At 65.8% G+C, this 55,590-nt stretch carries 50 protein-coding genes, 1 tRNA gene and 2 pseudogenes (2 of these 53 only partly in view); 29 read left to right on the plus strand and 24 right to left on the minus strand.

What is annotated here, in order from left to right; genetic code table 11:
* From ilvC to cimA, 3 genes are all read left to right on the plus strand, one after another.
* Nucleotides 1–797 carry the 3' portion of a ketol-acid reductoisomerase gene (ilvC, locus tag EBI04_RS00820; protein ID WP_135255638.1) on the plus strand. Its footprint begins 217 nt before the window's first position, so only the last 797 of its 1,014 coding nucleotides appear in the window; the start codon falls outside the window, past its left edge; it ends in the stop codon at nt 795–797.
* A gap of 57 nt (nt 798–854) precedes the next feature.
* Entirely contained in the window at nt 855–2,411 is a 1,557-nt protein-coding gene (locus EBI04_RS00825) for a 2-isopropylmalate synthase (RefSeq protein WP_126203761.1), read from the plus strand.
* Nucleotides 2,412–2,506: 95 nt separating this feature from the next.
* Nucleotides 2,507–4,090, plus strand: coding sequence for a citramalate synthase (gene cimA / locus EBI04_RS00830; protein ID WP_135255639.1), 1,584 nt, complete (start codon nt 2,507–2,509; stop codon nt 4,088–4,090).
* On the opposite strand, the gene EBI04_RS00835 is transcribed toward cimA, so the two are convergent.
* Genes EBI04_RS00835 through EBI04_RS00845 form a run of 3 tightly spaced genes read right to left on the minus strand, consistent with a single transcriptional unit; the run spans nt 4,062 to nt 6,398 of the window.
* Nucleotides 4,062–4,595, minus strand: a complete 534-nt coding sequence (locus EBI04_RS00835; RefSeq protein ID WP_126217177.1) for a Uma2 family endonuclease — start codon at nt 4,593–4,595, stop codon at nt 4,062–4,064. The two genes, cimA and EBI04_RS00835, sit on opposite strands and share 29 nt — an antisense overlap.
* Nucleotides 4,596–4,602: 7 nt before the next feature.
* Nucleotides 4,603–5,379: an ABC transporter permease gene (locus EBI04_RS00840; RefSeq protein WP_038028995.1), complete on the minus strand. Its 777-nt coding sequence runs from the start codon at nt 5,377–5,379 to the stop codon at nt 4,603–4,605.
* Nucleotides 5,376–6,398 carry an ABC transporter ATP-binding protein gene (locus EBI04_RS00845; protein WP_008631290.1) on the minus strand — a complete coding sequence of 341 codons (1,023 nt, stop codon included), beginning with the start codon at nt 6,396–6,398 and terminating at the stop codon, nt 5,376–5,378. Before EBI04_RS00845 ends, EBI04_RS00840 begins: the two co-directional genes overlap by 4 nt.
* A 24-nt stretch (nt 6,399–6,422) precedes the next feature.
* Between EBI04_RS00845 and EBI04_RS00850 the strand changes: the two genes are divergently transcribed.
* The 3 genes and pseudogenes from EBI04_RS00850 (at nt 6,423) to bshB1 (ending at nt 8,493) form a co-directional block, all read left to right on the plus strand.
* Nucleotides 6,423–7,205 (plus strand): ABC transporter permease, encoded by a 783-nt coding sequence (locus EBI04_RS00850; protein ID WP_206202048.1) that lies wholly within the window; start codon nt 6,423–6,425, stop codon nt 7,203–7,205.
* 10 nt (nt 7,206–7,215) lie between these two features.
* A pseudogene (plsY, locus tag EBI04_RS00855) lies at nt 7,216–7,817 on the plus strand (glycerol-3-phosphate 1-O-acyltransferase PlsY).
* Nucleotides 7,810–8,493: a bacillithiol biosynthesis deacetylase BshB1 gene (gene bshB1 / locus EBI04_RS00860; RefSeq protein ID WP_126164616.1), complete on the plus strand. Its 684-nt coding sequence runs from the start codon at nt 7,810–7,812 to the stop codon at nt 8,491–8,493. The pseudogene plsY and the gene bshB1 overlap by 8 nt, the downstream one beginning before the upstream one ends.
* Here bshB1 and EBI04_RS00865 read toward each other — a convergent pair.
* Nucleotides 8,490–8,998, minus strand: a pseudogene (locus tag EBI04_RS00865) (uracil-DNA glycosylase). The gene bshB1 and the pseudogene EBI04_RS00865 sit on opposite strands and share 4 nt — an antisense overlap.
* A gap of 104 nt (nt 8,999–9,102) precedes the next feature.
* Nucleotides 9,103–9,471 (minus strand): hypothetical protein, encoded by a 369-nt coding sequence (locus tag EBI04_RS00870; protein WP_003044617.1) that lies wholly within the window; start codon nt 9,469–9,471, stop codon nt 9,103–9,105.
* A 182-nt stretch (nt 9,472–9,653) separates the two neighbouring features.
* Here EBI04_RS00870 and EBI04_RS00875 point away from each other — a divergent pair, with 182 nt between their 5' ends.
* From EBI04_RS00875 to murJ, 9 genes are all read left to right on the plus strand, one after another.
* Nucleotides 9,654–10,784 carry a hypothetical protein gene (locus tag EBI04_RS00875; protein WP_135255641.1) on the plus strand — a complete coding sequence of 377 codons (1,131 nt, stop codon included), beginning with the start codon at nt 9,654–9,656 and terminating at the stop codon, nt 10,782–10,784.
* Between the two features lie 4 nt (nt 10,785–10,788).
* Nucleotides 10,789–11,388: a hypothetical protein gene (locus EBI04_RS00880; protein WP_135255642.1), complete on the plus strand. Its 600-nt coding sequence runs from the start codon at nt 10,789–10,791 to the stop codon at nt 11,386–11,388.
* 7 nt (nt 11,389–11,395) lie between these two features.
* On the plus strand, nt 11,396–12,634 hold the full coding sequence (gene hisD, locus EBI04_RS00885; protein ID WP_135255643.1) for a histidinol dehydrogenase: 1,239 nt from the start codon (nt 11,396–11,398) through the stop codon (nt 12,632–12,634).
* Nucleotides 12,631–13,428 carry an ABC transporter substrate-binding protein gene (locus EBI04_RS00890; RefSeq protein WP_135255644.1) on the plus strand — a complete coding sequence of 266 codons (798 nt, stop codon included), beginning with the start codon at nt 12,631–12,633 and terminating at the stop codon, nt 13,426–13,428. The genes hisD and EBI04_RS00890 overlap by 4 nt, the downstream gene beginning before the upstream one ends.
* A gap of 356 nt (nt 13,429–13,784) precedes the next feature.
* Nucleotides 13,785–14,897 carry a S8 family peptidase gene (locus EBI04_RS00895; protein ID WP_240695334.1) on the plus strand — a complete coding sequence of 371 codons (1,113 nt, stop codon included), beginning with the start codon at nt 13,785–13,787 and terminating at the stop codon, nt 14,895–14,897.
* Nucleotides 14,898–14,932: 35 nt separating this feature from the next.
* On the plus strand, nt 14,933–16,087 hold the full coding sequence (locus EBI04_RS00900; RefSeq protein WP_135255646.1) for an LCP family protein: 1,155 nt from the start codon (nt 14,933–14,935) through the stop codon (nt 16,085–16,087).
* A gap of 14 nt (nt 16,088–16,101) precedes the next feature.
* Nucleotides 16,102–16,189 (plus strand) — tRNA-Leu (locus EBI04_RS00905).
* Nucleotides 16,190–16,230: 41 nt separating this feature from the next.
* Nucleotides 16,231–17,358, plus strand: a complete 1,128-nt coding sequence (locus tag EBI04_RS00910) for a PDDEXK family nuclease (RefSeq protein ID WP_167481848.1) — start codon at nt 16,231–16,233, stop codon at nt 17,356–17,358.
* Nucleotides 17,348–18,835 (plus strand): murein biosynthesis integral membrane protein MurJ, encoded by a 1,488-nt coding sequence (murJ, locus tag EBI04_RS00915; RefSeq protein WP_135255648.1) that lies wholly within the window; start codon nt 17,348–17,350, stop codon nt 18,833–18,835. The genes EBI04_RS00910 and murJ overlap by 11 nt, the downstream gene beginning before the upstream one ends.
* On the opposite strand, the gene EBI04_RS00920 is transcribed toward murJ, so the two are convergent.
* The 6 genes from EBI04_RS00920 to EBI04_RS00945 form a co-directional block, all read right to left on the minus strand.
* Nucleotides 18,786–20,708, minus strand: a complete 1,923-nt coding sequence (locus EBI04_RS00920; protein ID WP_240695335.1) for a hypothetical protein — start codon at nt 20,706–20,708, stop codon at nt 18,786–18,788. The genes murJ and EBI04_RS00920 overlap by 50 nt on opposite strands.
* 446 nt (nt 20,709–21,154) lie before the next feature.
* The gene (locus tag EBI04_RS00925) at nt 21,155–23,050 is read right to left on the minus strand and encodes an AMP-binding protein (protein WP_135255649.1); all 1,896 of its coding nucleotides are present in this window, start codon (nt 23,048–23,050) and stop codon (nt 21,155–21,157) included.
* Entirely contained in the window at nt 23,051–23,878 is an 828-nt protein-coding gene (locus EBI04_RS00930; protein ID WP_135255650.1) for a serine/threonine-protein kinase, read from the minus strand. It lies immediately after the preceding gene.
* Nucleotides 23,871–24,545 (minus strand): metal-dependent hydrolase, encoded by a 675-nt coding sequence (locus EBI04_RS00935; protein ID WP_135255651.1) that lies wholly within the window; start codon nt 24,543–24,545, stop codon nt 23,871–23,873. The genes EBI04_RS00930 and EBI04_RS00935 overlap by 8 nt, the downstream gene beginning before the upstream one ends.
* 21 nt (nt 24,546–24,566) lie before the next feature.
* A complete protein-coding gene (locus EBI04_RS00940; protein ID WP_135255652.1) occupies nt 24,567–24,938 on the minus strand; it encodes a DUF3809 family protein in 372 nt (123 codons plus the stop codon).
* On the minus strand, nt 24,935–25,144 hold the full coding sequence (locus EBI04_RS00945) for a DUF3248 domain-containing protein (protein ID WP_135255653.1): 210 nt from the start codon (nt 25,142–25,144) through the stop codon (nt 24,935–24,937). Before EBI04_RS00945 ends, EBI04_RS00940 begins: the two co-directional genes overlap by 4 nt.
* Nucleotides 25,145–25,183: 39 nt before the next feature.
* Here EBI04_RS00945 and EBI04_RS00950 point away from each other — a divergent pair, with 39 nt between their 5' ends.
* The gene (locus EBI04_RS00950; RefSeq protein WP_240695336.1) at nt 25,184–25,597 is read left to right on the plus strand and encodes a hypothetical protein; all 414 of its coding nucleotides are present in this window, start codon (nt 25,184–25,186) and stop codon (nt 25,595–25,597) included.
* On the opposite strand, the gene EBI04_RS00955 is transcribed toward EBI04_RS00950, so the two are convergent.
* Nucleotides 25,545–26,690, minus strand: a complete 1,146-nt coding sequence (locus EBI04_RS00955; RefSeq protein WP_135255654.1) for a 23S rRNA (cytosine(1962)-C(5))-methyltransferase — start codon at nt 26,688–26,690, stop codon at nt 25,545–25,547. The two genes, EBI04_RS00950 and EBI04_RS00955, sit on opposite strands and share 53 nt — an antisense overlap.
* Nucleotides 26,691–26,791: 101 nt before the next feature.
* Here EBI04_RS00955 and EBI04_RS00960 point away from each other — a divergent pair, with 101 nt between their 5' ends.
* Genes EBI04_RS00960 through atpD form a run of 9 tightly spaced genes read left to right on the plus strand, consistent with a single transcriptional unit; the run spans nt 26,792 to nt 35,187 of the window.
* On the plus strand, nt 26,792–27,106 hold the full coding sequence (locus EBI04_RS00960; RefSeq protein WP_135255655.1) for a V-type ATPase subunit subunit G family protein: 315 nt from the start codon (nt 26,792–26,794) through the stop codon (nt 27,104–27,106).
* Nucleotides 27,103–29,061 (plus strand): V-type ATP synthase subunit I, encoded by a 1,959-nt coding sequence (locus EBI04_RS00965; RefSeq protein ID WP_135255656.1) that lies wholly within the window; start codon nt 27,103–27,105, stop codon nt 29,059–29,061. Before EBI04_RS00960 ends, EBI04_RS00965 begins: the two co-directional genes overlap by 4 nt.
* A gap of 12 nt (nt 29,062–29,073) precedes the next feature.
* Nucleotides 29,074–29,373, plus strand: a complete 300-nt coding sequence (locus EBI04_RS00970) for an ATP synthase subunit C-like protein (protein WP_038029369.1) — start codon at nt 29,074–29,076, stop codon at nt 29,371–29,373.
* A 55-nt stretch (nt 29,374–29,428) separates the two neighbouring features.
* A complete protein-coding gene (locus tag EBI04_RS00975; RefSeq protein WP_167481849.1) occupies nt 29,429–29,995 on the plus strand; it encodes a V-type ATP synthase subunit E in 567 nt (188 codons plus the stop codon).
* A 3-nt stretch (nt 29,996–29,998) separates the two neighbouring features.
* Nucleotides 29,999–30,970 (plus strand): V-type ATPase subunit, encoded by a 972-nt coding sequence (locus tag EBI04_RS00980; RefSeq protein ID WP_135255658.1) that lies wholly within the window; start codon nt 29,999–30,001, stop codon nt 30,968–30,970.
* Between the two features lie 2 nt (nt 30,971–30,972).
* Nucleotides 30,973–31,287 carry a V-type ATP synthase subunit F gene (gene atpF / locus EBI04_RS00985; protein WP_206202082.1) on the plus strand — a complete coding sequence of 105 codons (315 nt, stop codon included), beginning with the start codon at nt 30,973–30,975 and terminating at the stop codon, nt 31,285–31,287.
* Between the two features lie 12 nt (nt 31,288–31,299).
* The gene (locus EBI04_RS00990) at nt 31,300–33,036 is read left to right on the plus strand and encodes a V-type ATP synthase subunit A (protein WP_135255660.1); all 1,737 of its coding nucleotides are present in this window, start codon (nt 31,300–31,302) and stop codon (nt 33,034–33,036) included.
* Nucleotides 33,037–33,045: 9 nt separating this feature from the next.
* Complete coding sequence (locus EBI04_RS00995; RefSeq protein WP_038046061.1) at nt 33,046–34,479, plus strand: V-type ATP synthase subunit B; 1,434 nt, start codon at nt 33,046–33,048, stop codon at nt 34,477–34,479.
* 36 nt (nt 34,480–34,515) lie between these two features.
* Complete coding sequence (gene atpD, locus EBI04_RS01000; RefSeq protein ID WP_135255661.1) at nt 34,516–35,187, plus strand: V-type ATP synthase subunit D; 672 nt, start codon at nt 34,516–34,518, stop codon at nt 35,185–35,187.
* Nucleotides 35,188–35,246: 59 nt separating this feature from the next.
* Here atpD and acnA read toward each other — a convergent pair whose 3' ends face one another.
* From acnA to EBI04_RS01035, 7 genes are all read right to left on the minus strand, one after another.
* Nucleotides 35,247–37,952 (minus strand): aconitate hydratase AcnA, encoded by a 2,706-nt coding sequence (gene acnA / locus EBI04_RS01005; RefSeq protein ID WP_135255662.1) that lies wholly within the window; start codon nt 37,950–37,952, stop codon nt 35,247–35,249.
* A 162-nt stretch (nt 37,953–38,114) separates the two neighbouring features.
* The gene (locus EBI04_RS01010; RefSeq protein WP_135255663.1) at nt 38,115–38,867 is read right to left on the minus strand and encodes an alpha/beta hydrolase; all 753 of its coding nucleotides are present in this window, start codon (nt 38,865–38,867) and stop codon (nt 38,115–38,117) included.
* A gap of 3 nt (nt 38,868–38,870) precedes the next feature.
* Entirely contained in the window at nt 38,871–42,170 is a 3,300-nt protein-coding gene (locus tag EBI04_RS01015; RefSeq protein WP_135255664.1) for an efflux RND transporter permease subunit, read from the minus strand.
* On the minus strand, nt 42,167–43,348 hold the full coding sequence (locus EBI04_RS01020; RefSeq protein ID WP_135255665.1) for an efflux RND transporter periplasmic adaptor subunit: 1,182 nt from the start codon (nt 43,346–43,348) through the stop codon (nt 42,167–42,169). The genes EBI04_RS01015 and EBI04_RS01020 overlap by 4 nt, the downstream gene beginning before the upstream one ends.
* Before the next feature lie 2 nt (nt 43,349–43,350).
* Complete coding sequence (locus tag EBI04_RS01025) at nt 43,351–44,319, minus strand: TolC family protein (protein WP_135255666.1); 969 nt, start codon at nt 44,317–44,319, stop codon at nt 43,351–43,353.
* A complete protein-coding gene (locus tag EBI04_RS01030; protein WP_135255667.1) occupies nt 44,316–45,584 on the minus strand; it encodes a TolC family protein in 1,269 nt (422 codons plus the stop codon). Before EBI04_RS01030 ends, EBI04_RS01025 begins: the two co-directional genes overlap by 4 nt.
* Nucleotides 45,577–46,011, minus strand: coding sequence for a MarR family winged helix-turn-helix transcriptional regulator (locus EBI04_RS01035; RefSeq protein WP_135255668.1), 435 nt, complete (start codon nt 46,009–46,011; stop codon nt 45,577–45,579). Before EBI04_RS01035 ends, EBI04_RS01030 begins: the two co-directional genes overlap by 8 nt.
* 83 nt (nt 46,012–46,094) lie before the next feature.
* Here EBI04_RS01035 and EBI04_RS01040 point away from each other — a divergent pair, with 83 nt between their 5' ends.
* Both EBI04_RS01040 and cdd read left to right on the plus strand, forming a co-directional pair.
* Nucleotides 46,095–47,420, plus strand: a complete 1,326-nt coding sequence (locus EBI04_RS01040) for a hemolysin family protein (RefSeq protein WP_135255669.1) — start codon at nt 46,095–46,097, stop codon at nt 47,418–47,420.
* A complete protein-coding gene (gene cdd, locus EBI04_RS01045) occupies nt 47,407–47,775 on the plus strand; it encodes a cytidine deaminase (protein WP_135255670.1) in 369 nt (122 codons plus the stop codon). Before EBI04_RS01040 ends, cdd begins: the two co-directional genes overlap by 14 nt.
* On the opposite strand, the gene EBI04_RS01050 is transcribed toward cdd, so the two are convergent.
* Genes EBI04_RS01050 through EBI04_RS01060 form a run of 3 tightly spaced genes read right to left on the minus strand, consistent with a single transcriptional unit; the run spans nt 47,772 to nt 51,219 of the window.
* Nucleotides 47,772–48,440 (minus strand): LEA/WHy family protein, encoded by a 669-nt coding sequence (locus tag EBI04_RS01050; protein ID WP_135255671.1) that lies wholly within the window; start codon nt 48,438–48,440, stop codon nt 47,772–47,774. The genes cdd and EBI04_RS01050 overlap by 4 nt on opposite strands.
* A complete protein-coding gene (locus EBI04_RS01055) occupies nt 48,437–49,291 on the minus strand; it encodes a dihydrodipicolinate synthase family protein (protein ID WP_135255672.1) in 855 nt (284 codons plus the stop codon). Before EBI04_RS01055 ends, EBI04_RS01050 begins: the two co-directional genes overlap by 4 nt.
* Entirely contained in the window at nt 49,288–51,219 is a 1,932-nt protein-coding gene (locus EBI04_RS01060) for a hypothetical protein (protein ID WP_135255673.1), read from the minus strand. The genes EBI04_RS01055 and EBI04_RS01060 overlap by 4 nt, the downstream gene beginning before the upstream one ends.
* 17 nt (nt 51,220–51,236) lie before the next feature.
* Here EBI04_RS01060 and sdaAB point away from each other — a divergent pair, with 17 nt between their 5' ends.
* Nucleotides 51,237–51,899, plus strand: a complete 663-nt coding sequence (gene sdaAB, locus EBI04_RS01065) for an L-serine ammonia-lyase, iron-sulfur-dependent subunit beta (RefSeq protein WP_135255674.1) — start codon at nt 51,237–51,239, stop codon at nt 51,897–51,899.
* Nucleotides 51,900–51,941: 42 nt separating this feature from the next.
* On the opposite strand, the gene EBI04_RS01070 is transcribed toward sdaAB, so the two are convergent.
* Both EBI04_RS01070 and lepA read right to left on the minus strand, forming a co-directional pair.
* Nucleotides 51,942–52,925: a sensor histidine kinase gene (locus EBI04_RS01070; protein ID WP_135255675.1), complete on the minus strand. Its 984-nt coding sequence runs from the start codon at nt 52,923–52,925 to the stop codon at nt 51,942–51,944.
* Nucleotides 52,915–54,741: a translation elongation factor 4 gene (lepA, locus tag EBI04_RS01075; RefSeq protein WP_135255676.1), complete on the minus strand. Its 1,827-nt coding sequence runs from the start codon at nt 54,739–54,741 to the stop codon at nt 52,915–52,917. The genes EBI04_RS01070 and lepA overlap by 11 nt, the downstream gene beginning before the upstream one ends.
* Before the next feature lie 69 nt (nt 54,742–54,810).
* On the opposite strand from lepA, the gene EBI04_RS01080 reads away from it, so the two are divergent.
* A protein-coding gene (locus EBI04_RS01080; protein ID WP_167481851.1) for a GGDEF domain-containing protein crosses the window boundary here: on the plus strand, nt 54,811–55,590 show its 5' portion. Its footprint extends 144 nt past the window's final position; the window shows 780 of its 924 coding nt (coding positions 1–780); the start codon lies at nt 54,811–54,813; its stop codon lies off the right edge, out of view.

Below are 55,590 nucleotides of genomic sequence, written 5' to 3' on the forward strand. Positions count from 1 at the left end.
CGGACATCGTGATGGTCCTCCTTCCCGACGAGACCCAGGGCCGGGTTTACCGGGAGGAGATCGAGCCCAACCTTAAGGAGGGGGCAGCTTTGGCCTTCGCCCACGGCTTCAACATCCACTTCGGCCAGATCAAGCCCAGGCGGGACCTGGACGTCTGGATGGTGGCCCCTAAGGGGCCTGGCCACCTGGTGCGGAGCGAGTACGTGAAGGGAAGTGGGGTGCCGGCTCTGGTGGCCGTGCACCAGGATGCTTCGGGTTCGGCCTTCCCCACCGCCTTGGCCTACGCCAAGGCCATAGGGGCGGCCCGGGCTGGGGTCATCCCCACCACCTTCAAGGACGAAACGGAAACCGACCTCTTCGGGGAGCAGGCGGTGCTTTGCGGGGGGCTTACCCGGCTCATCCAGGCGGGGTTTGAAACCCTGGTGGAGGCGGGCTACCCTCCGGAGATGGCCTACTTTGAAACGGTGCACGAGGTGAAGCTCATTGTGGACCTCATCTACGAGGCGGGCTTCGCCGGGATGCGCTACTCCATCTCCAATACCGCCGAGTACGGGGATTACACCCGGGGCGAGGTTTCGGTGCCGGTGGAGGAAACCAAGAAGCGCATGCGGGAGATCCTCCGGCAGATCCAGTCCGGGGAGTTCGCCCGGGAGTGGATGCTGGAAAACCAGGTGGGCCAGCCGGTCTTAGAGGCGAACCGCAAGCGCTGGAAGGAGCACCCCATCGAGGAGGTGGGGGCGAGGCTTCGGGCCATGATGCCCTTCCTGCGGGCAAGGGTATTGGAGGAGGTAGGCTAGGTGGGTACCAAGGGCCCCCCAATCTGGGGGGCCTAGTGCGTTTTAGGGAGGGAGAAGATGGAAAGGCACATCCGCATCTTTGACACCACGCTTAGGGATGGGGAGCAGAGCCCAGGGGTGGCCCTTTCCCTGGACCAGAAGCTGGAGATCGCCCACGCCTTGGCCCGACTCAACGTGGACATCATCGAGGCGGGCTTCCCCGTATCCGGGCCCTTGGAGTTTGAGGCGGTAAGGCGGATCGCTGAGGAGGTAAGGGGCCCCATCATCGCCGCCTTGGCCCGCACCCACACCCTGGACATCGACCAGGCGGCCAAGGCCCTGGAGAAGGCGGAAAAACCCCGCATCCACGTCTTCACCTCGGCTTCCAAGATCCACCTCGAGTACATGCTGAAGAAAACCGAGGAGGAGGTCTTGGAGATGGCGGACAAGATGGTCCGCTACGCCAGGAGGTACGTGGACGACGTGGAGTTTTCCGCCCAGGACGTGATGCGGGCGGACTGGGACTTCGTGAAGCGCCTCTACGAGGTGGCCATCGAGGCCGGGGCCACCACCATCAACATCCCCGATACCACGGGCTACGGCACCCCCGGGGAGTATGGGGCCTTGATCCGGCGCATCCGGGATGAGGTGGTGCGGGGTAGGGATGTGATCATCTCCACCCACACCCACGACGACCTGGGCCTGGCCACCGCCAACGCCCTGGCGGGCATCGAGAACGGGGCGGGGCAGGTGGAGTGCACCATCAATGGCATCGGGGAGCGGGCGGGCAACACCTCCTTGGAGGAAGTGGTCATGGCCCTTTACGTGCGCCGGGACTGGTACAAGGCCAAAACCCAGATCAACACCCGGGAGATCTACCGGGTTTCCCGCCTGGTGGAGCGCTACACCGGGATGCCCGTGCCCCCCAACAAGGCCATCGTGGGGGATAACGCCTTTGCCCACGAGTCGGGGATCCACCAGGATGGCGTCCTGAAGCACCGCTCCACCTACGAGATCATGGACGCCGAGCTCATCGGCAGGCGCCCTGCCGTGATCGTGCTGGGCAAGCACTCCGGGCGGGCGGCCTTCAAGAAGGCCCTCGAGGACCTGGGCTATAAGGACCTCACGGAAGAGCAGCTTAAGGTGCTCTTCTCCCGCTTCAAGGAGATCGCCGAGAAGAAGGGACCTTTGTCCGCCGAGGAGCTTCAGGCCCTGGTGGAAAGCGAACGGGAGCCCGCTTCCCAGTTCTTCGCCCTGGAGCACGTGCAGTTCTTCTCGGGCTCGGGACTTCTGCCCACGGCCACGGTGAAGGTGAGGACCCCGGATGGGGAAAGGGTGGCCACGCACACCGGGGATGGGCCGGTGGATGCCGTGTACAAGGCCATTCAGGACGCCATTGGCCTCAGGCCCGAGCTGGAGCTCTACCGGGTGGAGGCCATCACGGGTTCCACCGAGGCCCTGGGCCAGGTGACGGTGAGGCTCCGCCTGGGGGAGCTCCAGGCGGTGGGGGTGGGGGTATCCCCCGACATCATTGAGGCCTCGGCCCTGGCCTTCCTGGACGCCGCCGGCAAGCTGGCGAGCGGCCGTGCCACCCGCCATCCACCCTCCATCGAGGAGGTCCAGCGGGGAGTCTAGTCCCACCCCACCCTGGTCACCCCAGGGTGGGGGTTCCAGGAAGGGGAGTTTGGCTTAGCGAGGAAGGGCATAAGGCTGCCCAAGGGGATGAAGAGATGGTGGAGATCCTAGACACCACCCTCAGGGACGGGACACAGGGGGAAGGCATCAGCCTTTCCGTGGACGATAAGGTGGCCATCGCCAAACGCCTGGCGGCCTTCGGCGTACACCTCATCGAGGGAGGTTGGCCGGGGTCCAATCCCAAGGACGCCGAGTTTTTCCAGCGCATGAAGGGGGTGGACCTGGGGGAGGCCAAGCTTTCCGCCTTCGGGGCCACCCGTAGGAAGGGGCTTTTGCCGGAGGAGGACCCTTCGGTTCTGGCCCTGTTGGAGGCGGAAACCCCGGTGGTGGTCCTCTTCGGCAAGAGCTGGACCCTGCATGTCCTCGAGGCTCTGGAAACCACTTTGGAGGAAAACCTCCGCATGATCCAGGACACCGTGGCCTTCTTCGTCCGGCGGGGGAAGCGGGTGGTCTACGACGCCGAGCACTTCTTTGACGGGTACAAGGAGGACCCCGGCTACGCCCTGGCCACCCTGGAGGCGGCGGCCGAAGGGGGAGCGGACACCCTGGTCCTTTGCGACACCAACGGGGGCACCCTGCCCGAGGAGGTCTACGCCATCACCAAGGCGGTGGTGGAGCGCTTTCCCCACCTGCGGATCGGCATCCACCCCCACAACGACGCCGAGCTGGCGGTGGCCAACGCCCTGGCGGCGGTGCGGGCCGGGGCCACCCACGCCCAAGGCACCATCAACGGCTACGGGGAGCGCTGCGGCAACCTGAACCTGACCAGCTTCCTCCCCACCCTGGTCTTCAAGTACGGCATTCCCGCCATTCCCCAGGAGAGGCTTAAAGGGTTAAAGGAGCTTTCCCACTTCGTGGACGAGAGGGCCAACCAGACCCCCAACCGCCGGGCTCCCTACGTGGGGGAGTCAGCCTTCGCGCACAAGGCGGGGGTGCACGTCTCCGCCGTCTTGAAGAACCCCCGCACCTACGAGCACATTCCTCCGGAGTGGGTGGGGAATAGCCGCCGCTTCCTGGTGTCCGATGTGGCGGGCCGTTCCAACCTCCTGGCCAAGCTGCAGGAGCTGGGGGTGGATCTTTCCAAGGAGGAGGCCAAGCGCTTGTTGGACGAGGTCAAGGCCCTGGAGTACGAGGGCTACGCCTTCGAGGGGGCGGAGGCCAGCTTCTACCTCCTGGCCCACCGCCTGAAGGGGGGGAGCCTGCCCTTCAGCGTGGAGGGGTTTTCCGTCTTCGTCCACGGAAGCGGCCTGGACACCGCCTGGGCCGAGGCCACGGTGCGGGTTCGGGTGGGGGAGAGCCTGCAGCACACCGCAGCGGAAAGCCCCTCGGGGCCGGTTTCCGCCCTGGACAGGGCCTTCCGCAAGGCGGTGTTGCAGTTTTACCCGGAGCTTTCCGATGTGGAGCTCACCGATTACAAGGTGCGCATCCTCTCCGGCCAGGAGTCGGGGACCAACTCCGGGGTGCGGGTGATGATCGAGATGAAGCGGGGGGAGGAGCGCTTCGCCACCGTGGGGGCCAGTGAGAACATCCTCGAGGCCTCCTTGAAGGCCCTCACCGACGGCTACGCCTACGCCCTCCTCCACCCGAGCCTCAAGGAGATGGTGCCCAGGGCAGGCTGATCTCGGGGAAGGCCAAGGGGCTTACGGGCTCGGAGGGGGAGAGGAGGCGGATGGACCGGTAGCGTCCCTCACGGGGCTCCCGGTAGACCTCGAGGAGGTCCTCCTTGAGGTTCACCAGCCAGACCTCGGGGATCCCGGCCTCGGCATAAAGGGGAAGCTTTACCTCCCGGTCAAACTCCAAGGAGGTGTCGGCTACCTCCACGAGCAGAAGAACATCCTCAGGGCGGGGGAGCCGGCCCTCGTAGCGTTCCAAGGGGGGTTGAAGCACCAGGAGATCGGGTTCTGGCTCGGAATCCTCTGAAAGATGAAGGGGGGACTGCACCGCCACCAAGGCCTTGCCTTGGAGGGCCTCCTTCAACATGTGATCAAGGCGCATCGCCGCAAGAAAGTGCTTGGGTCCAATCGGGCTCATCTGGTAGACCTCTCCCCTTAGGAGCTCCACCCGGGGCACATCCCGGAAGGCCCGCTCAAACTCCTCCACGCGGAAGCGGTAGCGGGTGGCCATACCCTCATTATGCTCCTTGGCTCGAGTAGTGCCTTAGCCCCATGCGCCACAAGAGCCGCCAGAGGAGAAGAAAGGCTACGCCCCAGAAGAGCATCACCCAAACCCCCGGGAACAGATCCACCTTTTGCCCGGCCAGGAGGGCTGCGGGCAGGTAGACCAGGTAGGGGAAGGGGGTGAGGAGGGCTAGGGTCCTTAGGGGCTCGGGGAAGACCTCGAGGGGGGCGATGGTGCCGGAGAGGAAGAGGTAGAGGAGGAAGAAGACCTCTTCCACCGAAACCGCCCGCTCCGTGAAGAAGGTGAGCATGGCGGTGGTGTACTGCATCAGGTAGCGGAGCAAAAAGGCCAAAAGGGTGAAAAGGAACCCCAGGAGGAAGGGGCCAGGTTCAGGCACAAAGCGGGCCTCGGGGAAGAGCCAGAAGAAGAGGAGGGTGAGGAGCACCACGAAGGGCAACCGGGCCAGGCGCTCGGCCACGTGGGCCGCCAGGTGGTCAAAAAAGGGGTCCAGGGGCCTTAAGAGCCGGAAGGAAAGCCGCCCTTCCACCACATCCCGCTCAAACTCCCACACCACCCAGACCACCGTGGCCTGGCGCACCAGGAAGACCATGAGGAAGTAACGGGCAAACTCCCCCGGGGACAGGGCAAACTCCCCGCCCCTGGCTGCCTCGGTCCAGACCCCGAGGAGGATCAGGGGCAAGGCCCCGGCCAGGGCCCAGAGGAAGAGCTCCGCCCGGTACTCCAGCATGTAGGCCAGGTAGACGGCGAGGAGGGTTTTGGCTTTCCTCATGCCTCCTCCAGGGCGGGGGTTTCGCTCAGCCCCGAAGGGGCGATCTTGTACACCCGGGCGATGACCTCTTCCAAAGGGGGCTCCCGCACCTCTAGGTCCTCCACGGGAAGGCTTTTAAGGATCTCCGCCACCCTTTCCGTAAGCCTCTCCCGGGGCACCAGAAGCCGGGCCTTTAGGCCCTCGAGGTCCCTGACCTCCCCGAAGGCCAGGAAGGCTTCCCTGGGCAGGGGGTAGGCCAGGGTGAGCCCCACCTCCCGGTAGGGGGCGAAGCGTTCCAGAAGCCCTGCCAGGGGTCCATCGTAGAGGAGCCTTCCCTGGTGGATCACCAAGACCCGTTCCGCCAGGGCGGCGATGTCCGCCATGTAATGGCTGGTGAGGAGAACCGTGGCCCCGTAGCGCCGGTTGTACTCCCGGATGAACTCCCGCACCGCCACCTGGGCGTTCACGTCCAGGCCCAGGGTGGGCTCGTCCAGAAAGAGCACCTCCGGGCGGTGGAGAAGGGCCGCCAGAAGCTCGGCCTTCATCCTTTCCCCCAGGGAGAGCTTGCGCACGGGCTGGTGGAGCTTATTCGTTAGGGAAAGCATTTCCGAAAGCTCCGAAACCCGCTTCCGGAACTCCCCTTCGGGGATATCGTAGATGGCGGCGTTGAGGCGGAAGGTGTCCAGGGCGGGCAGGTCCCAGATGAGCTGCTGCTTGTTGCCCATCACCAGGGTGATCTTTTTCAAGAAGGCCTTTTCCCGCCGCCAGGGAATGTGTCCCGCCACCACCGCCTTACCCCGGGTGGGGTGGATCAGGCCGGTGAGCATCTTCAAGGTGGTGGTCTTACCCGCCCCGTTGGGGCCCAGAAAGCCTACCACCTCGCCCCTTGCGATTTGAAAGCTCACCCCTTCCACCGCCTTCACCGTGCGGTACTGGCGCAGGAGAAAGTGGCGCAGGGTGGCGAGGAGGCTTTCCTCCTTCAGGGCCACCCGGTAGTGCTTGGTGAGGTCCTGGGCAAGGATGATGGGTTCCGCCGACACCCCTATAGTCTACCCTGTGGTCTAATGTTCCCTGTGCGGTACCTGAGGGTTTTCCTGCTTTTCCTTCGCCTCAGCCTGGCGGCGGAGATGGAGTACCGGCTCAACTTCCTCCTGGGCCTTCTCTCCTCGGCCCTGACCCTTCTTGGGGCCCTGTTCGGTCTGGTGCTCCTCTACCAAGGAGGGTACCGGCCCGGAGGGTGGGCCTGGGAGGAGGCGCTTTTGGTCCTGGCGGCTTTCACCCTTCTGCAGGGCCTGGGGAGCACCCTTCTGGCCCCAAATCTCAACAAGATCGTGGAACACGTGCAGCAGGGCACCCTGGACTTCGTCCTTCTGAAGCCCTTGGATTCCCAGTTCTGGCTTTCCTTGAGGGTCTTTTCCCCTTGGGGCCTGGGGGATTTTCTCCTGGGGCTCGGCCTTCTTTTCTATGCAGGGATGCGCCTGGGGCTTGGACCCTGGGACTATCTGGCCTTCGCCGGGTACTGGGTGCTGGGGGCCTTGATGCTCTATAGCCTCTGGTTCCTCCTGGCCACCACCAGTATCTGGTTCGTGAAGATCTACAACGCCACCGAGGTCCTTAGGGGGCTACTGGAGGCGGGCCGGTTTCCCGTGGGGGCCTATCCGGCCTTGTACCGGGTCTTCTTCACCTTCGTGGTTCCCGTGGCCTTTCTCACCACCGTGCCCGCCCAGGCCGCCCTAAAAAGGGGGGAGGTTCCCCTTCTCGCCTCGGCCCTCGCCCTTTCCCTCTTCCTCCTTTGCCGGGGGTTTTTCCGCTTCGCCTTAAGGGGTTATACCTCGGCGAGCAGTTAAAATCCCCCCTATGGGGTCGGTGCTTTTGGCTTTGCTGGTGGCCTACCTCTTCGGCTCCATACCCGCCGGGGTTCTGGTGGCCAGAACCTACGGGGTGGACATCCGCAAGGTGGGTTCGGGCAACATCGGGGCCACCAATGTCCTCAGGGCCCTGGGGCCTGGGCCCGCCTTGGTGGTGGCCTTCTTTGACGTCTTTAAGGGTGGGATTGCCGTCTTGATCGCGCGGGCGGTGGGAATAGAGGGGCCCCTGCTGGGCGGGGTGGCGTTGGCGGCGGTGCTGGGCCACAACTACTCCCTGTTTTTGGGGTTCAAGGGAGGGAAGGGGGTGGCCACCAGCTTCGGCACCCTCCTCTTTCTGGACCCCATCCTGGCCCTGTGGACCTTTCCCATAGGGGTATCCGTGATGCTCCTCACCCGGTACGTGTCTGCGGGGAGCCTGACCGGGGGGTGGCGGCCACGGTTTTGGCCCTGGCCCTTTCCCGTCCCCTTTGGGAGGTGGTCACCGTGGGCCTCATGGCCCTTCTCATCTTCTGGACCCACCGGGAAAACTTAAAGCTCCTCCAGGCGGGGACGGAAAGGCGCCTGGGGGAAAAGGAGGGAGGCCGTGCTTGACCTCCTGGTCCTTGCCCCTCATCCCGATGACGGGGAGCTGGGATGCGGGGGAACCCTGGCCCGGGCCAAGGCCGAGGGGCTCAGCACGGGGATTTTGGACCTCACCCGGGGCGAGATGGGCTCCAAGGGTACGCCGGAGGAGAGGGCCAAGGAGGTGGAGGAGGCAAGCCGTATCCTGGGTCTGGACTATAGGGGCAACCTGGGCCTGCCGGATGGGGGCCTTGGGGATGTCCTGGAGCAACGCCTTAAGCTTGCCCAGGCCTTGAGGCAGCTTAGGCCCCGCATCGTCCTCGCTCCCCTCGAGGCCGACCGCCACCCCGACCACACCGCAGCAAGCCGCCTGGCGGTGGCGGCGGTGCATCTGGCAGGCCTCAGGAAAGCCCCCCTCGAGGGGGAGCCCCACCGGGTGGAGCGGCTTTTCTTCTACCCTGGAAACCATCCCTTTACCCCGAGCTTCCTGGTGAAGATCTCCGCCTTCATAGACCAGTGGGAGCAGGCAGTGCTGGCCTACAGGAGCCAGTTTTCCGGGGAGGGGGTGAGCGAGACCGTAGGGCCCAAGGGGGTGGAGGCCAGGAAGGCCATGCGCCGCCACTTCGGCAACTACCTGGGGGTGGACTACGCCGAGCCCTTCGTGAGCCCCTTGCCCGTCCTCTACACCCCCTGGAGCCGGGCTTAAAAGAGGGGCTCCTGGCTCACCGCCTTCACCTGGCGGCGTTCCTTGGGGGGAAGGGCGTCCAGGGCCCGCTTCACCTCCTGGATGTCCAGCCAGGTGAGGTGTTTGGGGCTTCCCGGGGTACGGCTGGGATTTCGCAGGAGGTAGGCGGGGTGGAACATGGGGAAGACCCGGATCCCGTGCCACTCAAACCACTGCCCCCGCACCTTGGTGATGGAAACCTTCTCCCCCAGGAAGAACTCCGCCGCCACCGCCCCTAAGGGGACGATGATCTGGGGGGCGATGAGCTCGATCTGCTTGAGGAGCCACTTGTCCGTGCAGACCTTGGCCTCGTCGGGCAGGGGGGCGCGGTTTCCCGGGGGCGGCATTTGACGATGTTGGTGATGTACACGGATTCCCGGGGGATGCCGGCGGCCTCGAGGATCCGGTTGAGAAGCTGCCCCGCTTTCCCTACGAAAGGGCGCCCCGTCCGGTCCTCTTCCTCGCCCGGCCCTTCCCCCACGATCATCAGCTGGGCGTCGGGGTTCCCTTCCCCGAAGACCACCTGGGTGCGGCCTTCCGCCAGGCGGCAGGCGGTGCAGGCCTTGGCCTGGGCTTGTAGCAGTTCCAGGGTCATTGCAAGGGTTTCCGGGCCTTCCGGGCTTCCCGCCTTGTCTTGGGGTCCAGGCCGATCATGAGGAAGAAGTTCTCCAGGGCGTTTTCCTGACCCTTGATCTCAGGGTACTGGTCCTCCGGGGTGCCGGTGACAAAGGGCAGGGATTTGTAGAGCTCCAGGGCGTACTGCACCACGGCCTCCGGCCCCTCGGCCTCCGCCACCTCGGCCAGCTTGGCGTAGACCTCGCGCCGGGCTTCCGCATGGCGGCGGAAGACCTCCGGATTCGGCGTCTCCGGCGCCCGGAGAACGTCCTGCTTGGCGATGCGGCGGTAATGCTTCAAGCCCCGAACGATCTCCTCCGTGGTCAGCGTGATCTTGAACTCCATCCCCGCTCCTTTCCGGCCTAAGGGCCCTACCTTTGGGAGATTATATAGCCGGAAGGAAGGGCAAAGCCAGGTAAAGGGGGACCCTTGTCAGGGCCCAGGGCCGGGCGGGTTATCGGGGGATTCTGGTGCCTCCTTGGGGACCTCGAGGGCCAGCGTAGGTTAAAGTGGCTATACTTGGGGGGATGGAGGTTTTGGGGAACTATTGGCTGCGGCGCATTCTTGCCCGTATTGCTTCCGTGGTTGTTTACGAAGGCCAGGATACCCACACCGGGATGCCGGTGATGGTGCTCAAGGGGGCTCAGGGGGTACCGGTTTTGGAGGAGGGGGTACTTCCCCTTTTGGAGGAGACCCCGGAAGTCTGGGTGCTGGAGTGGCCCATCGGGGCGGTTCCCTTAAGCCAGTACCTGGGGGTGGCGGATCTGGAGCGCCTGGAGCATTGGGTAAGGGAGATGGCCCGTATTCTGGCCTCCTTGAAGGCCCGGGGGGTGTCCCATGCCCCCATTCCCGAGCTTTGCCTGGTGAAGGGCAAGCGGGTTTGGCTGGCCGGGGCAGGGCTTAAGGAGCTTTCCGGGGAGCCGGAGAAGGCTCTTGCCGCTTTGGCTCGAGCCTTGGCCGGGGAGCGCTATCCCGAGTTTCCCTTAAGAGAAACCTTGGAAAGGATTGAGGCCAGGGAGGAATCCCTGGAGGTTCTTTTCTCCGAGCCCGCCCATGGTGCACAGGAGGCCAAGGCCCTGACCCCGGAGACCCCTGGCCAGGAGGCTGGGCCCCTCCAGGATGCCTCCTCCAAGCCCGAGGAGTCCAGGCTCCCTTCCGCCTCGCGGAAGGTGCTGAGCGTGGACCCTGTTTCCGAACCCCCGGAGGACCAGGAGGGTTCTCCGACCAAGGAAACCATGCCCCTCGAGGGCAAAACCCCAAGCCGGCCCCGGGTCGTCCGCATCGAGGAGCCCGAGGAGCCTTCTTTTGCCGTGGTGGAACCTCCGCGGCCCAGAAGGCGGACCGTGCTTTTGGGGCTTCTGGTCGCCGTGGTGCTTTTGGGTCTGGCCCTTTTGTTCCTTCGCCCTTCCCCCCCTTCCCGAGGGGGCTACGTGATGGAGTTCCGCACCGATCCTCCCACGGAGCGGGCGGAGGTGTTTCTCCTCGAGGCGCCGGAAGGTTCCAGGATGGCGCCCGGCCAGCTGCTCCTCACCGCTCCAGGCCGGGCGGAGTTCGACCAGAAGGGGGTATACCGCCTGCGCATCAGAGTGGCAGGCCGCGATCCCGTGGACTACCTCCTGGAGGTACCGGGTCCGCCCCTGGTCATCAGGGTACGCTAAGGCCATGACCGAGCACCCCGCCGTTTACCTGTACCGTTACTTCTTCGCCGGGGAGGAAGCCGGGGAGGGGAGGTTGGAGGTGCGCCCCCAGCCGGGAGAGGGGGTAAAGGCCACCCTCACCGCCGAGGTGAACCTGCCCCTGCCCAAGACCCGCCAGCGCTGGCAGACGGAAACGGACGCTGAGGGCTTCTCCCTATACTTCGCCGAGCGGGTGGAGGGGCGGGAGAGCCGGGTGTTCACCGTGGAGCGGCTGGAGGAGGAAGGGCTAGTGTTGGTGACCCAGGGCAAGGAAAGCCTGGCCCTGCCCTTCTTGGTGCCCTACCACGATCCTCTTTCCCTCCTCCTGGCCCTGCCCCGCCTAGCACTGGAGCCGGGGGGGGTGGCCCGCTTCCCCATGCCCGGGGGGCGGGTGTATGTGGAAAGGCTTGCAGACCTCGAGGTGAATGGGCGCAGGCGCTGGCATTACCGCTTGCGCCCGGGGCTTACCCTGGTGGAGCTGGAGGAAGGCCTTCCCGCAAGGATGGCCCAGCAGGTGCAGGACCATGTGTTTGAGGCGGTGCTCGAGGGGGTGGAGGAAGTGAAAAGGCGCCGCCGCTGGGTATAGTGGAGGCATGATCTACCGCGCGGAGGAGGTGAGGGAGCGCTTCGCCCGCCGGGGCCTTTCCTTTGACCCCACGGTGGAGGAGATCGTGCGGGGTATCCTGGCCGCGGTGCGGGAGGAAGGGGATGCGGCCCTAGACCGCTTCAGCCTGGACCTGGACGGCCACCCCGTGGAGGAGATTCCCAAGAAGGCCTGGCGCCAGGCCTACGAGGACCTGGACGAGGAGCTGAGGGACGCCCTGGAAACGGCCAAGGAGCGCATAGAGGCTTTCTATCGGGAAGAGGCCAAGGGGGGATTTTTGAGGGCGGACGAAAGCGGCCTCTTGGGCCAGCTGGTCCGCCCCCTTTCCCGGGTGGGGGTGTACGTCCCCGGGGGCAGCGCCCCCCTTCTTTCCAGCCTCCTCATGAGCGTGGTGCCCGCCAAGGTGGCCGGGGTGGCGGAGGTGATCGTGGCCAGTCCCCCAAGGGTCCACCCCGGGGTGCTGGCCGCCGCCTGGGTGGCGGGGGCGGACCGGCTTTTCGCCATGGGCGGGGCCCAGGCCATCGCCGCCATGGCCTACGGGACGGAGCGGGTTCCCCGGGTGGACAAGATCGTGGGGCCGGGCAACGCCTACGTGGTGGCGGCCAAGCGCCAGGTGTATGGTGCCGTGGGCATCGACGGCCTGGCGGGGCCCACGGAAACCCTTATCATCGCCGACGGTTCCGCCTCGCCCAGGCTCCTCGCTGCCGACCTCCTGGCCCAGGCAGAGCACGGCCCCGACTCTGAGCCCTGGCTCCTTTCTCCGGAGCGGGCCCTTTTGGAGCGGGTGGAGGCGGAGCTTTCCAAGCAGCTTTCCCAGCTTCCCCGGGCGGAGATCGCCCACCGTGCCCTAGAGAAGGGAGGGTTGGTGCTGACCAAAGACCTCGAGGAGGCCCTGGAACTGGCCAACCTCTACGCTCCCGAGCACCTCTGCCTGGCCCTGGCCGACCCCTTGCCCTGGTTGGGGAAGGTGCAGAACGCCGGAGGGGTCTTCCTGGGGGAGGGGAGCCCTGAGGCCCTGGGGGACTACATCGCCGGGCCCAGCCACGTGATGCCCACCTCGGGCACCGCCCGCTTCCAGGGGGGGCTTTCGGTGCGGGATTTCTTGAAGGTGATCCCCGTGATGGGCCTGGCGGAGGAGGCGGTAAAGGGGCTGGCCCAGAAGGGGGCGCTTCTTGCCCGGGCGGAGGGCCTCGAGGCCCACGCCCGTTCCCTGGACCTTAGGCGATGAAGCTCTTTCACGAGCTCCTGGGCCCCGTGGAGCTTCCCGACCGGTTGGAGCGCATCGTCAGCCTGGCTCCCAACGTGACCGATGCCCTTTTCGCCCTGGGGGTGGGGGAGAGGATTTTGGGCCGAAGTGCCTTCTGCCACCGCCCAGCGGAGGTCCTCTCCTTGCCGGTCCTGGCTTCCTACACCAAGACCCGCACCGAGCTTCTTCGGAGCCTGAAACCCGATGTGGTCCTCCTTTCCACCGGGGTGCAGCGGGATCAGGCCCTGCGGCTTAAGGAGGAGGGCTTTCCCGTCTACGCCCTTCCCCTGCCCTTGAGCCCCTACGGCATCCTGGAAAACCTCTCCACCTTGGGGCATCTTCTGGACCTGGAGGAGAGGGCTTCGGAGCTCGCCCACCAGCTTGCCGAGCGGTATGGCCGCCTCAAGGGGCGGTTTGACGTGAAGGTCTACTTTGAGATGGACCTGGGCGGGCCCATCACCGTGGGCCGGGGGAGCTATATCGCCCAGGCGCTTTTGCACCTGGGGCTTAGGCCCATCTTCCTGGATGTGCCCCAGGCGTATTTCCCACCGGACCTCGAGGAGGTAAAGCGCCGCAAGCCTGACCTCTTCCTATACGAGCCCAAGCCCTGGGGCCGGAATCCCCTGGAGAAGGCCCGAGCCCTGGCCAGGGAAAGGGGCTGGGATCTCCCCGTGGTGGCCACGGATGGGGACGAGCTCGCCCACTACGGGCCCATGTTCTTCGCCTTCCTGGAGAAGCTGGCGGACCGGGTGGCGGAAACCTTAGGCCAAGGTTAAGAAGACCCGGCTTCGGAGCGTGTAGAGTAGGGGCCATGAAGCGAGTTCTTTTCCCAGCGCTCCTTGCGGCCACGGCGCTTCTCCTCACGGCGTGCCCTCAAACGCCTCCTCCGCTCCCGCCCTCAGCTTGTTCGGCTGTCCCCACGAGTCTTTCGGTTCAGGGGGGCCAGGCGCAGTCCGCCAACCAGCCCTTTGGGGTAGGTGACTTCACAGCCCCGCATGTGCCGGGTGAACTCCTCGTCATTTCTGGAGGTTTGTCACCCCAGGCCCTCACCTCCCGTGTGGCAGAAATCCAGGTTCAGGCTTCCTTGCCTGGTGGGGTTTTGCATGTTAAGGTGCCAGTGGGTCAAGAAAGGGTGAAAGCCAGAGAGCTCGTCCAGGCAGGCGCGCGGTATGTGCAGCCGAACTACCTTTACTTCTCGCTTTATGCACCCAACGATCCCCTTTACCTGCCTAGTTTGCAGGATGGTTCAAGGGTCCACCCCTTCTACCAAAAGATGAACCTCGAGGGGGCTTGGGATGTTGTAAGGGCCAGCTCATGGGATTTTACCCCGGTGGTGGCCGTGTTGGATACGGCCTTCAATCCCAATCATCCGGACCTTAGGGACAACTTGCTTCCCGGTAGAAACCTGACTCCTGACGGCCTTCCTCAAGATGACCTGCGCCCTAGCCCTCCGCCAAACGGGGTTATGTACAACAGAAACGAGCCTGACCACGGCCAGGCGGTGGCCGGATTGGTAGCGGCCATCGCTGATAACGAAGAGGGTATCCCGGGAGTTGGGCTTAACCGGGTGAAGGTGCTCCCAGTGAAGGTCTTTTTCTGGGTTTGGAATACCAAAGATCAGTGTTATGCGTATAGCTCAACCAGTGCGGTGCTAAGTTCTGCCATCCGGTATGCTGCGGATCAGGGGGCCAGTGTTATCAACATGAGTTTAGGTAGTCCCACGCCCCTTGATGCGGTGGTCGAGAATGCGCTGAGCTATGCCCTTTCCAAGGGCAGTCTGCCGGTGGCTGCGGCGGGAAACAATGGAACTGATGGGCTTATGTACCCAGCGCGTTATCCCGGGGTCCTGGCAGTGGGTTCGGTCCGATTAAATGGGACGCGTTCAGACTTCTCCAACTATTCCACTACCCAGACGGATCTGGTCATGGCCGCAGCTGGCAATATAACTCCCGGCGAGAGCCTTTGGTCATTGGCGTTGGGAGCCTCGTACCCTTACTACACCAGCCAGGATCAGTACTTGACCTGGGCTGGGACTTCCTTTGCGGCTCCTCAAGTAAGTGGGGTAGCGGCCCTTTATGTGGCCAAATATGCAACGCTTTACGGAAAGGCGCCTAGCCCAGACCAAATCAGGCTCTGCTTGGAGCAAACGGCTAGCAATGATGGCACCTATGATTCTCAGACGGGTTATGGCATCGTCCAGGCCGACCGGGTGATGACGGACACCACCTACTGCTTCCCTCCTTAATCCGCCTCACCTCAGGGGTTGTATGCTAAACCCCCGTGCGGCGGTTACTTCTCCTCCTGTTTTTGGCCTTGTTGGTGGCGGTGGGGCTATGGGTCTACCCCTTGTTGGGCCCCGTGGTGCGGCACGGGGCCCTGCCAGCCCCCGAAGGGTTGAAGGCCCCCCTCACGGTGCTGGTCTACGGCTCCAGCCCCGAGTACTCCGGCTACCACCGAAGGGCCCCGGAGCGGTTTCGGGGCCTGGCGGACACCATCCTCCTGGTGCGCCTGGACCCGGGGGCGGGCCGGGTGGTGGTCCTCTCCATTCCCCGGGACGTCTGGGTGAACCTCCCTGGCTACGGCTGGCACAAGGTGAACGCGGCCAGCCCCTTGGGCGGCCCGGACCTCATGAAGGAGGCGGTGGCCCAGATCACCGGGGTGCAGGCGGAGCGCTACGTGGTGGTGAGCACCGAGGCCCTCCGCCGGGGGGTGGACGCTTTGGGGGGGGTTAGGGTCTGTGTGGAGAAGCCCATGCGCTACCGGGACACCGCTGCTGGGCTTTCCATCAACCTGGAGCCGGGATGCCAGGTGCTGGATGGGGAAAAGGCGGAGGAGTACCTCCGCTTCCGCAAGGACGCTTTGGGGGATATCGGGCGCATCCAGCGTCAGCAGGCCTTCCTCTATGCCCTCAAGGAACAGGTGCTTTCTCCTTCCGGCCTACTTCGCCTACCTAGGGCGGTGGCGGCGGTGGAGCCCTACGTGCAGACCGACCTCACCCGCCAGGAAACGGGGGCCATCCTGGGTTTCGCCATGAAGCGGCCCGCCCTAGTGAGCCTCCTTCTGCCAGGACGCTTTGGCGGCGGGGGTTGGAGCGTGGACGAGGGGGCTCTGCGGGAACTGGTGGGCCTCTACTTCAACGGGGAGGGCACCGCGGAGGAAGTGTCGCTTTCTGGGAAACGGGTAGCCCTGGTCTTCGGCCCCGGGCAGGAGGGCCAGGCTGAGCGGGTCAGGGAGAAGCTTCAGGCGCTGGGCCTGCGGGTGGTCCTGCACCCGGTGGAACTTTCCCCCACCCGCACCGAAGTGCTGGAGAACGGGCCGGGGGTACTGGCCCGAACGTTGGGGGAGAAGCTGGGGGTGCCCTACCGCATCTCTGGGGAGGCGGTTTTGGGGGCTGACCTCACCCTGCGCCTTGGCGCCGAGGCTCCCTTTTTGTAGTATGGAAGGCGCCCGCCGGGGTGGCGGAACGGTAGACGCTGCGGACTTAAAATCCGCTGGGGGGTTACCCCCGTACGGGTTCGAGTCCCGTCCCCGGCACCAGGTGGCTCCGGGACAACCGGGGCCTTTTTCTTGATCTTGGTATGCTAGGCCCCGTGGGCGTTCTCACCCGGTATTTGGAAAGCATTATGGCTCAGGCCCGTTACGACCTGCTGGGTCCGGGGCGGTTTGTGGCGGAGCTTCCCCAACAGGGTCTAAGGGTGGAAGCGGAACACCTGGAAGCCGCCCGTAAAGCCCTGAGGGAGGCCCTCGAGGCCTGGCTCCTGGACGCCCTGCGCTCGGGCCTCACCCCCCCGGGCCTGGAGGGGGAAGAGGACCCGGTGCGGGCCCGCTTTTTTGCCCTGGCCGGGGAGATGTGGCGGCTGGTGAAGGAGAAGCCTGCGGAGGCGCCCAAAGCTCCCCCGCCCCCGCCTGAGCCCGCCAGGATCCAGGAAGCCTCGAGGTCCAGGCGGGTTTCCTCCATAGAGGACTGGCTTAAGAGTCTGGGCATCCAGGTGGTGAAGAAGCCTCGGGAAGATGCTTTGCCCGAAGGACAAACCGATTTGCGTAAGCAAGAGGAGGAGAAGGAGAAGGTGCTCACCCGCCTGGCCCTGTTCCTGGGGGACCGCTACCCCAGCCTGGAAAAGCTCTACGAGCGCCTGAAGCAGAGCCTCTCCACCAAGCGCCAGTTTGAACTCTCCCTCTCGGAAGCCTCCCAGGAGGAGATCGCCAACTCCACCCAGTTTTGCACCCTGCTCAAGCAGTACGCCCTCCTCACCTCCTACCACTACAAGAGCGAGGAGCGTCGCATCCGCGCCAAGGCCAGCACCGAGGGCTGGGTGCAGAACTTCCTCACCGGAGGCTGGTTGGAGCGGTACGTGGCCGAGAGGGTGCGGAAGTTCCTGCGCTCCAAGAACCTGCCCCACGAGGTGGCGGTGGGCTACCAGGTAGCGCTCCCCAATGGGGACGCTATGGAGCTGGACGTGCTGGTGCGGGTGGGGGAGCGGGTCTACTGGTTTGAGGCCAAGACGGGGGACTTCCAGGCCCACATCGCCAAGTACGCGGGGCTCAAGAAGGTGCTGGGGCTTTCCGCTCGGGAAAGCTTCCTGGTCCTTCTGGGCATGGACAAGGCCCGGGCCAAGGAGCTCTCCGCCCTCCACGGGCTCACGGTGGTAAACCAGGCCAACTTCCTCGAGGTCTTCCAGGAGGTTCTGGAGGGGAATGCTCCGTAAGGTTCTCCTGGTCATGGGGGGTACCCTGGCCTCGAGGGTCCTGGGCCTGGTGCGCCAGGCGGTCTTCAATGCCCTTTATCCCGATACCCTCAAGGACGCCTTCAACGTGGCCTACCGGGTGCCGAACCTCCTCCGGGAGCTTTTGGCCGAGGGAGCGGTGCAAAACGCCCTCATCCCCCTCCTGAAGAACCTGCCCGAGGAGGAGGCCCGGTCCTTTGCCCGGCGCTTTGGGGCGTTCCTCTTGGGGGTGAACTTTTTGGTCCTGGGCCTGGGGTACCTCTTGGCCCCCTGGGTGGTGAACCTGTTGGTGGCCCAGGAAAGCCACCTCCGGCAGGGGGAGGCCTTGGGGCAGGTGGTCTACCTCACCCGGCTTCTCTTGCCCTTTCTCCTGGGCATCTCCATGGCTGCCCTCTTCTCCGCTCTGCTGCAGGCAGAGGAGCGCTTTTTGCCCTACGCCCTGGGGCCCATCGCCTTCAACCTGGTGGCCATCGGCCTCATGGCCCTCTTCCCTGGAGACCCCACCTTCTTGGGGCTTTCCGTGGCCCTGGGGGGGCTGGTCCAGGCCTTGGTGCAGCTTCCCTTTCTCAGGAACTACGCCCTGGAGTGGCGCTGGCACCAGGCCATTGCCCCGGCCCTCCTGCGCATGGGGCCCTTTGCCTTCACCACCTCCCTGCGGCAGTTTCTCAACCTGGTGCTCACCCACATCCTGACCCGTTACCCCCCGGCGGCGGTCACGGGGTTCTACAACGCCGAGGTGATCTTCCAGATGGTCCTGGGGCTTTTCGCCACCTCTCCCGCCATCGCCCTTTTTCCCCGGATGAGCGCTCTGAAGGGCGAGGAGTTGGCCCGCTTCCTTGTGGGCCCCCTGAAGCGGCTTATCCTTCTTCTTTCCCTTCTCGGGGGGATGCTGGTGGCCCTGGCTCCCTTTGTGGTGATCTTGCTCTTCGGCCTCTTTGGCCCCCTTACCCCGGAGAACCGGGCGTACAGTACCCAGGTCCTCGCCGCCTTGGGGTTTGCCGTCCTGCCCTGGGGGGTGAACACCCTGCTTCTCAGGGGGCTCTATGCCCTGGGGCGGATACGAGAGGCGGTTTTCGCCAGCGCCTTGGTCTTCCTCACCAACACCCTGGGGTACTGGCTTCTCAGGGATGCCGGGCTTTTCGCCTTGAACCTGGCCACCGCTTTGGCGGGGTACCTGGGGCTTTTCCTTTACCTTCATCTCCTGAAGCGGGAGGGGGTGGGGATTCCGGAGCTACCCGGCTTCCTTCTCAAAGCCTTACTGGCAGGGCTTCCTGTGGCCTCGCTCGGGTGGGTCCTGGGGTGGGTCTTCCCCGTGGCCCAGGCGGGGGAAGCCCTCCTGCCCCTCCTTCTTGGAGGGGGGTTGGGGCTTGGGGTTTTCCTGCTTGCCGCTTGGCTTCTCGGCCTGCCCCTTAAAGCCCTCCTTGCCAGGACTCCCGCAGGCGGAAATAAAGGGGTTTAAGCCTGAGGGCGAAGGCCGGTTCCTCCCAGGTGGACCAGGAGAAGCGGAGAGGTGGGGCCCCTGGGAGGAGGAGGCGGATGCCCTCTATAGGGAGGGGCTCGGGGGCGTACCAGGCCAGGCGCCGGCTGGGGTCGGTCACGAGGAGCATGCCCCAGGGGATCCGGAGCTCCAAAAGCCCGCTTTCCCCCAGGGCGTAGTCCGCGGTGGGGTCCCGGGCTCCTTCCGGATCCAGGCCCCGCCTAAGCTGGCCCAGCTCGTAAACGATGCGGGGGTAGTCGGTCCCGTCCCTTCCCGTGCGGCGGCGGTTGGGCTCGAGGAGGAAGGGCACGAAGGGGCCTTCCCCCGGCTTGGTGGGCCCGCGGAAGGAAAGGTATACCGTGCCCGGCAGGCCATGGTCCAGCTCCTGGAAGGGGTAGTAGCCCGCCTCGAGGAGGAGCCTTCCCCTTTCCGGGCCGATCTCCAGGTAGAACTCCGCCCCAAAGCCCTCGGCCACCGGCACCCCCCCGGGGACGGTGTCCAGGTAGAGCCTTAAGGGCAGGGGCCCCCGGTAGAGGAGCCAGAGGTACTCGGGGTCGGCGTGGGCCTTGAGGAAGCGGTCCTCCTCCCGCAGGAGGAAGGGCACCCCTTCCCACGCCTCGGCCTTCCCGTCCAGGCGGAAGCCCCCTTGGGCGGTGGCCGCCAGGAGGCCGTAGTTCTCCTCGGGGTCCAGGGGGTTGTGCCACAGGGGGTCGCGCTCCGCGGGCACTTCAAAGGGGGCGAAAAGCCAGTTTTTCTTGAACCACTCGTCCAGAAGGGCGAAGACGAGGCCTCCTGCCAGCTCCAGCCCGGCGATGTCCTGCCAGAGGGCGATGACCCCTTCCGCCTGCGCCGCCTCGGAGTGCCCCCCGTGGTGGAGGCCCTCGGGGTGGAAGTGGGCGATGCCCCGGCTGGTGGGTAGGCCGAACTCGGCGATGAGGAGGGGCATCTCCCCGTGGTGGGCCTTGAGCCGGGCCAGATAGTTGCGGTAGCGGCGGGGAGCCAGGTCCGGCTCATGGACCAGGAAGTCGGGGTAGTAGGGGTAGACGTGGTAGGCGGCGAAAAGGCCTAGAGGACTACCCGGCACGGGTCTTAGATGGCTGGGGTCTAGGGTAACGGTGTCCTCCTCGTGGAGGGGCCCAGTCCGAGGTGGCTCCACCCTCTCCCCGCGGGCGCGGCGCAGGAGATACTCCTCCTTAAAACTGGCCTCGCTGTTCCAGAAGAGGGGGTCCAGGGTGGGCCAGTTGACGAAGCTCATGGGCCTCAAGGTGCCGTAGGCTTCCCATTCGTAGGTGGCCAGGCGGTCCAGGACCTCGGCCAGGTAGGCGGCGAAGGGGCTGGCCTCCGGGGCGGCCTCGAGGAACCTCCCCCGGTAGGTGCGCCCGGGATGGCGCTCATCGTAGGCCTCCACCGAGTAGGGCTCAAACTCCCGCCCCACCAGGAGGCCCAGGGTCCAGGGAGAGACATCCGCGGTGTAGTCCCCGTGGGCGTGCCCCGGGCGGGGAGGGCGGCGGAGATTGCCGTGGAGGGCGTCCAGGACCTCCCGCCCCTCCAGGAGGAACTTCTCCAGGAAGGGGCCTTCCCAATCGGGGTACCCCTCGTCCTCAGGAAGCTCCGTCCAGACCCCCTGGAAGAGGTAAAGGGGCCGGTCTTTGTGCAAAAGGTTGTGGTGGAGGAGGGCCCGGTAGAAGGCGGGGGGCAAAAGGGTGTAGGTGCGCACGCTGTTGGCCCCCATGGCCCTTACGAGTTCCAGCCAGGCCCGGTAGAGGGCCTCCTCCTCGGGGAACTCCGCGGGGAAGCGGCCCGGGAGGGCCACCCCCAGGTTCACCCCCCGCACCGGAAAGGGCTTTCCCTCCACCCAGAAGCGCCCCTCCCGGGCGGCGAAGGGGGGCGGGCTTTTCCGGACCTTGGGGGCGGGGGTGGGGAAGGGGGAGGGACTGGAGGATGGCCTTTGCGTCCTGGTACCCTTGCCGCCAGGCCCAGTCCAGGGCGCTCCGGGCCCCTTCCAGGTCCCCCAGGGCCCTGAGGGTGAGGCCGAAGCCGTAAAGGGCCTCTGAACCCCCCTTCAGGGTGCCCACCAGGCGGCTGAAGGTGAAGAGGGCTTCCTCCAGGCGCCCTAAGCGGTACTGGGCAAAGCCCGCAAGGAGAAGAGCCCCCTCGGGAGGGTCGTAGCCCTGGAGGAGGGGGTTAAGCGTACTCAGGACAGCCTCCATCCGCCCCCCCTGGTAATGGACGCAGGCTTCCTCCAGGGGGGCGGCCAAGGCCAGCCCCAGGGCCAGGAGCATCCCGAGAAGGCGCACGGCTTCAGCTTCCCGCCGCCTGGCGGATGGCCTCCACCGCCTCGGGGTTTTCCAGGGCGGAGAGGTCCCCGGGGTCCTGGCCCAGGTAGACCGCCCGCACCACCCGGCGCATCACCTTGGCGTTTCGGGTTTTGGGGAGGTCTTGGACGAAGAGGACCTTTTCCGGCCTTAAGGGTTTGCCCAGGGCTTCCGCCACCCGGTCGGCCACCGCCTGGGCCAGCTCGGGGCTTGGGGAGAAGCCCGGCTTCAGCACGGCGAAGAGCACGATGGCCTCTCCCTTTACCGGATGGGGTACCCCGATGGCGGCGCACTCCTTGAGGGCGGGGTGGGCGATGGCGGCGGTTTCCACCTCGGCGGGCCCCACCCGCTTGCCCGCCACCTTCAGGGTGTCGTCCGAGCGGCCCAGGATGAAGAAGTGGCCCTCCTCGTCCAAAAGGGCCAGGTCCCCATGGACCCAGACCCCGGGGAAGCGGGCGAAGTAGGTGTCCAGGTAGCGGGCCTCGTCCTGCCAGAAACCCTTGGTCATGCCGGGCCAGGGGTTGAGCACGGCCAGCTCCCCCACCTTGCCCACCACAGGCCTTCCCTCCTCGTCCAGCACCGCAGCCTTGATCCCGGGCACGGCGGTGTTGAAGCCCATGGGCTTGATGGGTTTGACCAGAACATTGCCCAGGATGCCCCCGGAGATCTCCGTTCCCCCGGAGTAGTTCACGATGGGCCGCTTTTCCTCCCCCACCGCCCGGAAGAACCAGAGGTAGGGCTCGAGGTTCCAAGGCTCCCCGGTGGAGCCGAGGACCCGGAGGGAGCTGAGGTCGTGGGCCCGGATGGGCTCCTCCCCCAAGGGGATCAAGGCCCGCACTAAGGTGGGGGAGAGGCCCAGGTGGGTGAGGCGGTGGGCCTCCACCATTCGCCAAAGCCTTTCCGGCCCCGGGTGGTCGGGGGCCCCGTCGTAGAGGAAGACCGTGGCCCCTAGGATGAGCCCTCCCAGGATGGCCCAGGGGCCCATCATCCAGCCCAGGTCGGTGAACCAGAAAAGCCGGTCCCCCTCCCTCAGGTCAAAGAGAAGGGCCAGATCAAGGGCAGCCTTCAGGGGGAAGCCCGCGTGGTAGTGGACGGTTCCCTTGGGCCGGCCCGTGGTGCCGGAGGTGTAGATGAGCATGAAGGGGTCCATGCTCTCCATCTCCTCCGGGGGGAAGGGCTCATCCCTTAAGGACGCGTAGTCCACCTCCCCGGTTTCCAGGGGTAGGCCCAGCCGGCGCACCACCAAAAGATGAGGGGTTTCCGCCAGGGCCTGGGCCTTGCGGGCCTCGAGGAGGAGCTCCACCCTTCTTCCCCGGCGGTGGAAGCCGTCCTGCACCGCCAGGAGCTTGGCCTTGGCGTCCTTAAGCCGCACCGCCGCCGCCTCGGCGGCGTAGCCGGAGAAGATGGGGATGGCGATGGCCCCAAGCCAGGCGGTGGCCAGGAGGAGGATGGCCGCCTCGAGGCCCATGGGGAACCACAGGCCCACCCGGTCCCCCCGCTCCACGCCCAGGGCCCGAAGCCCTGCCGCTACCCTTTCCACTTCCTGAAAAAGCTCCCCATAGGTGAGGGTGCGCACCCCACCCTCCTCGGTTTCGTGGATGAGGGCTAAGGTGGTGGGCTCGTGGCTGAGGGCGGCCTCCACCAGGTTGAGCCGCCCCCCCACGAAGAAGCGGGGAAGGGGAAATCCCCCCTCCATCACCCTTTCGTACGGTTTGCGCCACGGTAGGCCCAGGTGGGAGAGGAAGGCGTGGTAAAAATCCTCGGGTTCCTCCACGCTATAGCGGTAAAAGGCCTCGTAATCCTCAAAGCCCAGGGCTTCCATGAACTGGGAAAGCCTCGTGGCCCGGGCCTCCTCGGGCTTGGGGTACCAGATGGGTTCCATCTACCTCCTCCAGAAGGGAAAACCCTTGCGCTTGGGCAGGGTTTCCTCGGTCTTGGGGCCTTCGGAGTCCTTTAGTACCTCTAAAAAAACCTTGAGGTCGAGCCGCTCCTCGGGTTTTTTGGCCATAAGCCGTCTTAGGGCCCGGTCCAACCTGGGAGGGAGGGAGGTGGGGGGAGGCGGGAGGAGGAGATGGGCGTTTCTGAGCTCCTCCAGGGTTTCCCCCCGGAAAGGGCGCCTTCCCACAAGGAGCTCGTAGGCCATCACCCCAAAGCTGTAGGCGTCGCTTTTGGGGCTGGGTCTAGCCCCCAAGAAAAGCTCGGGGGCCAGGTAATAGGGGCTTCCCGCATACTCCGGGCTGGTCTCCGCCAAGGGGCGCACGGTCCCCAGGTCCCCAAGCTTATATATCCCTTCCCCCACAAACACGTTGGAAGGTTTCACATCCTGGTGGACCAGGCCCTTTCGGTGTAGGAAGAGGAGGCCCTCCCCCACCTGGAGGAGGGCCTTGGTGGCCTCTTCCCAGGGAAGGGGTTTCTGAAGGAGGAGGTCCTCGAGGGTCCCCTTCTCCAGGTACTCCAGGGCCAGGAAGGCCTCCTCGCCAAAGGGCACCCCGTGGAGCCCCTGGACCAGATGGGGGTGCCTCAGGGAGAGGCTAAGGGAAACCTCCCGGGCGAAGCGTTCCGCCAGCTTGGGGTCTTGGCGCACTTCCTTTCGGGGAAGCTTCAGGGCCACCTTCTGCCCGCCGGGGGCTTCCGCCAGGTAGACCTGGGCGGTCTGCCCTAGGCCCAAAAGCATCCGTAGGCGGAAGTCCTTGCGCGTCAGGCTACTCAAGGAACAACACCCCTCCCGGTTTCAAGGCATGCCCCTCCACGCCCTTTTCCTTGGCCCTAGCGGCGAAGGCATCCCCGTCCTGACGGATGGGAGGGAAGGTGTTGTAGTGGATGGGTACTACCCGCTTGGGCCTTAGGAGGTCCAGGGCCTTTAGGGCGTCTTCCGGTCCCATGGTGAAGTGGTCCCCGATGGGCAGGAAGGCCAGATCCAAGCCCAGCTCCCCGATGAGGCGCATATCGGAGAAAAGGGCGGTGTCCCCGGCATGGTAAATGCGCTTGCCCCCCAGTTCCACCACCACCCCCATGGGCATACCCCCGTAGGTGCCGTCGGGGAAGCTAGAGGAGTGCCAGGCGGGGAACCACTTGAGCCAGCTCCCGGGGAAGCGGTAGGTGCCTCCGATGTTCATGGGCACCGCCTTGGCCCCGTGCTTCTCCGCGTAGGTGGCGATCTCAAAGGTGGAAACCACCGTGCCTCCCTTCTTGGACAGGGCCACGGCGTCGCCGAAGTGGTCCCCGTGGGCGTGGGTGACCAGGATCAGGTCCGCCTGCACCTCCCCCACCCCCACCGGGGCCACGGGGTTCCCGGTGAGGAAGGGATCGATGACCACCTTGTTCTTGCCGTCGGAAAGCCAGACCGCCGAGTGGCCCAGGTACCGGATCTCCAGCATAGTCACCTCCTTTAAGAGGCACTATACCGGAGAATAGGGCCTTTGGGAAAGGGACCGCTCTAGGTTTTTATAGAAGAGGAGTTCCAGGATACGGGCAAAGGCCCGCTCTCCCCAGGTTTGTCCCTCGGGGAGGACCAAACTGAGCTCCAGTTCCAGCTCCAACCCCTTCGTGCCCGAAAGCACCCGACCCTCCACCTTAAGGGAAGGTGGGGGGAGGGGCTTGGCCTCGAGGCTCTCTCCCTTAAGCCTCGAGGCGAAGGGAAGGGCCACCTCCCCCAGCACGGGGTTTTCCTGCCGGAAGACCCCACGGACCTCGTTTCCTTCCAGCTTAAGTTCCAAGGGTAAACCCTGGGGGGGATGGCCGTTCAGGGTGAGGTGCAGCCTGGCCTTCATCCTTCCACCCACTCCACCTGCACCCGGCCTTCCTTGGCCAGGCGGGCCACCTCGGCGTCCGGGATGTTCAAGAGCCTGGGCAGCTCCCGGAAGCGGGGTGTGGCCGAGGCCAAGCCCACCCGCACCACCAGGACCTCTTCCTCCTCGGCCCGGCCGATCCGCCAGACCAGGTGCTGGCCCAGGGCTTCCAACAGGTCCTTCTCCACCCCCTTAGTCTATCCCGGGAGGGCCTTGAGGGATAATGGATGGGGATGCTCCTGGAGGTGGCCTTCGCTGGCCTTTCCCCCTGGGTTTTCTGGGGAGGGGTGGGGCTTATGGTTTCGGGCTTGGTTCTCGGGGAGGCTTCCTGGCTTGCCCTGGCTCTCCTTTACCCCTGGTGGCGGCTCAGGCAGGGCTGGCGGTTAAGGCTTTTCCCCGATCACTTGAGCCTTCACCCCCCCTTGGGCCTCAGCCGCCGGATCCCCCTGGAGGGGGTGCGGGAGGTGGAGGTGGCCTACTGGCCGGCAGGGCCCTTTTCCCGGGGAAGGCGGGTTTTGGTTCTCCGCCTGGAGAACGGGGAGGGAGTACCCCTTCCCGTGCCCGATCCCGAGGCCCTGGCGGCCCGGATCAGAGAACTTCTAAAAGGGCGAACTTCAGGTAGTGGGTTTCGGGATGGTTGAGGAGGATGGGATGGTCCCATCCCTGCCCCCGTTTCTCCACCACCCTTAGGCTGCGGTGGGCGTCTTCTGCGGCCTCGGCGAGCATCTGGTAGAAGAGGGGCTCGGTCAGGTGGTGGCTACAGCTACTGGTGGCCAGCAGGCCCCCTTCCTTGAGGAGCTTGATGGCCCTTAGGTTCACCTCCTTGTAGGCCCTGTAGGCCCTTTCCAGATCCTTTTTCCCCTTGGCAAAGGCGGGTGGGTCCAGCACGATGAGGTCAAACCGCTCCCCTGCCTTTTCCAGGGCCCTCAGGTGGTCGAAGGCGTTGGCTTCCACCGTCTTCAGGGTGAGCCCATTCAGCCTGGCGTTTTCCTCCGCCTGCCTCAGGGCCTCGGCGGAGCTGTCCACGCTGATCACCTCCTTAAAGCCCAGGGCCAGGTGGAGGCCGAAGCTACCCGCATAGCTGAACACGTCCAGGGCCCTTTCCCCACGGAAGCTTTCCATGAGGATCCGGTTGTCCCGCTGGTCCAGGTAGGCCCCGGTCTTCTGGCCTCCCGTGAGGTCCACCAGATAGCGTATCCGGCCCTCCTTCACCGCTACCCGCTCGGGGGCCTGGCCCAGGAGGGGCCGGACATAAAGGGGGAGGCCCTCGAGTTCCCGGACCCTGGCGTCGTTTTTGGCCAGGAGGCTTTGGGCCAGGGGTTTGAGCCTCTCGGCCACCTGGGGCAAGAGGGCTTCCCAGGCGTGGGCGGTGGTCTGCAGGACCAGGTGGCCGGCGTAGTAGTCCACCACCAGACCCGGCAGGAAATCCCCCTCGGCGTGGGCCAGGCGGAAGCCTCCTTCGGGCTCCTTTTCCAGTGTGGGGAGACGCCGGGCCAAGGCTTTGTCCAGGTTGTCCAAAAGCGCCTCCGCCGGGTCCCTTGCGGGTCGGAAGCGGTAGGCCCGCACGCTGAGGTCGCTGGTGGGGTTGAAGAGGGCTAGGGCCAGAAAGCGCTTGCCCCAGTAGACGGGGTAAAGGCCCGGCTCCTCGGGGCCTGAAAGCACATCGCGGCGAAAGACCCAAAGGTGCCGGGCCAGGAGGCGCTGGGCTCCTTTTTCGTTGACGAGAATCCGCATCGCTTAAGTATACTTAAGCGGGGTTGGTTGACGTTTGCCCCAAAGGCCGGTATCCTATCCGGCAGGCGCAGTTTGCGCATCTTTTCACGAAGGGAGGGGCGATGGGAGGCCTGGGACTTATCAAGAGCCTGGCGGAGAAGGAAAGGGAGCTACTGGCCCGCCTCGAGGCCGCCAAGAAGGAGGCCGAAGCCCTGGTGGGGCAGGCCGAGGCGGAGGCTAGGGCCCTTCTGGAGGATGCCGAGGCCAAGGCTAAGGTTCTGGAGGCCGAGTACCGGGAACGGGAGGCCAAGGAAACGGAGGCCATCCTGGCCCGCTACCGGGCCCAGGCGGAGGCCGAAGCCAGGGCGGTGAAGGAGAAAGCGGGGGCCCGGTTGGAGGAGGCCGTGGCCCTGGTTCTGAAGGAGGTTTTGCCGTGATCGCTCCCATGGAGAAGCTGGTCCTGGCCGGGCCCAAGGCCAAGGCCCAGGAGCTTCTCCACAGCCTCCAGCAGGCGGGGGTGGTCCACCTGGAAACCCTCCGGGTGGAAGAGCTGGCCGAGTATCGGCTTTCCCAGGAAGAGCGAGAGGAACTCAGGCGCTGGGAGGGGGTGGCGGCGGGAGCCGAGCATACCCTCACCCTCTTGGGCCGGGAGATGGAGCCCGCAAGGCCCTTTCCCGATGGGCCAGAGGCGGCGGAAAAGGCCCTTTCCCCCATCCAGGCCCACGCTGAGGGCCTCGCCCGGCAGAAGCAGGAACTGGAGGAGGAGCTCTCCCTGGCCCAGGCCTACCTGGAACCCTTGGAGAAGCTTGCCGCCATGGCCCAGGGCCTGGACCGAAGCGCCTTCTTCCGGGTGGTGCCCTTTTTGATCACGGAAAAGGAGCTTTCCCTGGTGGAGGAGGCCTTGAAAAAGGCCCTGGAGGAGCGGTTCATCCTGGCCAGCCAGCCCTACTCCAAAGGGGTTGCCGGGCTTCTCGTGGTGCACCGCAAGGACCTCGAGGCGGCCAAGGCTGCCCTCTCCCGGGCCGGGGTGGCGGAGTTGCGCCTCCCTGGCAACTACGGCGACCTTCCCCTAAGCGAGGCCGCCCGCCGGTTGAAGGAGCGGGCCGAGGCTGCCCCCAAGGAGCTTTCCGAGGTGCGCCAGGCCCTTTACCGGCTGGCCCAGGAGGCCTCCTCCACCCTGCAAAGCCTCTGGACCCGGGCCAAGGACGAGGCGGCCCGGCTTAAGGCCTTGGAAGAGCTGGCCTCGGGCCGGTTCGGCTTCGCCCTTTTGGGCTACGTGCCGGTGAAGGCCAAGGGCCGGGTGGAGGAGGCCTTGGCCCGCCACAAGGACCAGGTGATCTACGCCTTTGAGCCGGTGGACGAGCACCACGAGGCGGATCGAGTACCCGTGGCCCTGGACAATCCTCCTTGGGTCAAGCCCTTTGAGCTTCTGGTGAGCTTCCTCAACACCCCCAAGTACGGCTCCCTGGACCCCACCCCGGTGGTGCCCCTCTTCTTCCCCTTCTGGTTCGGCATGATCGTGGGGGACATAGGGTATGCCCTTCTTTTCCTGCTCCTTGGGCGGTGGCTCTCCGGGTTCGTGAAACGGAATGAGCCTCTGGTCATCGACCTTTTTGCCCTGCGACTCAAGCCCGCCGTCATTGGGAAGCTGGTCTATATCCTCAACTGGATGGTCTTCTGGACGGTGGTCTGGGGCTTCGTCTACGGGGAGTTCTTCGGCACCTTCCTGGAGCACCTGGGGGTGTTTGGCACCCCTGAGCACCCGGGTCTCATCCCCATCCTCATTCCCCGCATTGACACCGCCAAGACCGCCAACCTGCTTATCCTCCTTTCCGTGGCCTTCGGGGTGGTCATGGTCTTCTGGGGCCTGGTCTTGAGGGCCTACCTGGGCCTCAAGCACCGCCACATGGGCCACTTCTGGGAGGGCGTGGGGTACCTGGGGGGCCTGGTGGGCATCCTGGCCCTGGCGGCCTCTTACCTGGGGAACCTCCAGGCTGGGTGGCTGTCTGGGCTCCTGTACTTGGGCTTTGGCGTGTTCTTGCTTGCGGTTCTCCTGAGCCGTATGTGGCTCATGATCCCGGAGATCTTCACCCAGGCGGGGCACATCCTCTCCCACATCCGTATCTATGCGGTGGGGGCTGCTGGGGGTATCCTGGCGGGTCTTCTCACCGATGTGGGCTTCGCCCTGGCGGAGCGGATCGGGCTTCTGGGGGTGTTTTTGGGCATCGCTGTGGCGGGGGTTTTGCATCTCCTCATCCTGCTCCTCACCACCCTGGGCCACATGCTCCAGCCCATCCGTCTTATCTGGGTGGAGTTCTTCACCAAGTTCGGTTTCTACGAGGAGAACGGCAGGCCTTACCGGCCGTTCAAGAGCGTCCGCGAGACGCTTTAGGGAGGGAAAGAGATGAAGAAGCTTCTGGTTACGGTTCTGGTGGCGGTTTTCGGCGCTCTGGCTTTTGCGGCGGAGGAGGCGGCGGCCTCCGGGGGCTTGGACCGAGGCCTTATCGCCGTGGGGATGGGCCTGGCGGTGGGCCTGGCGGCTTTGGGTACCGGTGTGGCCCAGGCCCGCATCGGTGCGGCGGGCGTGGGGGCCATCGCCGAGGACCGGAGCAACTTCGGTACCGCCCTGATCTTCCTCCTCCTGCCCGAGACGCTGGTGATCTTCGGCCTTCTCATCGCCTTCATCCTGAACGGCAAGCTGTAAGGGGTTTTTAGGGCCCTGCCCCTTGTGGGGTGGGGCCTTTTTCCAAGGAGGGCAGATGTCCAAACTGGAAGCCATTTTGAGCCAGGAGGTGGAGGCGGAGATCCAGACCGTCCTGCAAGAGGCCAAGGCCAAGGCGGAGACCCTGAAGTCCGAGGCCAAGGCCAAGGCCGAGGGCTTGCTTGCCGCCAAGAAGCGGGCCCTCGAGGCCAGCCTTCAGGCCGCCATCCGCCGGGCAGAAAGCGCCGGGGAACTCCTCCTGGCCACAGCCCGTACCGAGGCCAAGGGGGAGGTGCTCTCCCAGGTGAAGGCCAAGGTGGAGGAGGCCCTCAGGGCCTTGCCGGATAGCCCCGAATGGCCTCAGGTGTTGCGGAAGCTGGCCGAGGAGGCCCTTCTGGCCTTGGGCGAGCCCGAGGCCCTGGCCTCCCATCCGGACAATCTTCCCCACCTGGAGGGCCTGGCGCGGGAGCGGGGCCTGGAGCTTAGGGCCGACCCTGCCCTGCGCCTCGGGGTGAGGGCCATCGGCAAGGGGGGCAGGACCCAGGTGGAGAACGCCCTGTTAAGCCGTCTGGACCGGGCCTGGGATGCCCTTTCCTCCAAGGTGGCCCAGCTGCTGTGGGGCTAGGACATGGCGGACGACTTCGGCTACCTAAACGCCCGGGTGCGGGCCAGGAGGAGCACCCTCCTCAAGGAGAGCTTCTTTCAGGAGGCCTTGGACCTTTCCTATCCCGATTTTCTGCGCCTGCTTTCCGAGAGCGTCTACGGCCAGGACCTAGCCGGCCAGGGCCTTCCCGAGGTGGACCGGGCCATCGCCCTCACCCAGGCCCGGTTGGTGGGGGACCTGGCGGGGTTGGTCACGGGGGAGGCTCGGGAGGCGGTGCGGCTTCTCCTCCTCAGAAACGACCTCGCCAACCTGCAAGCCGTCCTCCGGGCCAAGGCCACGGGGAGGCCCTTTGAGGAGGTGGTGCTTCTCCCGGGCACCTTGAAGGAAGCCCTTTGGCGGCAGGCCTACGAGGCCCAGGATGCGGCGGGGATGGCCCAGGTGCTTTCCGTGCCCGGCCATCCCCTGGCCCGGGCCTTGAGGTCGGTGCTCCGGGAAACCCAGGACCTGGCGCGCATCGAAGCCCTTTTGGCCAAGCGCTTCTTTGAAGGGGTGGCCAAAGCCTCCAAGGCCCTGGAGGAGACGGCCCTGAGGGATTACCTGGCCCTCGAGGTGGATGCGGAGAACCTGCGCACCGCCTTCAAGCTCCAGGGGCAGGATGTGCCGGTGGAAACCGTCTTCATACGGGGTGGGCGGTTCGTGGACAGGGTGCGCTTCGCCCGGCTCCTCGAGGGGGATTACGCCGTCTTGGACGAGCTTTCGGGCACTCCCCTCGCTTCCTTGGCGGGCGCTCGAGACCTGAAGGAACTGGAGCGGAGGCTCAGGTGCCTCCTCCTTAGGGAGGCCCGGAAGGGGGCCGCCGATCCCTTGGGCGTGGGTTTGGTGCTGGCCTATGTGAAGGAAAGGGAGTGGGAGGCGGTACGGCTTAGGCTTTTAGCCAGGCGAGCTTACTTCGGGCTTCCCCGCTCTAGGGTGGAGGAGGAGGTGGTCTGCCCATGAAGATCGCGGTGATCGCCGATCCCGAGGCGGCGCAGGGGTTTCGGCTGGCGGGCCTCGAGGCCTACGCCGCCACCTCGGCAGAGGAAGCCCGGGCCCGGCTGGAAAACCTGGTCCAGGCCGGAGGCTACGCCTTAGTGGCCGTGGACCAGGGGCTTTTGCCGGAGCCGGAGAAGGCGGTGGAGCGGCTCATGCGGGGCAAGGACCTGCCGGTCCTCCTCCCCATCGCCGGCCTCAGCGAGGCTTTCCAAAACCCCGACGTGGAAGGTTACATGCGCGAGCTGGTGCGGAGGACCATCGGCTTCGACATCAAGCTGTAGAATGGAGGGAAGATGATCCAAGGCGTGATCGAGAAGATCGCGGGCCCGGCGGTGATCGCCAAGGGCATGACCGGGGCCCGCATGTACGACATCTGCAAGGTGGGCCACGAGGGCCTGGTGGGGGAGATCATCCGCCTGGACGGGGACACCGCCTTCGTCCAGGTCTACGAGGACACCTCTGGCCTTAAGGTGGGGGAGCCCGTGGTGTCCACGGGCCTCCCCCTGGCGGTGGAGCTGGGCCCGGGGATGCTCAATGGCATCTACGACGGCATCCAGCGACCTCTGGAGCGCATCCAGGAGAAGACCGGCATCTACATCACCCGGGGCGTGGTGGTTCACGCCCTGGACCGGGAGAAAAAGTGGGCCTGGACCCCCAGGGTGAAGCCGGGGGACGAGGTGCGGGGAGGCATGGTGCTCGGCACCGTGCCCGAGTTCAACTTCACCCACAAGATCCTGGTGCCCCCGGACGTGAAGGGTCGGGTCAAGGAGGTGAAGCCCGCCGGGGAGTACACGGTGGAGGAGCCGGTGGTGGTCCTGGAGGATGGCACCGAGCTCAAGATGTACCACACCTGGCCCGTGCGCCGCGCTAGGCCCGTGCAGAGGAAGCTGGACCCCAACACCCCCTTCCTCACGGGCATGCGCATCCTGGACGTCCTCTTTCCCGTGGCCATGGGGGGGACCGCTGCCATCCCGGGCCCCTTTGGCAGCGGCAAGACCGTGACCCAGCAGTCCCTGGCCAAGTGGTCCAACGCCGACGTGGTGGTCTACGTGGGCTGCGGGGAGCGGGGCAACGAGATGACCGACGTCTTGGTGGAGTTCCCCGAGCTCACCGACCCCAAGACGGGCGGGCCCCTCATGCACCGCACCGTGCTCATCGCCAACACCTCCAACATGCCCGTGGCCGCCCGGGAGGCCAGCATCTACGTGGGGGTGACCATCGCCGAGTACTTCCGCGACCAGGGCTTCGCCGTTGCCCTCATGGCCGACTCCACCAGCCGATGGGCGGAGGCCCTGCGGGAGATCTCCAGCCGCCTCGAGGAGATGCCCGCAGAAGAAGGTTACCCCCCTTACCTGGCCGCCCGGCTGGCCGCCTTCTACGAGCGCTCGGGCAAGGTCATCACCCTGAATGGGGAGGAGGGGGCCGTGACCATCGTGGGGGCCGTTTCCCCTCCCGGCGGCGACATGTCCGAGCCCGTGACCCAGTCCACCCTGCGCATCGTGGGGGCCTTCTGGCGCCTGGACGCTTCCTTGGCCTTCCGCCGCCACTTCCCGGCCATCAACTGGAACGGCTCCTACTCCCTCTTCACCGGGGCCTTGGACCCCTGGTATCGGGAGAACGTGGCCAAGGACTACCCCGAGCTCCGGGACGCCATCTCCGAGCTCCTGCAGCGGGAGGCGGGCCTGCAGGAGATCGTGCAGCTCGTGGGCCCCGATGCCCTGCAGGACGCGGAGCGCCTGGTCATCGAGGTGGGGCGCATCATCCGCGAGGACTTCCTGCAGCAGAACGCCTACCACGAGGTGGACGCCTACTGCTCCATGGGCAAGGCCTATGGCATCATGAAGATGATCCTCACCCTCTACAAGGAGGCGGAGGCCGCCATCCGGCGGGGCATCACCATCGACGAGATCCTGGCCCTGCCCGTCATCGAGCGCATTGGTCGGGCCCGCTACGTGAGCGAGGAGGAGTTCCCCCGCTACTTTGAGGCGGCCATGGGGGAGATTGAGGGGGCCTTCAAGGCCCTGGCCTAAGGAGGGAAGATGGACCTTCTGAAGAAGGAGTACACGGGCATCACCTACATCTCGGGGCCTCTCCTCTTCGTGGAGAACGCCAAGGACCTGGCCTACGGGGCCATCGTGGACATCAAGGACGGCACCGGCCGGGTCCGCGGCGGTCAGGTGATTGAGGTTTCCGAGGAGTACGCGGTCATCCAGGTGTTTGAGGAGACCACGGGGCTGGACCTGGCCACCACCAGCGTGAGCCTGGTGGAGGATGTGGCCCGGCTTGGGGTTTCCAAGGAAATGCTGGGCCGGCGCTTCAACGGGATCGGCAAGCCCATCGACGGCCTGCCCCCCATTACCCCGGAAAAGCGCCTCCCCATCGTGGGCCTGCCCCTGAACCCCGTGGCCCGCAGGAAGCCGGAGGAGTTCATTCAGACCGGCATTTCCACCATCGACGTGATGAACACCCTGGTCAGGGGGCAGAAGCTCCCCATCTTCTCCGGCTCGGGCCTTCCCGCCAACGAGATCGCCGCCCAGATTGCCCGCCAGGCCACGGTGCGCCCCGACCTCTCCGGGGAGGGGGAGAAGGAGGAGCCCTTCGCGGTGGTCTTCGCCGCCATGGGCATCACCCAGCGGGAGCTCTCCTACTTCATCCAGGAGTTCGAGCGCACCGGGGCCCTAAGCCGCTCCGTCCTCTTCCTGAACAAGGCGGACGACCCCACCATCGAGCGCATCCTCACCCCCCGCATGGCCCTCACCGTGGCGGAGTACCTGGCCTTTGAGCACGACTACCACGTGCTGGTTATCCTCACGGACATGACCAACTACTGCGAGGCCCTGCGGGAGATCGGGGCGAGCCGCGAGGAGATCCCCGGCCGGCGCGGATACCCGGGCTACATGTACACGGACCTGGCCACCATCTACGAGCGGGCCGGGGTGGTGGTGGGCAAGAAGGGGTCCGTGACCCAGATCCCCATCCTCTCCATGCCCGACGACGACCGCACCCACCCCATCCCCGACCTCACTGGGTACATCACCGAGGGGCAGATCCAGCTCTCCCGGGAGCTCCACCGCAAGGGCATCTACCCGCCCATTGACCCTCTGCCCTCCCTCTCCCGGCTCATGAACAACGGGGTGGGCAAGGGCAAGACCCGGGAGGACCACAAGCAGGTTTCCGACCAGCTCTACTCCGCCTACGCCAACGGGGTGGACATCCGCAAGCTGGTGGCCATCATCGGCGAGGACGCCCTCACCGAGAACGACCGCCGCTACCTGCAGTTCGCCGACGCCTTTGAGCGGCATTTCATCAACCAGGGCCAGCAGAACCGCTCCATTGAGGAGAGCCTGCAGATCGCCTGGGCCCTCCTCTCCATGCTGCCCCAGGGGGAGCTCAAGCGGATTTCCAAGGACCACATCGGCAAGTACTACGGGCAGAAGCTGGAGGAGATCTGGGGTGCTCCCCAGGCCCTTTAGGCCCCGTCCGGGGGTCCCCGGTAAGGAGGTGCTGTCGTGAGCCAAGTGAGCCCCACCCGCATGAACCTCCTGCAGCGGCGCGGCCAGTTGCGCCTGGCGCAGAAGGGGGTGGACCTCCTCAAGAAGAAGCGGGATGCCCTGGTGGCGGAGTTCTTCGGCCTGGTCAAGGAGGCCTTGGAGGCCCGTAAGGCCCTGAACCGGGCGGCCCAGGAGGCCTATGGGGCCTTGCTTCTCGCCCAGGCCTTTGACGGGCCGGAGGTGGTGTCCGGGGCAGCCTTGGGGGTGAGGCCCCTCGAGGAGGTGCAGGCGGAGGTGGAAAACGTCTGGGGGAGCAAGGTGCCGAGGCTCAAGGCCACCTTCCCCGACGGGGCCTTGCTCTCCCCGGTGGGCACCCCGGCCTACACCCTGGAAGCCGCCCGGGCCTTCCGCCGCTACGCCGAGGCCTTGATCCAGGTGGCCAACACGGAAACCCGCCTGAAAAAGATCGGGGAGGAGATCAAGAAGACCACCCGACGGGTGAACGCCCTGGAGCAGGTGGTGATCCCCGGGATCCGGGGCCAGATCCGCTTCATCCAGCAGGTGCTAGAGCAGAGAGAGCGGGAGGACACCTTCCGACTGAAGCGCATCAAGGGCAAGATCGAGGCCCGGGAGGCGGAGGCGGAAGGGGGTCGGCCAAACCCCCAGCTGGAGATCGGGGCAGGGCTTTAGCGCATTCCTAGAGGGGTAAAAAAGGCCCCGGGTGATCACCCGGGGCCTTGCACGCTTCCCTACTGGGCCTTGGCTTCCTTCAGCATGTTGAGGAGCACGGTCTGGAGGATGCCGCCATTCTTGTAGTAATCCACCTCCACCGGGGTGTCCAGGCGGGCGATGGCCTGGAAGCGAACCTCTGTGCCGTCTTCCTTTCTGGCCACCACCTCCACCTTCTTGCGGGGGGTGAGGTACTGAAGGCCCAGGATGTCGTAAACCTCGTAGCCGGTGAGGCCCAAGGTCTCCCGGTTCTCCCCGGGCAGGAACTCCAGGGGCAGGACCCCCATGCCCACCAGGTTGGAGCGGTGGATGCGCTCGAAGCTTTCCGCCAGCACCGCCTTGATGCCCAGGAGGAAGGTGCCCTTGGCCGCCCAGTCGCGGCTAGAACCGGTACCGTACTCCTTGCCGGCGATGACCAGAAGGGGGGTACCCTCCTCCTGGTAGCGCATGGCCACGTGGTAGACGAAGTCCACTTCTCCCTCAGGAAGCTTCTTGGCGAAACCTCCTTCTACCCCATCCAGCATCAGGTTCTTGATGCGGATGTTGGCGAAGGTGCCCCGCATCATCACCTCGTGGTTGCCCCGGCGGGAGCCGTAGGAGTTGAAGTCTTCGGGCTTGACCCCCTTGGAGATCAGGTACTGGCCCGCCGGGCTCTTCACCGGGATGGCCCCGGCGGGGGAGATGTGGTCGGTGGTCACGGAATCCCCGAGGACCAAAAGCACCCTGGCCCCCCGGATATCCCCCACCTGGTGCTGGCCCAGGTTCCGGAAGAAGGGAGGGTTTTGGATGTAGGTGCTCTCAGGATCCCAGTGGAAAAGCTCTCCGGTGGGGGCGGGCAGGGCCTGCCAGCGCTCGTCCCCCTCAAAGACCCTGGCGTATTCCTTCTTGAAAAGCTCGGGGTCCAGGGTCTTGGCCATGGCCTCCCGGACCTCCTCCATGGAGGGCCAGATGTCCTTGAGGTAGACGGGCTTGCCGTTGGGGTCATAGCCCAGGGGCTCGGTGGCGAAGTCGATGTCCATGCGGCCCGCCAGGGCGTAGGCCACCACCAGCATGGGGCTTGCCAGGTAGTTGGCTTTCACATGGGGGTTGATGCGCCCTTCAAAGTTGCGGTTGCCGGAGAGGACGGCGGCCACCACCAGGTTCCCCTCCTCCACCGCCTTGGCGATGTCCTCGGGCAGGGGGCCGGAGTTGCCGATGCAGGTGGTGCACCCGTAGCCCACCACGTGGAAACGCAGGGCCTCGAGAAAGGGAAGGAGGCCGCTGGCCTCGAGGTAGTCCGTCACCACCTTGGAGCCCGGGGCCAGGGAGCTCTTCACCCAGGGCTTGGTGTCCAGGCCCGCCTCCACCGCCTTCTTGGCCAAAAGCCCGGCTCCCAGCATCACCGTGGGGTTGGAGGTGTTGGTGCAGCTGGTGATGGCGGCGATGACCACGGAGCCATGGGTGAGCTCAAACTCCTCGTCCTGGCGCTTCACCAGCACTTTTTTGGAGAGCTGGTCCTGGGTGAGGCCGAAGCCCCGTTCCTTCACCGGCTTGGTGAGGTGGGCCAGGAAGCTTTGCTTCACCTCCTTAAGGGCCACCCGGTCCTGGGGCCGCTTGGGGCCGGCCAGGGAAGGTTCCACCGTGGCGAGGTCCAGCTCCAGGTACTCGGAGTACTGCACCTTGGCCTCCGCCTCGGGGGTGCGGAAAAGCCCCACCGCCTTGGTGTAGGCCTCCACCAGCTCCACCAGCTCCTCCGGGCGGCCCGTGAGCCTCAAATAGTTCAGGGTTTCCTCGTCCACGGGGAAGAAGCCCATGGTGGCCCCGTACTCGGGGGCCATGTTGGCGATGGTGGCCCGGTCGGCCAGGGAGAGCTTGGCCACCCCGGGCCCGTAGAACTCCACGAACTTGCCCACCACCCCGTGCTTGCGGAGAATCTCGGTGATGGTGAGGACCAGATCGGTGGCGGTGGCCCCTTCGGGAAGCTCCCCGTAGAGCTTGAAGCCCACCACCTTGGGGGCCAGCATGTAGTAGGGCTGGCCCAGCATGACCGCCTCGGCCTCGATGCCCCCCACCCCCCAGCCCAGGACCCCGAGGCCATTGACCATGGTGGTGTGGCTGTCGGTGCCCACCAGGCTGTCGGGGAAGGCGAGAAGGAGGCCATCCCGCTTTTCGGTCATCACCACCTGGGCCAGGTACTCCAGGTTCACCTGGTGGACGATGCCGGTGCCCGGGGGTACCACCCGGAAGTTCTGCAGGGCTCCCTGGGCCCACTTGAGGAGCAGGTAGCGCTCCCGGTTCCGCTCGTACTCCTTCTCCACGTTGTGGAAGAAGGCGTAGGCGGTGCCGAAGGCGTCCACCTGCACCGAGTGGTCGATGACCAGGTCGGCGGGCACCACGGGGTTGATGCGCTTGGGGTCCCCACCCCGCTCGGCCACGGCATCCCGCATGGCGGCCAGGTCCACCACCGCCGGGACCCCGGTGAAGTCCTGGAGGATGACCCGGGCCAGCTTCAGGGGCACGTTGATCTCCCCGGGTTCAGGTTGCCAGCGGGCCAGGGCTTCGATGTCTTCCTGGGTCACCTGGTAGCCGTCCTCGTTTCTGAGGAGGCTTTCCAGCATGATGCGGATGGAGAAGGGAAGGCGGCTTACCTCGGCAATCCCTTTTCTTTCCAGTTCCGTGAGGTCAAAGTAGGCGTAGGTGCCGCTTGGGGTGTTAAGGGTCTTAAGGGTTTGGAAACTATCCTTCATGGCTGCTCCTTTCCCTTCCCCCTTTCTAAACCACACCCAGCAGGTTGCAAACCCCAGTGCCCAGGCGCCAAAGCCGGGGTTTCAGATGGGTGCGAGTTTTAGGGGAAAGTGTTCCGAGGGGGGGCGCCCGCCCCGGCCATTTCCACTATATCACCTTGGCCCTCAGCGGTGGGCTTGGGGCGGGGCAGGGGCCTCCAGGCCCAGGCCTTCCAAGAAAAGCAGGACCTCCTCCTGGATCTCCCGCCATAGGGCTTCCCGGGGTCTTCGGGCGGGCCGGTCCCCCTTCTGGGGGCCATAGGCGCCAAAGCCCGCATGGTTTAGCCCCTCCACGAAGACCACCCGGGCGTTTTTGGGGAGGAGCCGGGCCTTTTCCCGGGCTTTTTCCGGGGGGAGAAGGCCGTCTTCCGTGCCGAAAAGGGCCAGGACGGGAAAGTTTTCCTGGGAAAGGTCCTTTTCTGGGTAGCTGGCGAAGAGGATAAGGGGAAGCCCTTCCGAGGCGGCCAGCTCTGCCGCCGCCACCCCGCCCAGGCTGTGTCCACCCACTACCAAGGGGAGGGTGGGGTGGGCGGCCTTAGCCTCCAAGGCCCGTTCCTTGCCCAAGAGGGCGATCCCCGAGGGCACCTTCAGAAGGACCACCAGGTACCCCGCCTCCGCCACCGGGGCCAGGACCGGGGCGTAGGCCAAGGGTTCCACCCGGGCCCCGGGGTAGAAGGCCAAAAGGGCCGTGGGGGCTCTGGGGATGAGCTCTAGGCCGTAAGAGGCCTCCCGCACCTCGAGGCCAGCTTGCTTCAAGGCCTCCTGGGCCACGGCCTCCGCCTTTAAGGGCCTGAGGAAATAGTGGGCTACCCCGGCCACGGCCAGGGCCAGGAGGAAGGCTGCCACCAGGAAGAGGAGAAGGAGCTTTTTGGCGCTCATGGATCACTTCAGGATCGCTGCCCGGGCCCTTCGCCCTTCAAAGGCGTAGAAGGCCGCGGGCACCACGAAGAGGGTGAGGAGGGTGGAGGAAAGAAGCCCTCCCAGGATGATCACCCCCAAAGGCCTGCGGTACTCCGCCCCTTCCCCGGTGCCCAGGAGCAGGGGAAGGCTGATGATGAGCACGGTGAGGGTGGTCATGAGGATCGGCCTTAAGCGGAGCCGGGCCGCCTCCACCAGGGCTTCCCTCAAGGGCTTTTCCCGCATGCGCCTTACGGCGAAGTCCAGGAGGAGGATGGCGTTTTTGGTGACCAGACCGATGAGCATCACCACCCCCAGCACGCTGATCACGTCCAGGCCGGTTCCCAAAAGGTAGGTAAGCCAGAAGGCCCCCACCAAGGCTAAGGGGACGGGGAGGAGGAGGTAAAGGGGGTAGCGCCAGGCGTTGAACTGGCTGGCGATGACCAGGTAGTTGAGCACCAGGGCCAGGGCGAAGGCCAGGGGGGCGAGCCGGGCCAGTTCCCCGGTGAAGCTACCCAGGCCCGTGGCCAAGAGCTCCACCCCATCGCCCAGAAGCCCCTTGGACTGGAGTTCCGCCTCCAGCTCCCTTTGGATTTGGAAGGTCCCGGGGGCATTCGGCTTCAAGTTGATGTTGATGCCGGCGGCGTAGGCTTGGTTGCGCCTCGAGATTAGGGTGGGTCCAGGCCGCTCCACGAACCGCCCCAGGTTGGAAAGGGGCAGGAAGGCCCCCAGGGCAGGGGCGTAGATGGGCAGGGAGAGGAGGTCGGACTCACCCCCGAGGCGTAGGGGGTCCACCTGGACCACGATGGCCAGCTCCTCGCCGCTCCTCCTGGCGGTGGCCGCCTGGGTGCCCGAGAGGTAAAGGCGCAGGGTCTGGGCCACGTCCAAGGGGGTGAGGCCGGTGCCGGAAAGCCGGGCAGGATCGGGGACGAAGACCCGTTCCCGCTGGGTGGCCTCGAGGGTGTTCTTCACGTTGAGGACGTAGGGTTTTTCCGCGATGAGTTGGGTGATCTCCTTTACCCGCTTTTCCAGAAGGGCCCGGTCGGGGCTGGTGACAAAAAACTGCAGGTCCGCATCCCCGGCCTCGGGGCCGGTCTGGGCCAGGACCCGCAGGTCGGCCCCAGGGAAATCCTTAAGGGCCTCCCGTCCTTGGCGGTTGAAGACCTCGGTGAGGGTGAAGATGTCCGGGCGCTCATCCTTGGGCTTCAGGACGATCTGGAGCTGTACCCGGCTGGGGTCCCCCACCTGGGCCCCACCGGTGGCGCTGGCCCCCACGGTGGTGACCACCCGGCTCACGGCGGGGTGGGAGAGGAAGTAGGCCTCGAGGGCCCTTGACGCCCGGTCGGAGACCGCTAAGGGGGTGTCCTTGGGCAAGAGCAGGGTGGCGGTGAGGACCCCGGTGTCGGAGCGGGGGGTGAAGTTGAAGGGGATCCTGGGCAGGATGGGGAAGAGGGAGAGGAAGGCCAGGGTGGCGAGGCCCAGGACCACCCAAGGCCGCCTTAGGACCTGGCCTAGGCTTCGGGCGTAGGCCTCGGTGAGGCGATGCATCAAGGCCTCGGAGCTGGCGTGAAGGAGGTGGGTGAGGGCTCCCGCCAGGTCCAGGAAAAAGCGGCCTAGGTAGCGCCCAAGGCCGAGGAGGGCGGGGTACAGGGGAAGGAGGAGGAGCCAAAGGGGTCCCTGCCGGTAGAGGAGGAAGGCGGCCAGGGCTCCGAGGAGAAGGCCCGCTGGGGTGCGGAAGCCCCTTCGGTAAGCGAAGCGAAGGTCCTGGGGCAGGAGGCGTAGGGCCAGAAGGGCTTCCTTGGAGCTTGGGGGTTCCGGGTCGGGGAAGTAGGCCAGGCGCACGGTGAGGAAAAGGAGGGCCTCCAGCCAGCTCACGGCGATGGCGGCGGCCATCCCCAGGCCGAACTGCTGGAAGATCTGGCCGATGATGCCCGGGAGGAAGCTGATGGGGAGGAATACCGCTAAAAGGCTCAGGGTGGCGGCGGCCACCGCCACGGAAACCTCGCTGGCTCCCTTCAACACCGCTTCTTTGGGGCTGAAGCCCATCCGGCGGTAGCGGTCGATGTTCTCCGCCACCACGATGGAGTCGTCCACCACGATGCCCACCGCCACGGTGAGGGCCAGGAGGCTGATGAGGTTGTAGGTGAAGCCCAAAAGGCCGAAGAGGAGGATGGCCCCCGAGAGGGTGATGGGGATGGCCAGGATCACGGAGAAGACGGAGTTCAGCTTCCCCAAGAAGACCAACACCACCAAGGACACCGCCAGGGCGGCCAGGAAAGCTTCCCGCACCGTGTCCAAAACGGCGGCCCGGATGAAGCGGGTGGAGTCTAGGGCGACCTCCGCTCGGTAGCCTGCGGGGAGCCGGGTTTCCGCCAGGGTCTTTTTGACCCCGTCCGCCACGGCCACAGCGTTGGAGTCCGGGGTCTTCACCACCGCCAGGAGGACGGCGGGGCGGCCGTTCAGGCGATTTAGGGTGCTGGGCTCCTCCGCCCGCTCCTCCACCCGGGCCACGTCCCTGATCCTGAGGCCCCGGGAGGGATCCAGGAGCACGTCCGCCACCTCCGAGGCGGTGGCGGGGGTGTTGCGCAGGGTGTAGACCAGGCGCTTTTCCTCCTCGGTGAGGCTTCCCAAGGGCAGGTTCAAGGCCGAGGTGGAAAGCGCCTGCACCACCTGGCCGGGGGCTACCCCCAGGGCTTGCAGGCGGTCAGGGTCCAGGTAAACCTGGATGGCCCTCTTGGGCGCCCCGGTGAGGCGGATATCCGCCACTCCCGGCACCAGCTGGAGGCGGGGCTTTAGGGTTCGCTCGGCGTAGCGCAACACCCGGGAGAGATCCTCCCCGGGCGCCTCGAGGGCCACGTAGAGGATGGGGCTCGCCGAGGGGTCGAACTTCTGCACCACGGGGGGCGAGGCATCCTTGGGAAGTAGGGCGCGGGTGGCGGCCACCTTCTGGCTCACCTCCACCGCCACCCGGTCCACGTCCACCCCTTGCTGGAACTGGACGAAGACCAGGCTGAAACCCTCGGTGGAGCTGCTTCCGATGGTGTCCACCCCGCTTAGGGTGGATAGGGCGTCCTCGAGGGGTTTGGATACTTGCTCCGCCACCTCCTCAGGACCGGCCCCGGGGTAGCTGGTGGAAACCGCCACCACGGGCACGCTGAAGCGGGGCAGGAGTTCCACCCCAAGCCCAAGGCCCAGGAGCAGACCCACCAGGACCAGGCCCACGAAGATGGCCGTGGCGAAGACGAATCGCTCCACGAAGAAGGCCACCAGGGGATTGATCCTCACCGGACCACCTCCACGGGATCGCCATCCTTGAGGCCCACGGGCACGGGATGGATGACCTCGGCGCCCTCCTCAAGGCCCTCCACCGCCGCCTGCCCCCCCTCCTGGGCAAGAAGGCGCACGGGGGTTGTTCTCGCCTTCCCCGCCTTCACCTGGTAGACCAGGGTTTCCCCCTCCCGGACCTGGAGGCTCGCTGAGGGGAGGAGGAAGCCTTCGGCCAGCTTCACCCGGTAGCGCACCTCGGCTGGACCCGGGAGCAGTGTGCCTTCCGGCTTCAGGACCACCTCCACCAGGCGGGTCTGTCCCGGGAGGTCCGTCTTGCGCAGGAGGCGTGCCCGTACCTCCCGCCCGTTTTGCCTGAGGAGGAAGGGAGTGTCTGGGGTGAGGGCGCTGGCTTGGTCGGGAGGGAGGTAGACCTTGGCCAAAAGGCGGTCCGTGGTGGCCAACCGGAAGGCCCGGCTTCCTGTTCCCACGAACTCCCCTTCCCTTACGAAGACCTCCACCACCTCCCCGGCGAAGGGGGCCCGCACCGTGCTTTCCTTAAGGTTCCTTTCCGCCTGGTGCACCTGGAGCCGGGCGGCCTCCACCTGAAGCTCCAAAAGCCTGAGGTCCTCCCCCCGCTCTAGGCGGGATAGGGCCTCGAGGGCGTTCTGGTAGTTGCTTTCCGCCTGGCGGTACTGGGCCTCGAGGGCCTTGAGGTCCAAAGGGGCTAAGGCCCCCGCCGAAAGCAGGGCCTGGCCTTCCTCGTAGCGCTTCTTGGCCGCCTGGAGCTGGGCCTCTGCCGCCTGAAGCTGGGCCTTGAGGGTGGCCCGGTTTCCCGCCAGCTGGCTTCGGGTGCGCTCCAGGTTGGCCTCGGCCTGCTTGAGGTTTAGCCTGGCAGCTTCCAGGGCCTCCTGGAAGGGAGCAGGGTCCAGGTAGACCACCCCTTCCCCCGCCCCCACCCGGGTGCCGGCGGGAAGCGCTCTAAGGACCCGGCCGGAAGCCCCAGCCGCCACCAGGCTGTCCTTTTCCGCCTGCAGGCTGGCGGAGGTGCGCACCTCCCGTTCCAGCACCCCCCGCTTGGCCTCCACCACCCGCACTTGGAGGGCCAGGGGGGCCTGGGTTGCTGGGAGGGGGGGTTTCGCCTTTTTGGGGGCGCAGGCGAAGAGAAGGAGGGGTAGGAGAAGGAGAAATCGGCGCATGTTCACCTCGAGGCCAGAAGGCCGTAGTAGGCCTTCAGGTAGGCGTGCTTGGCCTGCTCCCAGGAGAGCCCCGCCTGCTTCAGGGCAAGCTCCTGCTGGAGCAGGGAAAGGCGGCTGGTGAGCCCGGCTTGGAAGCGCTTCTCCTCGGCCCGGTAGCGTTCCTGGGCCGCCCGGTAGGCCTCCTCTGCCGCCTTTACCCCTTGCAGGAGGGGGGATAGCTGGCGGTACCTGGTCTCCAGGCCAAGCCTCAGGGAGCGCTCCAGGTTGTCCAGGTTGGTTTCCAAGGTTTGCATCTGGTCCTCGAGGGCCTCCATCTCTTTCCTTGGGACAAAGCTTTCGTCCATGAGGCCCCGCTGGAAGCGGAGAAGGGCCAGGGACTGCTTCAGCTGAAGGAGGTCGGCGTGCTCCTGAAGAAGGGTTTCCACCACCCCCTCCCCGGGGAGGGCTGGGAGCTCCTTGACGCTTTCTGGCTTCCAAGGGCCCACCAGGTTGGCCAAGGCGCCCAGGGCGCTATCGCGGCCCCTCTGCGCCAGCTCCAGGTTCTTCCGGGCTTCCAAAAGCCGGTTTTGCGCCTCGAGGAGGTCCAGGCTGGTGGCCCCGCCTCCCTTGAGGCGGATCTCCGTGGCCCTGAGCCCCAGCTCGGCCACCTCCAGGGCCTTTGCCGCCAGATCCACCTGCAAAAGGGCTTCATAGGCCTGGGTGTAGGCGGCGACGATGTCGCTTTCTGCCTGGGCCAGGGCCCTTTTAAGCCGGGCCTCGGCCAGGTCCCTGGCCTGGCGGGCCTGCAGCTCGGCCAAGGCCGTGCGCAAGGGGTCCTGGAGGGTGCGGGCTAGCTCTTTCTGCTTGGTTTCGTAGTCCAAACGGGCCGTGACCACTGCCGCCACCTCCGGTGCCTTTTTCAAGGCCTCGGGGAGGGGCTGGGCCAGGCCGCAAGCCAGGAGTACGAGTAAGGCTAGAGCGCTTTTCCTCATGGGATTACCTCCGGTAGGAGTTCGCCGTAGAACTGGTAAAGCTCCATCCACTTGTTTCTGAGATCGCTTTCCGCTTGAGCTAGGGCCAGCTCTGCTTGGAGAAGGGAAAGCTCCGCCTGCAAGAGGGCCAGGGGGCTTTCTAGGCCCAGCTCCAGGCGCCTTTTCGTTTCCGCCAAGGCCCTTTCCTGGGCCTCGCGGCGGAGACGGGCCAGATCAAGGGCCATACTTAGGGCCACAAGGGCGTTCTTCAGGGTCTCCTCCTGGAGCCTGGCTTGCATCTCGGCGGCCTTGAGGGCCTCTTCCGCCCCCCGCACCTGGGCCTCGGCGGCCTCCAAGGCGGCGAAGAGCCCCGGGGAAAGGGTTAGGGAGAGGGAGAGCCGCATCTCCTCCAAGGTGCGGTAGCTGCCCCCACCGGGCAGGACGGTGGGCCCTTGTGCGGGGTCCTGCCGGGTGTAGGCCAAGGTGGGCTGCAGGGTCCGGCTGGAGAGGCTTAGGGCTAGGGTGTCGTTCCCGCTGGGATAGCGGAGGTAGCTGGCCTTGACCTCGGGGAGAAGGGTGCGAAGGGCGCTCATGTGGGCGATCTGGGCCTCCAGGAGCCCTAGGCGGGCCTCCTCCAGGGAAAGGGGCGTGGTGCCCCGGGGTGGGGGGATCTCGGGAAGGGGTTGGGTGAGGTCCACCAGCCCCTCCGCTCCCTTCCTGGCCAGTTCCCCGTTTTTCTGGGCCTCCAGGAGGCGGTTTTCTGCTTCCTTCAGGGCAAGCTCCGCCTCCCGGAGCTCCTTGGGGTTGGCCTGGCGTTTCCGGGCCGCCTCCAGGGCTGCCCGGGCCAGTTCTGCTCCCTTTTGCGCCAGCTTTTCCCCCAAGAGGGCCAGCTGGTAACGCCCGTACGCGGCCACCGCTTGGGCTTGCAGGGCGGTGAGGGTCCTGCGGTAGCCCAGCTCGGCCCTGCGGTGGGCGATCCGGGCCCGTTCCACGCTGTCCTGCACTTCCCCAAAGGGGAAGGGGGTCAGGACCAGGGCCAGGGTGAGGCTTCCCCCCGTGGCGGGCAGGCCTTGGCAGAGGGAAGGAGGAGTGCACTCGTATCCCAGGCGGGCGTAGTTCCCCTGCACATTGAGGGCCAAGGGGGAGGTCTGGGCCTCGAGGGCCTTGGCGGCAGCCTGCAAAAGGGCCTTTGCCTGCTGGGCCAGGGGGTGGTCCTTGAGGGGGCTTAGCGCTTCCTGGGCCAGGGTGGGGAGGAGGAAGAGGAGAAGGGCAAGGGTTCTAGCCATCCTCCACCTCCGTGAGCTTGCGCAAGAGGTCCCGAAACAGGAGAAGTTCCCTTGGGGTGAGCCGGGCCAGGTACTGGCCATAGGCCCTAAGCCAGCCTTCTTGTAGGCGCTGCTGCACCGCTTCTCCCTGGGGGGTGAGGCGCAAAAGCACCCTTCGGCGGTCCTCAGGGTCGGGGTGGCGCTCGAGGAGGCCGGCTTCCTCCAAGGAGGCCAGAAGGTGAGACACCTGGGAAGGGAGGATTTCCAGATGCTCCGCTAAACGGGAGGGGAGCTGGACCCCTTCCCGCACCAGGCGCAGCACCTCCGCCTGCAGGGGGGAGAGGCCCTCGCGGGCGAAGGCCTCCTTGGCCCGGGCCAGGAGGAGGCGCATGAGGGCGTAGCCTAGGCGGGAAAGCTCTTCCACCAGGGGTAGGGGAGGACCGTTCATACTATTCAACTATATAGGAGCGTGAAATAAAGAAGCGGGGGCCGGGCCACACTCCCCCATGGTGTACAATGCGAAAAGGCGATATGGACACACCTCCCAGTCGGTGGCTCTTCTTCTTGCCCTTCGGTTCCCTAGCCCTGGCCCAAGCCCAAGCTCCAACCCCCGGGGACGTTTTTCTTTTGGTCCTCCTCCTGGGGCTTTCCGCCTTCTTCTCCGCCAGCGAGACCGCCTTCACCACCCTCTACCCCTGGAAGGTGCGGGAGCTGGCGCAAGCGCAAGGGGGTCCTTTCCGCCTCCTGGCCCAGGACATCACCCGTTTCCTCACCACCATCCTGGTGGGCAACAACTTGGTGAACATCGCCGCCACCGCCCTGGTCACGGACCTTTCCACCCGGGCCTTCGGCTCGGCGGGGGTGGGCTTGGCCACGGGGCTCATGACCTTTCTCATCCTGTTCTTCGGGGAGATCACCCCCAAGTCCATCGCCGTGCACCATGCGGAGGTCCTAGCTCGGGTGGGGGCCTGGCCCATCTACATCCTCTCTGTCCTTCTTTACCCTGTGGGTCGGTTCTTCAGCCTGGTTTCCTCCCTTCTGCTCAAGGGGCTGGGCCTCGAGCCCCGGGGTACTCCCCTGGTGTCCGAGCAGGAGCTCAAGCTCATCCTGGCGGGGGCGGAGGAGTCCGGCACCATCGAGGCCCAGGAGGAGGAGATGATCCACTCCATCCTGGAGCTGGAGGAGACCCCGGTGCGGGAGATCATGACCCCCCGGGTGGAGATGGTGGCCATCGAGGCGGAGGCCAGCCTAGAGGACTTCCTCCACCTCTTCCGGGAGCACCGCTACAGCCGGGTTCCCGTCTACAAGGAGAGCGTGGACCACATCGTGGGGGTAGCCTACGCCAAGGACCTGTTGGACTACTACTGCGAGGAGGACCTGAAAGGGCGCACCGTGGCCTCCATCGCCCACCCCCCCTACTTCGTCCCCGAGAACATGGACGCCTGGTCCCTTTTACGAGAGCTGCGCCGGCGGAAGGTGCACATGGCCATCGTGGTGGACGAGTTTGGGGGCACCGCGGGCCTGGTCACCTTAGAGGACGTGATGGAGGAGATCGTGGGGGAGATCTACGACGAGACCGACGAGCCGGAAGATCTGGCCATCCGTAGGCTTCCCGACGGCTCCTTCTCCATTCAGGCCCAGACCCCCGTGGACGAGGTTTCCGAGGCCCTAGGGGTGGAGCTTCCTGAGGGGGAGTACGACACCCTTTCCGGTTTCCTCTACGAGCAGTTCGGCCGCATCCCCGGCGTGGGGGAGAGCGTGGAGTGGCAGGGGTTCCGCTTTGTGGTGGAAAGCGCCGACCAGCGCCGCATCGAGCGGGTGCGGGTGGAAAGGCTGGTGGAGCATGGAGAGGGTTAGGGCCATCCTTAAGGCCCACGTGGAGCGGGCCTACGCTCTTTACTCCGGCTTTCCCGTGGTGGCCCTGGTGGAGGCGGAGGGGGAAAGCTTCCTTGGGGTCAATGTGGAAAATGCCTCCTTTCCCCTTTCCCAGTGTGCGGAGCGCAATGCGGTGGCGGCCATGGTCCTGGCGGGAAAGAGGCGGATAGACCGGGTGCACATCTATAGCCCCAAGGGCCCTATTCCCCCTTGCGGGGGGTGCCGCCAGGTGCTCCTTGAGTTCGGTACCCCCGGGACCGAGGTGGTCATGCACGGGCCCGAGGGGTACGTGGTGAAGACCCTGGGGGAGCTCTTGCCCTGGGGTTTTAGGCTCTAGAGGTTCAGGACCAGGGTTTGGCGGAAGAAGCCGGGGACCTCGAGGGTAAGCTCCAGCCTTCCCGAACCCCGCTCCAGCCCGGGCCGGAAGCCCACCACCTGAAGCCTCCCTTCCCCCCGGGCGGGCAGGTCGGCCTCGACCCGGAAGCTCTGGCCCAGGAGGACAAGCCTCCCTTCCACCCGAAGGGGGAGGGGATTGGGGTTTTCCAAAAAGAAGTTCACCCCTGCCCGGCGCACCCTTGGGGGCTCTAAGGGTAGGGCCACCCGGGCGCGGAAAAAGGTCAGCTCCCGCCCCAGGGTGCGGCCTTCCAGCGCCACCTCCACCCCCTGCGGAGAGAGAAGGGCTTGGGCGGTGTTCAGGGCGTCTTGCGGGGTAAGCCGCACGAGGAGGGTTTCTTCCCTCCGGCCTGGGGAGAGGGTGAGGTCCAGGGGCAAGAGGATCTCCCCCACCCGGAGCCTGGTGCCGAAGGCGGAAAGGGGCAGGGGGAAGGGGTTGGGGTTTTGGAACTCCACCCGCAGGCTCAGGAGGAGGGCCGGGCTTGGGGAAAGCTCCAGGCCGCGCAGTTCCGCCCCCAAGAAGCGGGCCTCGGGGGCGAGGGTCTGGGGGGCGCAGGCCCCCAGGGCCAGAAGGACCAGGAGGAGAGCGGTTCTGAAGGACGCCTTCATAGGATCCACCCTTCTTCTTTCAGGCTTTCTAGCTTCGGCAAAAAGGCTGGCCAAAAGGGGCTTTCCTCAGGGTAAGGCGGCCGGGGGTAGCCTGCGGGCAAGCCCAGGTGGCGCAGGGCCTGTTTCAGCAGGGGCACCCCGCCCTTGGCGAGGAGGTCCCCCAAGGGGAAAAGGCGTTTCTGCAGGACCTGGGCCTCCGCAAGCCGTCCCGATCGGAAAGCGTCCAGCAGGGTCCGGTAGGCCCGGGGGGCCAGGTTGGCTGCCGCCAGGATGCCTCCTTCGGCTCCCAGGGCCAAGGCCCCCAGGAAGGTGGGGGCGTGGCCGGTAAAGACCCGGAAGTCATCCCTCAGATGGGCTTGGTAAAAGGCCAGGCGGGAAAGGTCACCGCTGGAGTCCTTGATTCCCGTGATCCGGGGATGTTGGGCCAGGGTTGCCACCGCGGAAAGGGGCAGGTCGACCTTGGTGTTCTGGGGCACGTGGTAGAGGAAGATGGGCATCCTTTCCGCCAGGGCTTGGTAGTAGGCCACAAGCCCCTCGCCGAGGCTTGCGTGGTAGTAGCGGGGAGGCGTGGCCAGAAGGGCCATGGCGCCTGCTTCCTGGGCCTCGAGGAGGGCCCCTTCCGCTTGGGGCAGGGTTTCCTCCATGAGGCCCACCAGGAAAGGCTTCCGGGGTTTTAGGGCCCAAAGCCCCCTGGCCCGTTCCTCAGGGGTCAGGTGAACGCCTTCCCCGTTGGAGCCGTAGATGAGAAGCCCGTCCACTAGGGGTTCTAGGGCTTCCGCCAGTTCTCGAAAGGCCTCCGTGTCCAGGTGGCCTTTCCGGTCGAAGGGAGTGGGGATGGGTGGAAGGATCATACGGGCCTCCTCAGGCTCAAGACTAACACCAGGAGGTGGAACCCATAGGCCAGGATCAGGAGGGTGGGTTTCTGGCTCTCCAGGAAGGCAAGGAGCCCATAGGCGGCCAGGAGGAGGAGGACAAGGCCCAGGCCCGAGGAGAAGCCCAGGCTTCCCGGTACCAAGAGGCGTACCCCCAGGGCCCAGGAGGGAGGAACCGGGGTCCTGCGCCGGGGCAGGAGGAAGGTGAGGAGGTGGTAGAGGAGAAGGAGCCAGAAGCCAGCGAAGGCCCAGGGCTTCACCCCTTCCGGAAGGGAGGTGCCTAGGCGCAGGAACTCCCGGAAGGGGTCCTCCTGGAGGCGCTCTAGCTCCACCTGGAGGAGGGCCAGGTAAAGGGTGCGCAGGCTGGGACCTGGCTCCCTAGCCCCCCAGGGATCCTGCCCCAGTTGGAGGGCGGTGCGGATGGGTCCCTCGAGGGGAGCCTTACGGTAGGCTTGGGCCAAGGCGGCTTCGTCTCCCCTAAGGGCCAGGGCGAAGGGTAAAGTGGCTTCCCGCAGGAGGCCTTGGGCCTCCTTGGGGGCTTCCGAAAGGAGGGCGTAGCCCAGAAGGGCCTTGACCTCGGGAGTGGGGGGCAGGGTGCGGAGCCAGTCCTGGGCTTTTTGCGTACGGAGGGTGCCTTGGTCCAAGGGGGGGGCGAAAAGCTCCTTTCGCACCTGGGCGTCCAGTCCCTGAAGAAGGAAGCCCAGGCTGAGGGCTAGGAAGAGGGCCAGGGCCAACACCCGTTCCCCCAGGCTGGCGTAGGCCAGGTGAAGGTGCCGAAGGCGCAGGAGGGGGTGCTTCCAGAATCCCCCCAGGTAACCGCCGAGGGGCTTGAGGTCCTTGAGCTGGGCGGGCAGGTAGAAGAGGAAAAGGTAGAGCATGAGGGCCAGGTACCCTATGCCTAGGGTCCCAAGGGCTGGGGGGAGTAGGGTGAGCTGCGGAGGGAGCCAGGTTCTTAGGATCTTTTCTGATTCTTGGAAGGTCAGGGCCTGGGCGGGATGGCCCTGGGCCTCCAAGTACGTGGCGGTTTCCCTAAAGAAGGCCAAAGAGCCGGGGAAAAGAGGGGTGTATCGGAGAAGGGTCCTGGCCAAAAGGAGGGCCTTTTCGGGATCCCTCTTCTGGAGGGAGCGGGAGGCTTCCGCCATGCGGGCCACCCCCGGTTGGTCGAAGAAGAGTTCCGGCCTATGGCCCCGGGCCAGGAGGTCCTGGCCGTAGGCCTCCAGGTCCTCCGGGGTGAGGGTGGCGGGGTCCAGGGTCCAGTAGGCATAGTAGGGCCAGGGCTTCGGCGGACTGAGGGCTTCCAGGAGGGAGCCCAGGACCTTTAGGTCCTCCGCCTTGCCTTCAAAGGGTACCCGGGGGAAGGGGATAGGCAAGACCCAATCCCCCTCGAGGAGGGCTTCGGGGCCTGGCCTGAGGGCCAGGATGCGGGCCGGGGCAAAGTGGAAGGAAAAGGTTTTCTCCTTCGCGCTGGTTTCCACCACCAAAAGCCCCTGGGCCACGTACACCTTATCCCCTTGGACCAAAGGCCCCAGCCAATCCCCCGGGGGTAAGGGCAAGAGGCCCCATGGGAGCTTGAGCCCTTCCCGGGTTAGCTCAGAGGTGGCGGGAGCCAGGGCGGTGAAGCGGGCTTCCAAGGCACCGGCGGGCAGGGAAAGGCGGATGCGGTACTCCCCAGGGGCCTTGGGGTGCAACTCCAGCTGGAACCTTCCCTTCTGGGCCTCCACCTCCAAGGTTTCCTGTCCCTCGGGACCCTCCAGCACCAGGGGAAAGCGCCCCTCGGGCAGCTCCCGCCCCTCCAGGACCACGGGCCTCCCCGCCTGGACCTCCTTCGGGACCACCAGGCTTTGGCCTAAAACCGGGAGCCCCAGGGCCAAGAGGAAGCCGATGACCCGGGTCAGGAACGCGTGCATGGGGTTATTCTACAGGCATGGGTCTACTGGACATGATCGGCCCGGTGATGGTGGGGCCTTCCTCCAGCCACACCGCCGGGGCCTGCCGCCTGGCCCTTCTGGCCCGCCACCTCCTTGGGGAAAAGCCCCGGCGGGTGGAGTTTGGCCTGCACGGCTCCTTCGCCAAGACGGGAAAGGGCCACGGCACCCACCTGGCCCTGGTGGCGGGGGTTTTGGGCTTTACCCCCGACGACGAGCGGCTTAAGGAAAGCCTTTCCCTGGCGGAGAAAGAAGGCCTCGAGGTGGCCTTTAAGGCGGTGGAGCTAGGGGATGTGCACCCCAACACCGTGCGCATGGTCCTGGAGGGGGAGAAGGAGCGCATCACCGTGACGGGAAGCTCCCTGGGAGGCGGATTGGTGCGCATCTTTGACCTGGATGGCTTCGAGGTGCGCATCACCGGAGCCGCCCCCACCCTGGTGATCCGCAACGTGGATACCCCGGGGGTGGTGGCCCGGGTGGCCCGCATCCTGGCCGATGACGAGGTGAACATCGCCTATCTCACGGTGAGCCGCAAGAAGCGGGGTGGGGAGGCCATGATGAGCCTGGAGGTGGACCGTCCCCTTCCCGAGGTCCCCTTGAGGTACCTGGAGCACCTCTCCTACATCCTCTGGGTGCGGCAGATCCCCCCGGTCATGGACTAAGGGTTGTCCTAACGGGCAAAAGGGGACAGGCCGCGGGGGTACTTAGAGTGCCCTGGCGGAGGGGAGTTCCAGGCGCAGGCACGCCCCGCCCAAGGGGCTTTGGCAGCTTGCCAGCTTCCCCCCATGGGCCTCCGCCACCCGCTTGGCGGTGTAGAGGCCAAGCCCTGCGCTTCCCCGGTTCGGGCCTCCTTGGCGGAAGGGCTGGGCCAGGGCCTCCAGAGGCAGGGGAAGCCCTTCCCCGTCGTCCTCCACCTGCAAGGCTCCTTCCTCCACCCGGATGCGCACCTGGGTTTTGGCGTGCCGCAGGGCGTTGTCCAGAAGGTTGGCTAGGGCTCTTTCCAAAAGGAGCCGCTCTCCCCGGGCGAGACCCGCTCCCTCTACCGCGAGGCCCAGCCCCCGCCTTTTGGCCTCCTCCCGGTAGCGAAGCAGAAGATCCTCGGCCAGGGCCCTGAGATTCAGGGTTTCCCGTTGGGGAGTGCGGGCCTCCAGGCGGGAGAGGGCCAGGAGGTTTTCCACGAGAAGATGGGCCTGGGAGAGCTCCCGCCTCAAGGCCAGAAGGAGCTCCACCCGTTTCTCCCGTCCCAGGTGATCCGCCCTTTCCAGGTACTCCAGGGTCCGGATGGCGGAAAGCAGGGGGGTTTTCAGGTCGTGGGCCAGGGCCCCGTAGAAGGCTTCCCGGGCCTCCATGAGGCGCTGGAGGCGTTGAAGAAGTTCCCCGAAGCGGGCGCGGAGCAGGGCGATCTCCAGGGGGGGAGGCTCCTTGGGGGCGGGTAGTCTGAGCTCGTTCACCGGGCCCTCCTTGACGGAGAGGTAGGCCAGGGCGCGGGTGAGCTCCTCGAGGGGCCTGAGGAGGCTTCGGGCCAGGAAATACCCCACCGCCCCGGAAACCACGGCGATGAGAAGAAGCCAAAGCACCAAGGGCAGCCAGGGACCCTCCCCCATGAGGCCCAGGGTGAGGGCCAGGACCAGGTTGGGCAGAAAAGCCAGAAGGGCGATAACCAGGGCGAGCCTTGCCCTAAGACTCATCCCGCCCCGCCGAGAGCACCGCCAGGAAGGCCTCCTGGGGCACCTCCACCTTGCCGATGGCCTTGAGCCGCTTCTTCCCCTCCTTTTGCTTTTCCAGAAGCTTCTTCTTCCGGGTCACGTCCCCGCCGTAGCACTTGGCCAGCACATCCTTGCGCAGGGCCTTCACCGTGGCCCGGGCGATGATCTTACCCCCGATGGCCGCCTGGATGGGCACCTCGAAAAGCTGCCTGGGGATGACCTCGGCCAACTTGTCCACGATGGCCCGGGCCATGGCGTAGGCCTTGTCCCGGTGGGCGATGAAGGTGAGGGCGTCCACCGGCTCCCCGTGCACCAACACGTTCACCTTGACCAGGTCCCCGGGTTGGTACCCGATCTGCTCGTAGTCCATGGAGGCGTAGCCCCGGGAGAGGCTTTTCAGGCGGTCGTGGAAATCGTAAAGGATCTCGGCGAAGGGCACCTCGTAGACCAGCTCCACCCGCTTGGTTTCCCCGGGAAGGTAGGTCATGTTCACCAGGCGGCCCCGTTTTTCCTGGATGAGTTGCATGATGGCCCCCACGTACTCCTCGGGGGTAAATACGGTGAGTTTCACGTAAGGCTCGAGGATCTCTTCGATCTTTGTGGGGTCGGGGAGGTCGGCGGGGTTTAGCACCTCTACCTCCTCCCCGTTTTTCAGGCGCACCTTGTAGACCACGCTGGGGGCGGTGGCGATGAGCTCCAGGCCGAACTCCCTCTCCAAGCGCTCCTGGACGATTTCCGCATGGAGAAGTCCCAGGAAGCCGCAGCGGAAACCGAAGCCCAAGGCGGTGGAGGTTTCCGGCTCGAAGGTGAGGGCGGCGTCGTTGAGCTTGAGCTTTTCCAGAGCGTCCCGGAGCTTGCCATAGTCCCCGGACTCCACCGGGTAGAGGCCGGCGAAGACCACGGGTTTGGCGGGGCGGAAGCCGGGGTAGGGGGCGTCGGTGAGCCTGTGGGCGTGGGTGATGGTATCCCCCACCTGCACGTCGTGGATGTCCCGGATGGCGGCCACCAGCCAGCCCACCTCCCCGGCGGTAAGCTCCTTCACGGGGATGAGCCCCTGGGGGGTGAAGATCCCCACCTTGTCCACGGTGAACTCCTTGCCGGTGGAGTAGATGCGGATCCGGTCCCCTGGGCGCACCCGGCCCTCAAAGAGGCGGAGGTAGGGGATGACCCCCTGGTAGGCGTCGTAGAGGGAGTCGAAGATGAGGGCCTTAAGGGGAGCTTCCGGGTTGCCCTTGGGGGGTGGGATGCGCTTTACGATGGCCTCGAGGATCTCCTCCACGCCTTCCCCCGTCTTCCCCGAGGCGAAGATGGCCTCGTCGGCGGGAAGGCCCAGCACCTCCTCCACCTCGAGGGCCACCTCCAGGGGCCTGGCGTTGGGAAGGTCGATCTTGTTGATGACGGGGATCATCACATGGCCGTGTTCCAGAGCCATGTAGAACTTGGCCAGGGTTTCCGCCTCCACTCCTTGGCTGGCGTCCACCACCAGAAGGACACCTTCCACCGCCGCCAAGGCCCGGGAGACCTCGTAGGTGAAGTCCACGTGGCCCGGGGTGTCGATCAGGTTGAAGATATAGGTTTCCCCGTCCCTGGCCCGGTACTCCACCCGCACGGCGCTGGCCTTGATGGTGATGCCCCGTTCGCGCTCCAGTTCCAGGGAGTCCAGAAACTGCTCCCGCATCTCCCGTTCGCTCACCGCATGGGTTAGCTGCAGGATTCGGTCAGCCAGGGTGGACTTCCCGTGGTCCACATGGGCGATGATGGAGAAGTTGCGGATGCGCTTGTCATCCATCCTTCTCATCGTCCAGGGTGGAGGGGGCAAAGTCAAGCTGTCCTCCCGGTGGTTGGGGGATATTGGGTAGAATGCGGCATGTCCCCTGAGATCTGGCCGGGGCTGATCCGCCTTTACTGGCGCCTGGCCCTGATCCCTTTGGTGTGGATCCCGGTGGTGGTGCTTTATGGGGGCCAGGTGATGTACGCTGCCACCCTCCTTTACTGGTTGAGCCTTCCCGTGGCCTACATCCTGGGCAGGGTCACGGGCATGGGGCGCCTGGCCGTGGCCCTGCACCTAGGGGTGGCCCTATTCACCGCCCTCATGAGCCTGGTAGCCCCACCGGAGGCGGTGGTCACGGGGCTTTCCGGGGAGGATTGGCGGCTTGGGGTCATGGCCTTCTTCACCGTGGGCGCCTACGCCTTTGCCGCCTTTGCCGGCTGGCCTGGGCTTTGGCTGGCCTTGGCCTATGTCCTCCTCGCCCCTTGGCCCCAGGAGGAAACCCGCTTCCTGGTGGCGGCGGGGGGGCTTTTGGCCAGCATAGCGGGCCTCAGCGTGGCGGCCATGATCCATCGACTTCAGGCTTTGCAAAGCCTCATCCAGAGCGAGGCCCTCACCGACCCCCTCACAGGCCTGGCCAACCGCCGCTCTTTGGAGCGGGACTTTCCCCGGCTCCAGGCCCTGGCGGCCCGGGAAGGGCTTTCCCTGGTCCTTTCCCTCTGGGATCTGGACGATCTCAAGGCGGTCAACGACCGGGAGGGGCATAAGGCGGGGGATGCCCATCTGGTCCGCTTCGCCAGGGTCCTGCGGGAGGAGGCCCGTGAGGGGGATGCCCTTTACCGGGTGGGCGGGGACGAGTTCGTGGGCCTGCACCTGGGC

The organism is Thermus caldilimi, from assembly GCF_004684245.1.
Taxonomy (GTDB): Bacteria; Deinococcota; Deinococci; order Deinococcales; family Thermaceae; genus Thermus; species Thermus caldilimi.

Bases quoted from the DNA above. Each gene is read 5' to 3' on its own strand.
- EBI04_RS00825 (WP_126203761.1), top strand. From the start codon at position 855: ATGGAAAGGCACATCCGCATCTTTGACACCACGCTTAGGGATGGGGAG.
- EBI04_RS00870 (WP_003044617.1), bottom strand. From the start codon at position 9,471: ATGGAGTTCAAGATCACGCTGACCACGGAGGAGATCGTTCGGGGCTTG.
- EBI04_RS00975 (WP_167481849.1), top strand. From the start codon at position 29,429: ATGTCCAAACTGGAAGCCATTTTGAGCCAGGAGGTGGAGGCGGAGATC.
- EBI04_RS00840 (WP_038028995.1), bottom strand. From the start codon at position 5,379: ATGAGGAAAGCCAAAACCCTCCTCGCCGTCTACCTGGCCTACATGCTG.
- EBI04_RS01055 (WP_135255672.1), bottom strand. From the start codon at position 49,291: ATGATCCTTCCACCCATCCCCACTCCCTTCGACCGGAAAGGCCACCTG.
- EBI04_RS00910 (WP_167481848.1), top strand. From the start codon at position 16,231: ATGCTAGGCCCCGTGGGCGTTCTCACCCGGTATTTGGAAAGCATTATG.
- EBI04_RS01025 (WP_135255666.1), bottom strand. From the start codon at position 44,319: ATGAGGAAAAGCGCTCTAGCCTTACTCGTACTCCTGGCTTGCGGCCTG.
- EBI04_RS00970 (WP_038029369.1), top strand. From the start codon at position 29,074: ATGAAGAAGCTTCTGGTTACGGTTCTGGTGGCGGTTTTCGGCGCTCTG.
- EBI04_RS01050 (WP_135255671.1), bottom strand. From the start codon at position 48,440: ATGAAGGCGTCCTTCAGAACCGCTCTCCTCCTGGTCCTTCTGGCCCTG.
- cimA (WP_135255639.1), top strand. From the start codon at position 2,507: ATGGTGGAGATCCTAGACACCACCCTCAGGGACGGGACACAGGGGGAA.
- murJ (WP_135255648.1), top strand. From the start codon at position 17,348: ATGCTCCGTAAGGTTCTCCTGGTCATGGGGGGTACCCTGGCCTCGAGG.
- EBI04_RS00850 (WP_206202048.1), top strand. From the start codon at position 6,423: ATGTTCCCTGTGCGGTACCTGAGGGTTTTCCTGCTTTTCCTTCGCCTC.
- sdaAB (WP_135255674.1), top strand. From the start codon at position 51,237: ATGGGTCTACTGGACATGATCGGCCCGGTGATGGTGGGGCCTTCCTCC.
- EBI04_RS01035 (WP_135255668.1), bottom strand. From the start codon at position 46,011: ATGAACGGTCCTCCCCTACCCCTGGTGGAAGAGCTTTCCCGCCTAGGC.
- lepA (WP_135255676.1), bottom strand. From the start codon at position 54,741: ATGAGAAGGATGGATGACAAGCGCATCCGCAACTTCTCCATCATCGCC.
- EBI04_RS00925 (WP_135255649.1), bottom strand. From the start codon at position 23,050: ATGGAACCCATCTGGTACCCCAAGCCCGAGGAGGCCCGGGCCACGAGG.
- EBI04_RS01070 (WP_135255675.1), bottom strand. From the start codon at position 52,925: ATGAGTCTTAGGGCAAGGCTCGCCCTGGTTATCGCCCTTCTGGCTTTT.
- hisD (WP_135255643.1), top strand. From the start codon at position 11,396: ATGATCTACCGCGCGGAGGAGGTGAGGGAGCGCTTCGCCCGCCGGGGC.
- EBI04_RS00980 (WP_135255658.1), top strand. From the start codon at position 29,999: ATGGCGGACGACTTCGGCTACCTAAACGCCCGGGTGCGGGCCAGGAGG.
- EBI04_RS00890 (WP_135255644.1), top strand. From the start codon at position 12,631: ATGAAGCTCTTTCACGAGCTCCTGGGCCCCGTGGAGCTTCCCGACCGG.
- EBI04_RS00875 (WP_135255641.1), top strand. From the start codon at position 9,654: ATGGAGGTTTTGGGGAACTATTGGCTGCGGCGCATTCTTGCCCGTATT.
- EBI04_RS00935 (WP_135255651.1), bottom strand. From the start codon at position 24,545: ATGCTGGAGATCCGGTACCTGGGCCACTCGGCGGTCTGGCTTTCCGAC.
- EBI04_RS01030 (WP_135255667.1), bottom strand. From the start codon at position 45,584: ATGGCTAGAACCCTTGCCCTTCTCCTCTTCCTCCTCCCCACCCTGGCC.
- EBI04_RS00940 (WP_135255652.1), bottom strand. From the start codon at position 24,938: ATGAAGGCCAGGCTGCACCTCACCCTGAACGGCCATCCCCCCCAGGGT.
- EBI04_RS00835 (WP_126217177.1), bottom strand. From the start codon at position 4,595: ATGGCCACCCGCTACCGCTTCCGCGTGGAGGAGTTTGAGCGGGCCTTC.
- EBI04_RS01040 (WP_135255669.1), top strand. From the start codon at position 46,095: ATGGACACACCTCCCAGTCGGTGGCTCTTCTTCTTGCCCTTCGGTTCC.
- EBI04_RS00960 (WP_135255655.1), top strand. From the start codon at position 26,792: ATGGGAGGCCTGGGACTTATCAAGAGCCTGGCGGAGAAGGAAAGGGAG.
- EBI04_RS00950 (WP_240695336.1), top strand. From the start codon at position 25,184: ATGGGGATGCTCCTGGAGGTGGCCTTCGCTGGCCTTTCCCCCTGGGTT.
- EBI04_RS00955 (WP_135255654.1), bottom strand. From the start codon at position 26,690: ATGCGGATTCTCGTCAACGAAAAAGGAGCCCAGCGCCTCCTGGCCCGG.
- acnA (WP_135255662.1), bottom strand. From the start codon at position 37,952: ATGAAGGATAGTTTCCAAACCCTTAAGACCCTTAACACCCCAAGCGGC.
- cdd (WP_135255670.1), top strand. From the start codon at position 47,407: ATGGAGAGGGTTAGGGCCATCCTTAAGGCCCACGTGGAGCGGGCCTAC.
- EBI04_RS00880 (WP_135255642.1), top strand. From the start codon at position 10,789: ATGACCGAGCACCCCGCCGTTTACCTGTACCGTTACTTCTTCGCCGGG.
- EBI04_RS00990 (WP_135255660.1), top strand. From the start codon at position 31,300: ATGATCCAAGGCGTGATCGAGAAGATCGCGGGCCCGGCGGTGATCGCC.
- EBI04_RS00995 (WP_038046061.1), top strand. From the start codon at position 33,046: ATGGACCTTCTGAAGAAGGAGTACACGGGCATCACCTACATCTCGGGG.
- EBI04_RS01010 (WP_135255663.1), bottom strand. From the start codon at position 38,867: ATGAGCGCCAAAAAGCTCCTTCTCCTCTTCCTGGTGGCAGCCTTCCTC.
- EBI04_RS01020 (WP_135255665.1), bottom strand. From the start codon at position 43,348: ATGCGCCGATTTCTCCTTCTCCTACCCCTCCTTCTCTTCGCCTGCGCC.
- EBI04_RS01060 (WP_135255673.1), bottom strand. From the start codon at position 51,219: ATGCACGCGTTCCTGACCCGGGTCATCGGCTTCCTCTTGGCCCTGGGG.